54 protein-coding genes (2 of these 54 cut by a window edge) are annotated in these 56,377 nt (G+C 71.8%); 27 read left to right on the top strand and 27 right to left on the bottom strand.

Translation table 11 applies throughout. From position 1 onward, the window contains the following. Window positions 1-327: the start of an MHYT domain-containing protein gene (locus tag OG595_RS33025; protein WP_329278413.1), read on the bottom strand. It extends 540 nt beyond the left edge of the window; only the first 327 of its 867 coding nucleotides appear in the window; it begins with the start codon at window positions 325-327; its stop codon lies off the left edge, out of view. Between the two features lie 333 nt (window positions 328-660). On the opposite strand from OG595_RS33025, the gene OG595_RS33020 reads away from it, so the two are divergent. From OG595_RS33020 to OG595_RS33005, 4 genes are all read left to right on the top strand, one after another. Next, window positions 661-1,236, top strand: coding sequence for a methylated-DNA--[protein]-cysteine S-methyltransferase (locus OG595_RS33020; protein WP_329278411.1), 576 nt, complete (start codon window positions 661-663; stop codon window positions 1,234-1,236). Window positions 1,237-1,450: 214 nt separating this feature from the next. Then, complete coding sequence (locus tag OG595_RS33015) at window positions 1,451-2,731, top strand: MFS transporter (RefSeq protein ID WP_329278410.1); 1,281 nt, start codon at window positions 1,451-1,453, stop codon at window positions 2,729-2,731. 129 nt (window positions 2,732-2,860) lie between these two features. Continuing rightward, the gene (locus OG595_RS33010) at window positions 2,861-3,766 is read left to right on the top strand and encodes a pseudouridine-5'-phosphate glycosidase (protein ID WP_329283416.1); all 906 of its coding nucleotides are present in this window, start codon (window positions 2,861-2,863) and stop codon (window positions 3,764-3,766) included. After that, window positions 3,763-4,674: a carbohydrate kinase family protein gene (locus OG595_RS33005; protein WP_329278408.1), complete on the top strand. Its 912-nt coding sequence runs from the start codon at window positions 3,763-3,765 to the stop codon at window positions 4,672-4,674. The genes OG595_RS33010 and OG595_RS33005 overlap by 4 nt, the downstream gene beginning before the upstream one ends. 39 nt (window positions 4,675-4,713) lie before the next feature. Here OG595_RS33005 and OG595_RS33000 read toward each other — a convergent pair whose 3' ends face one another. Beyond that, a complete protein-coding gene (locus OG595_RS33000) occupies window positions 4,714-5,508 on the bottom strand; it encodes a methyltransferase domain-containing protein (protein ID WP_329278407.1) in 795 nt (264 codons plus the stop codon). A 208-nt stretch (window positions 5,509-5,716) separates the two neighbouring features. On the opposite strand from OG595_RS33000, the gene OG595_RS32995 reads away from it, so the two are divergent. Beyond that, window positions 5,717-6,844 carry a magnesium and cobalt transport protein CorA gene (locus OG595_RS32995; RefSeq protein ID WP_329278405.1) on the top strand — a complete coding sequence of 376 codons (1,128 nt, stop codon included), beginning with the start codon at window positions 5,717-5,719 and terminating at the stop codon, window positions 6,842-6,844. Window positions 6,845-6,932: 88 nt separating this feature from the next. Here OG595_RS32995 and OG595_RS32990 read toward each other — a convergent pair whose 3' ends face one another. Together OG595_RS32990 and OG595_RS32985 are read right to left on the bottom strand one after the other, a co-directional pair. After that, the gene (locus OG595_RS32990) at window positions 6,933-7,361 is read right to left on the bottom strand and encodes a CBS domain-containing protein (protein ID WP_329278403.1); all 429 of its coding nucleotides are present in this window, start codon (window positions 7,359-7,361) and stop codon (window positions 6,933-6,935) included. 135 nt (window positions 7,362-7,496) lie between these two features. Beyond that, window positions 7,497-8,138 carry a uridine kinase gene (locus OG595_RS32985; RefSeq protein ID WP_329278401.1) on the bottom strand — a complete coding sequence of 214 codons (642 nt, stop codon included), beginning with the start codon at window positions 8,136-8,138 and terminating at the stop codon, window positions 7,497-7,499. 140 nt (window positions 8,139-8,278) lie between these two features. Here OG595_RS32985 and OG595_RS32980 point away from each other — a divergent pair, with 140 nt between their 5' ends. From OG595_RS32980 to OG595_RS32970, 3 genes are all read left to right on the top strand, one after another. Continuing rightward, complete coding sequence (locus OG595_RS32980; protein WP_329278399.1) at window positions 8,279-9,025, top strand: DUF2293 domain-containing protein; 747 nt, start codon at window positions 8,279-8,281, stop codon at window positions 9,023-9,025. A gap of 148 nt (window positions 9,026-9,173) precedes the next feature. Continuing rightward, the gene (locus OG595_RS32975) at window positions 9,174-9,653 is read left to right on the top strand and encodes an anthrone oxygenase family protein (protein WP_329278397.1); all 480 of its coding nucleotides are present in this window, start codon (window positions 9,174-9,176) and stop codon (window positions 9,651-9,653) included. A 129-nt stretch (window positions 9,654-9,782) separates the two neighbouring features. Further along, on the top strand, window positions 9,783-11,270 hold the full coding sequence (locus OG595_RS32970) for a glutamate synthase subunit beta (RefSeq protein ID WP_329278395.1): 1,488 nt from the start codon (window positions 9,783-9,785) through the stop codon (window positions 11,268-11,270). A gap of 47 nt (window positions 11,271-11,317) precedes the next feature. On the opposite strand, the gene OG595_RS32965 is transcribed toward OG595_RS32970, so the two are convergent. Then, window positions 11,318-11,824 carry a carboxymuconolactone decarboxylase family protein gene (locus OG595_RS32965; RefSeq protein ID WP_329278393.1) on the bottom strand — a complete coding sequence of 169 codons (507 nt, stop codon included), beginning with the start codon at window positions 11,822-11,824 and terminating at the stop codon, window positions 11,318-11,320. A gap of 47 nt (window positions 11,825-11,871) precedes the next feature. Here OG595_RS32965 and pdxR point away from each other — a divergent pair, with 47 nt between their 5' ends. The 4 genes from pdxR to OG595_RS32945 all read left to right on the top strand — a co-directional run bounded on the left by pdxR (window position 11,872) and on the right by OG595_RS32945 (window position 17,668). Continuing rightward, entirely contained in the window at window positions 11,872-13,362 is a 1,491-nt protein-coding gene (pdxR, locus tag OG595_RS32960; protein ID WP_329278391.1) for a MocR-like pyridoxine biosynthesis transcription factor PdxR, read from the top strand. A gap of 225 nt (window positions 13,363-13,587) precedes the next feature. Continuing rightward, window positions 13,588-15,882 (top strand): PEP/pyruvate-binding domain-containing protein, encoded by a 2,295-nt coding sequence (locus OG595_RS32955; RefSeq protein WP_329278388.1) that lies wholly within the window; start codon window positions 13,588-13,590, stop codon window positions 15,880-15,882. After that, a complete protein-coding gene (locus tag OG595_RS32950; RefSeq protein WP_329278387.1) occupies window positions 15,879-16,802 on the top strand; it encodes a hypothetical protein in 924 nt (307 codons plus the stop codon). Before OG595_RS32955 ends, OG595_RS32950 begins: the two co-directional genes overlap by 4 nt. Window positions 16,803-16,963: 161 nt before the next feature. Then, on the top strand, window positions 16,964-17,668 hold the full coding sequence (locus tag OG595_RS32945; RefSeq protein ID WP_329278385.1) for a fused DSP-PTPase phosphatase/NAD kinase-like protein: 705 nt from the start codon (window positions 16,964-16,966) through the stop codon (window positions 17,666-17,668). Window positions 17,669-17,719: 51 nt separating this feature from the next. Here the strand turns inward: OG595_RS32945 and OG595_RS32940 are convergent, their stop codons facing one another. The 3 genes from OG595_RS32940 to OG595_RS32930 form a co-directional block, all read right to left on the bottom strand. Further along, entirely contained in the window at window positions 17,720-18,523 is an 804-nt protein-coding gene (locus OG595_RS32940) for an SAM-dependent methyltransferase (RefSeq protein ID WP_329278383.1), read from the bottom strand. Between the two features lie 127 nt (window positions 18,524-18,650). Beyond that, window positions 18,651-18,866 carry a DUF397 domain-containing protein gene (locus OG595_RS32935; protein ID WP_055525969.1) on the bottom strand — a complete coding sequence of 72 codons (216 nt, stop codon included), beginning with the start codon at window positions 18,864-18,866 and terminating at the stop codon, window positions 18,651-18,653. Window positions 18,867-18,976: 110 nt separating this feature from the next. Continuing rightward, complete coding sequence (locus OG595_RS32930; protein WP_329278381.1) at window positions 18,977-19,837, bottom strand: helix-turn-helix domain-containing protein; 861 nt, start codon at window positions 19,835-19,837, stop codon at window positions 18,977-18,979. 223 nt (window positions 19,838-20,060) lie between these two features. Here OG595_RS32930 and OG595_RS32925 point away from each other — a divergent pair, with 223 nt between their 5' ends. Further along, a complete protein-coding gene (locus OG595_RS32925; protein ID WP_329278378.1) occupies window positions 20,061-20,744 on the top strand; it encodes an ATP-binding protein in 684 nt (227 codons plus the stop codon). Continuing rightward, complete coding sequence (locus OG595_RS32920; protein ID WP_329278377.1) at window positions 20,735-21,187, top strand: hypothetical protein; 453 nt, start codon at window positions 20,735-20,737, stop codon at window positions 21,185-21,187. Before OG595_RS32925 ends, OG595_RS32920 begins: the two co-directional genes overlap by 10 nt. 29 nt (window positions 21,188-21,216) lie before the next feature. Here the strand turns inward: OG595_RS32920 and OG595_RS32915 are convergent, their stop codons facing one another. From OG595_RS32915 to OG595_RS32905, 3 genes are all read right to left on the bottom strand, one after another. After that, window positions 21,217-21,390, bottom strand: a complete 174-nt coding sequence (locus tag OG595_RS32915) for a hypothetical protein (RefSeq protein WP_329278376.1) — start codon at window positions 21,388-21,390, stop codon at window positions 21,217-21,219. Window positions 21,391-21,555: 165 nt separating this feature from the next. Beyond that, on the bottom strand, window positions 21,556-22,197 hold the full coding sequence (locus OG595_RS32910; RefSeq protein ID WP_329278375.1) for a DUF899 domain-containing protein: 642 nt from the start codon (window positions 22,195-22,197) through the stop codon (window positions 21,556-21,558). 89 nt (window positions 22,198-22,286) lie between these two features. Next, window positions 22,287-23,651: an amidohydrolase gene (locus OG595_RS32905; RefSeq protein ID WP_329278373.1), complete on the bottom strand. Its 1,365-nt coding sequence runs from the start codon at window positions 23,649-23,651 to the stop codon at window positions 22,287-22,289. A gap of 147 nt (window positions 23,652-23,798) precedes the next feature. Here OG595_RS32905 and OG595_RS32900 point away from each other — a divergent pair, with 147 nt between their 5' ends. Then, window positions 23,799-24,749, top strand: a complete 951-nt coding sequence (locus OG595_RS32900; RefSeq protein WP_329278370.1) for an endonuclease/exonuclease/phosphatase family protein — start codon at window positions 23,799-23,801, stop codon at window positions 24,747-24,749. A 22-nt stretch (window positions 24,750-24,771) separates the two neighbouring features. On the opposite strand, the gene OG595_RS32895 is transcribed toward OG595_RS32900, so the two are convergent. Further along, entirely contained in the window at window positions 24,772-26,637 is a 1,866-nt protein-coding gene (locus tag OG595_RS32895; protein ID WP_329278368.1) for an FUSC family protein, read from the bottom strand. 296 nt (window positions 26,638-26,933) lie between these two features. Here OG595_RS32895 and OG595_RS32890 point away from each other — a divergent pair, with 296 nt between their 5' ends. The 3 genes from OG595_RS32890 (at window position 26,934) to OG595_RS32880 (ending at window position 29,379) form a co-directional block, all read left to right on the top strand. Further along, complete coding sequence (locus tag OG595_RS32890; protein WP_329278366.1) at window positions 26,934-27,635, top strand: hypothetical protein; 702 nt, start codon at window positions 26,934-26,936, stop codon at window positions 27,633-27,635. A gap of 85 nt (window positions 27,636-27,720) precedes the next feature. Then, a complete protein-coding gene (locus OG595_RS32885; protein ID WP_329278364.1) occupies window positions 27,721-28,692 on the top strand; it encodes a GNAT family N-acetyltransferase in 972 nt (323 codons plus the stop codon). Window positions 28,693-28,902: 210 nt separating this feature from the next. Beyond that, the gene (locus OG595_RS32880) at window positions 28,903-29,379 is read left to right on the top strand and encodes a GNAT family N-acetyltransferase (RefSeq protein ID WP_329278363.1); all 477 of its coding nucleotides are present in this window, start codon (window positions 28,903-28,905) and stop codon (window positions 29,377-29,379) included. Between the two features lie 37 nt (window positions 29,380-29,416). Here OG595_RS32880 and OG595_RS32875 read toward each other — a convergent pair whose 3' ends face one another. From OG595_RS32875 to OG595_RS32865, 3 genes are all read right to left on the bottom strand, one after another. Then, window positions 29,417-30,454, bottom strand: coding sequence for a glycoside hydrolase family 6 protein (locus OG595_RS32875; protein ID WP_443073375.1), 1,038 nt, complete (start codon window positions 30,452-30,454; stop codon window positions 29,417-29,419). Between the two features lie 279 nt (window positions 30,455-30,733). Next, window positions 30,734-31,705 (bottom strand): prolyl aminopeptidase, encoded by a 972-nt coding sequence (pip, locus tag OG595_RS32870; protein ID WP_329278360.1) that lies wholly within the window; start codon window positions 31,703-31,705, stop codon window positions 30,734-30,736. An 88-nt stretch (window positions 31,706-31,793) separates the two neighbouring features. Further along, entirely contained in the window at window positions 31,794-32,507 is a 714-nt protein-coding gene (locus OG595_RS32865; RefSeq protein WP_329278358.1) for a uracil-DNA glycosylase, read from the bottom strand. 177 nt (window positions 32,508-32,684) lie between these two features. Here OG595_RS32865 and OG595_RS32860 point away from each other — a divergent pair, with 177 nt between their 5' ends. Continuing rightward, complete coding sequence (locus OG595_RS32860) at window positions 32,685-33,224, top strand: RNA-binding S4 domain-containing protein (RefSeq protein ID WP_329278357.1); 540 nt, start codon at window positions 32,685-32,687, stop codon at window positions 33,222-33,224. Between the two features lie 155 nt (window positions 33,225-33,379). Here OG595_RS32860 and OG595_RS32855 read toward each other — a convergent pair whose 3' ends face one another. From OG595_RS32855 to OG595_RS32840, 4 genes are all read right to left on the bottom strand, one after another. Further along, a complete protein-coding gene (locus OG595_RS32855; protein ID WP_329278356.1) occupies window positions 33,380-33,892 on the bottom strand; it encodes a DoxX family protein in 513 nt (170 codons plus the stop codon). Window positions 33,893-33,981: 89 nt separating this feature from the next. Next, window positions 33,982-34,524 carry an MOSC domain-containing protein gene (locus OG595_RS32850; RefSeq protein ID WP_329278354.1) on the bottom strand — a complete coding sequence of 181 codons (543 nt, stop codon included), beginning with the start codon at window positions 34,522-34,524 and terminating at the stop codon, window positions 33,982-33,984. 47 nt (window positions 34,525-34,571) lie between these two features. Further along, on the bottom strand, window positions 34,572-35,249 hold the full coding sequence (locus OG595_RS32845) for a class I SAM-dependent methyltransferase (protein WP_329278352.1): 678 nt from the start codon (window positions 35,247-35,249) through the stop codon (window positions 34,572-34,574). A 74-nt stretch (window positions 35,250-35,323) separates the two neighbouring features. Continuing rightward, window positions 35,324-36,274 (bottom strand): acyltransferase domain-containing protein, encoded by a 951-nt coding sequence (locus OG595_RS32840; protein WP_329278350.1) that lies wholly within the window; start codon window positions 36,272-36,274, stop codon window positions 35,324-35,326. Window positions 36,275-36,377: 103 nt separating this feature from the next. On the opposite strand from OG595_RS32840, the gene OG595_RS32835 reads away from it, so the two are divergent. Next, complete coding sequence (locus tag OG595_RS32835) at window positions 36,378-36,644, top strand: DUF6343 family protein (protein WP_329278347.1); 267 nt, start codon at window positions 36,378-36,380, stop codon at window positions 36,642-36,644. 55 nt (window positions 36,645-36,699) lie between these two features. Here OG595_RS32835 and OG595_RS32830 read toward each other — a convergent pair whose 3' ends face one another. The 4 genes from OG595_RS32830 to rpsA form a co-directional block, all read right to left on the bottom strand. Next, window positions 36,700-37,089, bottom strand: coding sequence for a tetratricopeptide repeat protein (locus OG595_RS32830; protein WP_055533923.1), 390 nt, complete (start codon window positions 37,087-37,089; stop codon window positions 36,700-36,702). A 50-nt stretch (window positions 37,090-37,139) separates the two neighbouring features. Further along, window positions 37,140-37,748, bottom strand: a complete 609-nt coding sequence (gene coaE, locus OG595_RS32825) for a dephospho-CoA kinase (protein WP_329278342.1) — start codon at window positions 37,746-37,748, stop codon at window positions 37,140-37,142. A 69-nt stretch (window positions 37,749-37,817) separates the two neighbouring features. Beyond that, a complete protein-coding gene (locus OG595_RS32820; RefSeq protein WP_329278340.1) occupies window positions 37,818-38,756 on the bottom strand; it encodes a PAC2 family protein in 939 nt (312 codons plus the stop codon). Between the two features lie 357 nt (window positions 38,757-39,113). Further along, window positions 39,114-40,619, bottom strand: coding sequence for a 30S ribosomal protein S1 (gene rpsA, locus OG595_RS32815; protein ID WP_006381002.1), 1,506 nt, complete (start codon window positions 40,617-40,619; stop codon window positions 39,114-39,116). Between the two features lie 234 nt (window positions 40,620-40,853). On the opposite strand from rpsA, the gene OG595_RS32810 reads away from it, so the two are divergent. After that, a complete protein-coding gene (locus tag OG595_RS32810) occupies window positions 40,854-41,813 on the top strand; it encodes a class I SAM-dependent methyltransferase (RefSeq protein WP_443073248.1) in 960 nt (319 codons plus the stop codon). An 85-nt stretch (window positions 41,814-41,898) separates the two neighbouring features. Beyond that, the gene (gene hrpB / locus OG595_RS32805) at window positions 41,899-44,424 is read left to right on the top strand and encodes an ATP-dependent helicase HrpB (protein ID WP_329278335.1); all 2,526 of its coding nucleotides are present in this window, start codon (window positions 41,899-41,901) and stop codon (window positions 44,422-44,424) included. On the opposite strand, the gene OG595_RS32800 is transcribed toward hrpB, so the two are convergent. The 3 genes from OG595_RS32800 to OG595_RS32790 all read right to left on the bottom strand — a co-directional run bounded on the left by OG595_RS32800 (window position 44,414) and on the right by OG595_RS32790 (window position 47,499). Beyond that, window positions 44,414-45,406, bottom strand: a complete 993-nt coding sequence (locus OG595_RS32800) for a DUF3068 domain-containing protein (protein ID WP_329278333.1) — start codon at window positions 45,404-45,406, stop codon at window positions 44,414-44,416. The genes hrpB and OG595_RS32800 overlap by 11 nt on opposite strands. Before the next feature lie 30 nt (window positions 45,407-45,436). Then, on the bottom strand, window positions 45,437-45,571 hold the full coding sequence (locus OG595_RS32795; protein ID WP_329278331.1) for an SPW_0924 family protein: 135 nt from the start codon (window positions 45,569-45,571) through the stop codon (window positions 45,437-45,439). A gap of 158 nt (window positions 45,572-45,729) precedes the next feature. Beyond that, window positions 45,730-47,499, bottom strand: coding sequence for a lytic transglycosylase domain-containing protein (locus OG595_RS32790; RefSeq protein ID WP_329278329.1), 1,770 nt, complete (start codon window positions 47,497-47,499; stop codon window positions 45,730-45,732). Window positions 47,500-47,929: 430 nt separating this feature from the next. Between OG595_RS32790 and OG595_RS32785 the strand changes: the two genes are divergently transcribed. Next, complete coding sequence (locus OG595_RS32785) at window positions 47,930-48,865, top strand: DUF4184 family protein (protein ID WP_329278327.1); 936 nt, start codon at window positions 47,930-47,932, stop codon at window positions 48,863-48,865. 528 nt (window positions 48,866-49,393) lie between these two features. Here the strand turns inward: OG595_RS32785 and polA are convergent. Beyond that, window positions 49,394-52,120 carry a DNA polymerase I gene (polA, locus tag OG595_RS32780; protein WP_329278325.1) on the bottom strand — a complete coding sequence of 909 codons (2,727 nt, stop codon included), beginning with the start codon at window positions 52,118-52,120 and terminating at the stop codon, window positions 49,394-49,396. Between the two features lie 176 nt (window positions 52,121-52,296). Between polA and OG595_RS32775 the strand changes: the two genes are divergently transcribed. The 4 genes from OG595_RS32775 to OG595_RS32760 form a co-directional block, all read left to right on the top strand. Continuing rightward, window positions 52,297-54,576, top strand: coding sequence for an FdhF/YdeP family oxidoreductase (locus OG595_RS32775; protein ID WP_329278323.1), 2,280 nt, complete (start codon window positions 52,297-52,299; stop codon window positions 54,574-54,576). 69 nt (window positions 54,577-54,645) lie between these two features. Then, window positions 54,646-55,110 carry a PaaI family thioesterase gene (locus OG595_RS32770; protein WP_329278321.1) on the top strand — a complete coding sequence of 155 codons (465 nt, stop codon included), beginning with the start codon at window positions 54,646-54,648 and terminating at the stop codon, window positions 55,108-55,110. A 175-nt stretch (window positions 55,111-55,285) separates the two neighbouring features. Further along, on the top strand, window positions 55,286-56,071 hold the full coding sequence (locus OG595_RS32765) for a hypothetical protein (RefSeq protein ID WP_329278319.1): 786 nt from the start codon (window positions 55,286-55,288) through the stop codon (window positions 56,069-56,071). A gap of 110 nt (window positions 56,072-56,181) precedes the next feature. Beyond that, window positions 56,182-56,377, top strand: the start of a protein-coding gene (locus OG595_RS32760; RefSeq protein WP_329283412.1) for a branched-chain amino acid ABC transporter substrate-binding protein. Its footprint extends 1,019 nt past the window's final position; only the first 196 of its 1,215 coding nucleotides appear in the window; the start codon lies at window positions 56,182-56,184; the stop codon falls past the right edge of the window.

Genomic DNA, 56,377 nt, shown 5'->3' with positions numbered 1-56,377 from the left:
TCCGCTCGCGCCCCGGTAGCCGACGATGAAGATCCCGACGCCGACCATGAGGATGGCGACGCCCAGGCTGGCGAAGGTCAGCCACATGTCGTAGTTGATCGGGGTCTCCTTGACGGTGAACCCCATCATCGCGACGAAGTGCATCGTCCATATGCCGGAGCCGATCGCGGCCGAGCCGAGCGCCAGCCAGCCCGGTCGCCAGGACCCGGTGACCAGCATCGATCTCGTGGTGCAGCGCAGGCCCAGCGCGCCGCCCAGGCAGGCCATGAGGTAAGCCACCAGCGGAGTGACGAGTCCGTAGCTGAATCCGTCGACCGTGCCCTGCATGTGCGGCTGCCCTTCCGCCCTGTTGCATCCCGGAATTCCCCGAAATAATCCCCTGCCCCAGGACCGGCCGGCGGCCAGGGGCGTGGCAGAGAGTATGACTGGCTCCGGAGGGGTCGAACGATTTTCCGGCAAAGAAACACGACCTTGCCCCACTTGTGCGGCAGGAGTGTCTGGACTCGGGCAACTCCGTTCAATCCGTGTCTGTGTCACACCTCTTTTTCCGTTGTCGCTCTGTTGTCCCTCCGCTGTCCCTCCGTTGTCAATCGTGGACCGTCCGCGCCCGCTCGGACCGCGCGCCGGGCGTTGTCAGTGGCTGGTCGTACGGTGGGGCGCATGGACAGCGATGGGCGGGACGAACGGCAGGATCCGGAGACCCGGCGGCGGGTCGTGTGGGCGGTCGTCGAGACCGGCATCGGCCCGCTGCTGCTGGCCGCGACGCACGACGGCCTGGTGAACGTGGTGTTCCACGCCACGGAGGCGGTGCGCGAGAGGGCCGTCGAGCACCTCGCCTCCCGGCTGGGCGCGGAGCCCGTCGAGGCGCCCGGGTCCCCGCTCCTGGCCGAGGCGATACGCCAGTTCGCTGCGTACTTCGCGGGCGAGCGGCGCGATTTCGAACTGTCGCTCGACTGGTCTCTGATCTCCGGTTTCAACCGGCAGGTGCTGCGCGAGCTCGCGTCGGGAGTGCCGTACGGCGCGGTCGTCGGCTACGGCGACCTGGCCGGCCGGGTCGGCCAGCCGGGCGCGGCTCAGGCGGTCGGCGCGGCCATGGGCGCCAATCCACTGCCGGTCGTGGTGCCGTGCCATCGGGTCGTGGAGAGCGACGGCGGTCTCGGCGGGTTCGGGGGCGGCCTGGAGACCAAGCGGAAACTGCTCGCGCTCGAAGGGGTGCTGCCCGAGCCGCTGTTCTGAGGGTTTCGGCGGCGGGACCCGAGGGTTTCATCAGGGAGGGGGACCCATCCCGTCGGCAGGAGGGGACAGTCCTGTACGGGAAGAGGTTCCGAGGGGGGGAAGAGGTTCCGCAGGAGGCCGCTGGGCGGAAGCAGGGCCAAACATGGCGGAAACAGGGAGAAACAGGGGGGACTGCGCTGGTGACCACATCTTTCGCCCACTCGGGCGGGCCGCGGTGACCGCCGTCGAGCGGAGCGTCGGTGTGCCCGTGGCCGGCGAGCAGCTGGCCGCGCTGCGGCGCCGGGTCTCCGGTGTGCTGGTCGTGAGCCAGATCCTCGGCGGGCTCGGGGTGGCCACCGGTGTCGCGCTCGCTTCCGTGCTGGCCCAGCGGATCAGCGGTACCGAGTCGCTGTCCGGGCTCGCACCCACCGCGATGGTCACGGGCACGGCGGTGGCGTCGCTGCCGCTGGCCGCGCTGATGACCGCGCGCGGACGGCGTCCCGGGCTGGTCCTGGGGTATCTCGTCGGTGCCCTGGGGGCGGGCGTCGTCGTGGTCGCGGCGGTCATCGACAGTTTTCCGCTGCTGCTGTGCGGCATGGCCGCGTTCGGTGCGGCCTCGTCGGCGAACCTGGGGGCACGGTTCGCGGCCGCCGATCTCGCCGCGGCGGACCGGCGGGCCCGGGCCATCTCGAACGTCGTGTGGGCGACCACCATAGGCGCCGTCCTGGGGCCGAACATCGCCGCGCCCGCGGGGCGCAGTGTGTCCGGACTCGGGATACCCGTGGTGGCGGGCCCCTTCCTCTGGGCGGCCGGGATCTTCCTGGTGGCGGCGGTGACAGTGGCCGTCCTGCTGCGCCCCGATCCGCTGCTCACGGCCCGTGCGCTCGCCCCGGTGGAGGAGCGGTCGGCCCAGGGCCGGTCCCTGCGGGCGGGCCTCGCCGCCGTCGCGGCCTCGCCGCGTGCCCGGCTCGCGCTCGTGACGGTGACCGTGTGCCACACGGCCATGGTCTCGGTCATGTCGATGACCCCGGTCGCGCTCGGGCACCACGGCGCGAGCATCGATCTGATCGGGCTGGTCATCAGTGGCCACATCGCGGGCATGTACGCGTTCTCGCCGCTCATGGGGCGGCTGTCCGACGGGATCGGGCCACTGTCCTGTATCGGTCTCGCCGTGGGGCTGCTGGCCTGCGCGGCGCTCCTCGCGGGCACGGCCGACGGCAGCCACGGCCGCACCGCGGCGGGGCTCTTCGTTCTCGGGCTGGGCTGGTCGGCCGGGCTGGTCTCCGGATCCGCCCTGCTCACCGACTCCGTACCCGAGGCCGCGCGCGCCGCCGCGCAGGGGCTGTCGGACCTCGCCATGAACACCTCGGCGGGCCTCGGCGGGGCCACCGCCGGGGTCGTGATGGCCCAGGCGGGCTACGGGTGGCTGAACTTGGCCGCCGCGTGCCTGCTGATACCCGTGGGCGCGCTGGCGTTGTTCACCCTGAAGGCTTTGCCACCAGGGGCCCGGCAGTAGAAACTGCACCTCTCCCTTCCTCGGGCACCTCAGGAGGCCGGTGGCGTCCGCCACAGGCCGCAGGGGTTTGACCGGGCGCGCCGCCCGCCAGAGATGAGGGAAGACCGAACGACAGGAAGCAGGCACGTGATGCTGGTGGTGTCCGAAGAAGTACGGGAAGCAGTCGACGCGCGTCGACCCGTGGTGGCCCTGGAGTCCACGATCATCGCGCACGGGCTGCCGCGCCCTCGCAATCTGCAGGTGGCGCTGGAACTCGAGGACGTCGTCCGGCAGGAGGGTGCCGTCCCCGCCACGATCGCCGTGCTGGACGGGCGGCCCCATGTGGGCCTGGACAAGGAACAGTTGGAACGGGTCGCGAACGAGGACGGGATCCGCAAGCTGGGTCACCGCGATCTGCCGCTCGCGGTGGCCACCGGGGCGAGCGGTGCGACCACGGTGTCGGCGACCGCCCTGCTGGCCGCCCGCGCCGGCGTACGGGTCTTCGCCACCGGTGGGCTCGGCGGGGTGCACCGGGAGTGGACGGTGACCCAGGACGAGTCCGCCGATCTGGGTCTGCTGGCGCGCACCAGGATCACGGTCGTCTGCGCGGGCGTGAAGTCGATCCTGGATGTGCCGGCCACCCTGCAACGGCTGGAGACCCTCGGGGTAGCCGTGGCCGGCTTCGGCACCGGCAGCTTTCCCGGCTTCTACCTTTCGGACTCCGGGCATCCGGTGGACTGGACGCTCCACACCCCGGAGCAGGTCGCGGACGTGATGCGGGCCCAGGACGCACTCGATTCCCCGGAGTCGGCTTTCATCGTCGCCAATCCGGTGCCCGAGCAGCAGCAACTGGACCCCGGGCTCCACGCGCGCGTGCTCGCCGAGGCGCTGCACGCGTGCGAGGAGGAGGGCGTGAGCGGTCAGGCCGTGACGCCCTTCCTGCTCGACTATCTGGTGCGGCACACCGACGGCGCCTCGCTGAGCGCCAACCTGGCGGCGGTCCGAGGCAACGTACGGCTCGCCGGTCGGATCGCGGCGGCCTGGGCCGGGCCGTGACGGAGCCGGGCGGGGCGCTGCTCGTCGTCGGGGACGTCATCACCGACATCGTCGCCCGGCACCGGGGTCCGCTCGCGCCGGGGACCGACACGACCGCCGCGATCCGGACCCTGCCGGGCGGTGCGGGCGCCAATGTGGCCTGCTGGGCAGCGTATTGGGGTCGCTCGGAGGTACGGCTGCTCGGACGGGTGGGCACAGACGCTGCCGAGTGGCACGAGCGCGAGCTGACCGCCTGCGGGGTACGGCCACGCCTCGTCGTCGATCCCGAGGCGCCGACCGGGACGGTGATCTGCCTGGTGGACGCGGACGCGGCGGCCGAGCGCACGTTGGTGACCCAGAGCGGCGCCTCGCTGCGGCTGGACCCCGACGACTGGTCGGACGCGCTGCTCGACGGTGTCGCACGGCTGCATCTCTCGGGGTATCTGCTGTTCTCGGCGCCGAGCCGGGCGCTCGTGTCGGTGGCGCTGCGGTCGGCACGCGCGCGTGGCGTGCCGGTGAGCCTGGATCCGGCGTCGGCGGGGTTCCTCGTCGAGCTGGGTGTCGACCGCTTCCTGGACCTGGTTTCCGGAGTGGACGTCCTGCTGCCGAGCCGTGACGAGGCCTGTCTGCTCACCGGGTTGCCCGACCCGGCGGACGCGGCGGCCAAACTGAGCCGCCACGTCCCGCTGGTGGTCGCGAAGCACGGCGCCGAGGGCGCGCTGGTGGCCCGGTCGGGGACCGTGTCCGCCCGTGTCCCTGCCGTGCCCGCGACACCCAGGGACACGACGGGCGCCGGCGACGCCTTCACCGGAGCGTTCCTCGCCGCCCTGCTGACGGGCGCCGCACCCGAGGACGCGGCGGCACAGGGATGCCGGGCGGGCGCGCGTGCGGTGGAGCGGGTGGGCGGGAGGCCACCGGTTCTCGGTTGAGGAGACGGTGGGCAGGGCCCCGGCTGCCGTCACCGCCGGCTATCCCTTGCGTCCCCAGGCCGAGATCATCGGGGCCGTGGCCAGGTCCATCCCGCCGGCGGCGACGTTGGCCAGGTGCCGGTCGATGTCCTGGTCCGTGGCGTGGCCCCCGGCGACGAGCCGCTCCCGGATCTGGCGGATCGTCGCGGCCTCCAGCGCGGCGCAGGCGGGCGAGGTGACGGGGAAGTACGCGTCGGCCTGTACGTTGCGCAGGCCCGCCTCGCGCAGCAGCCGCGGCAGTTTGCGGCCGTACGCCAGATCGGCGCCGCTGTCCGCGAGCAGTTGGCGGAAGCTGTGGCGCAGCCGGTTGGCGAGCTGCTGCTCGGGGCCGTGCTCGTCGGGGCAGAGCAGAGGTTGCAGAGCGGGATCGGCGTCCTCGACCAGGAGCCGTCCGCCGGGACGCAGCGACTTGATCATCGAGCGCAACGCCCTTTCCCGGTCCGGCACATGGACGAGGACGAGCCGGGCGTGCACCAGGTCGAACCCCTCCCCCGGCGGCTCGTCGACGCCGACGTCGTGGACGCGTACCTCCACCGGCGGACGGGCCGCCGGGGCCACCCACGAGGTGTCGAGGTCGGTCGCGACGACCTTCCCGGTCGGGCCCACCTTCTTGGCCAGCCAGGAGACCACCGAGGTGCCGCCGACACCGACCTCCCAGCAGCGCCAGCCGGGTCCCACACCGAACCCTTCGAGGTGCCGGAAGGTCGTGGGATCGAAGAGGGCGGCGAAGGCGTCGAAGCGTTGTCCCGCCTCGGTCTGCCGGTTGTCGAGGAGATACCCGTCGGTTCGCGTCATGCCGAGATCATCCCAGTCATCCGCTTTGTTCGGCCGGGTCGACGCTCCCGCGCGACGAGATGTCCGACGATCGCGCCGACCGGCGGAAACGAAGCGGAACCTTCCGTTCCCACAGGCTCCTCCGGCCCTCGCGAAGGGCTGGCAAACTGGCGAGCCGGACGCAGGTGCGGGCAGTGCGGCACAAGGAGATCCACGCGAGGGGGCCCAGATGTCCATGGCAGGGAATCTACGAAAAGTCACCGGCCTCGACAGGGTCGGCGGCCTCCGCAAGGTGGCCCGGCTGGCACGGCGGCGCCCGCGTGTCGACCTGAGTCACCCCGCCCGGTCACCGCTGGGCTCCGCGGTCGTGAACTGCGTGGCCTACGAGGACGGCGTCCGGGTCCCGGCCGGACGGGACCTGGTCGATGCGGTGCGGCGGGTCCGCAAGAGCGAGGAGGGCTTCGTCTGGCTGGGTCTGCACGAGCCGACGGACCAGGAGTTCGCGGGCATCGCCCAGCTCTTCGACCTGCACCCGCTCGCGGTCGAGGACGCGGTCGACGCCCACCAGCGCCCGAAACTGGAACGGTACGGCGAAACCCTGTTCGCGGTGTTCAAGACGGTCTGCTACGTCGAGCACGCCGAACTGACGGCCACCAGCGAGGTGGTGAACACCGGCGAGATCATGGTCTTCGTGGGCCGGGAGTTCGTGATCACGGTACGACACGGACGGCACGGCTCGCTGGGCCCGCTGCGCGAGGGTCTGGAAGCCGATCCCCAGCAGCTCGCCAAGGGCCCGGCGGCCGTGCTGCACGCGATCGCGGACCATGTGGTCGACGACTACCTGCACGTCACGGACGCGGTACAGGCGGACATCGACCAGGTCGAGACGGATGTGTTCGCGACGAACGGCGCACGGGCCGACCCCGGCCGGATCTACCAGCTCAAGCGTGAACTCCTGGAGCTGAAGCGGGCCGTGGCGCCGCTGCACCGGCCGCTGCAGGAGCTGGCGACGCGGCCGATACGGGTGATCGACCCGGAGATACAGGCCTACTTCAGGGATGTCGCCGACCATCAGATCCGGGCCACCGAGCAGATCGCGGCGTTCGACGAGCTGCTCAACTCGATCCTTCAGGCGCACCTCGCGCAGGTCACGGTCGCGCAGAACGAGGACATGCGCAGGATCACGGCGTGGGCGGCGGTGATCGCCGTCCCGACGATGGTCTGCGGGGTCTACGGCATGAACTTCGATCACATGCCGGAGTTGCGCTGGCGGTTCGGCTATCCGCTGGTCATCGGCCTGATATCCGTCGTCTGTCTGACGCTGTACCGGAGCTTCCGGCGCAACGGCTGGCTGTGACGCGGCCGGCGCCGGCACGCTCCTCGCCCGGCGCGGCGGCCGGACGAGGACGGGTGACGGGCCGGTGGGCCAGTGGGCCGCCAGTGGGTCAGCGCATCGTGCTCCTGGCGTAGACGCTCTCGGCCCAGGACGCGATCTGGTCGTCGGTGAGGTGCTGGGCCAGGTCGGCCTCGCTGATCATGCCGACCAGACGCTTGTTCTCGATCACCGGAAGCCGGCGGATCTGGTGGTCCTTCATCTCTTCGAGCACTTCGCTGACATCGGCGCCCGCGTCGATCCAGCGTGGGGTGCCCTGGGCCATCTCGCCCGCGGTGACCTTCGCGGGGTCGTGGCCCATGGCCACACAGCCGATGACGATGTCGCGGTCCGTGAGGATGCCGCAGAGGCGTTCGTTCTCGTCGCTGATGGGCAGGGCGCCCACGTTGAGCTCGCGCATCATCTGGGCGGCCCGGTCGAGGGTCTCGTGAGCGGGAATCCACTGGGCGCCGCGATGCATGATGTCTCCGGCGGTGGTCATGAAGTACCTCCCGGTGCCGGACGGCCGGCGCGGCGCGGAGGGCACCGCTAGTCCCGGCGCCCTACATTCTCGCCGCGCTCCCGGGGATGCGCACCCGGAAGTCAGCGTATTTCGGGCGCCGCCGCCGGGGCCGGGTCAGCCGCTCCACGCCGGGTGACGCGGGTCGTCCGCGCGTACCAGGACGTCGGCCGTGGCGGCGGGGTCCGTCTCGCTCTCGTAGCGCTCGAAGGCGGGCAGGGTCCAGTGCTCGGCCTCGGGGGTACGGCGGCGCAGGGCGGCCGGGGAGAGGAGGACGTGGACGGCCGTGTCGAACGGGAACCAGTGGCGCAGCAGGAAGGGGCCGTGCAGCAACAGGATTCCGCCGGGCGGGAGTTGAACGTAGGGACTGCGGGTGGAGCGGTCGGTGAGCGGATCGCGGAGGTCGGGCAGGACGCGGCCGTCGCCGCCGGGTTCGAGGGGGCCGAAGACCTCGCGCCAGAGGGCGCCGGTGTCGAACCAGCCGCTGTAGTAGGCCTCCACGTCCTCGTGGCCGTACTCCAGCCGGAGCGAGGCGGGGCGCAGGAAACCGGCGGTGTCGACGGCGAGCGACGGACGGCCCCGTATGCGCAGTGCCTCGGCCACACGTTCGGCGAGGTCTCCTGGGCGGGCTGCCGGGGCTCCGTCGAAGGCGATACGTGGCCAGGGGCTGCCGTCGTCCGGCTTCAGGTCGAGCACACGTTCGGCGAGGAGGTCGCCGAGCCGGTCCCAGGTGATCGGTTCCAGTCGCACACGGCCCATGATGCCGGGTGGCCGCCGGGGCGAGGAGCGGGCCCGTCGGAGGAAGGGGACGGAGGCGGGTGTCGCTCCAGGTGCGGGCGGCTTCGAGGAGGTGGGGCCCGTCCGGGGGATTCCTGGTCGCCGATGGGAATCAAGCAGCTGTGACAGGCCGCGCGACTCCCCCGCTCCACGCCGGACCTCTCGTCGTGCAGCCGCTCAGGCGGCGGCACTGCGCCGAGTGCCGATGGGGGCCGTTGACACTGCTCGTGCTGGAGGAGGGGGCGCCTCGGTGTCTTGACTGTGCCGACCTCGGGCATCTGGTGTTCCTGCCCAGGGGCGACACCGCGCTGACGCGCAGGTCGCGGGAGGAGAGCGGGCTGTCGGCGGTGGTCGTCCGGTTCAACCGGCGGCAGGGGCGCTACGAGCGGCAGGGCGTGCTGGTCGAGGAGGCGGGGCTCGCCCGCGCCGAGGAGCGGTGCCTGGCGGACGCCGAGGCACGTCGGCGGCGGCGGATGCGGGACGCGCGACGGCGGGCCGCGGAGGATCTGCGGTTCACGGAGGCCTTCGCTCGGGAGATCCACCGGCTGTTTCCCGGGTGCCCGGCGGATCGGGCGGAGGCGATCGCCGCCCACGCCTCGGTGCGTGGCAGTGGGCGTGTGGGACGGAGTGCGGCGGGGCGGGCGCTGTCCGAGGGGGCGGTGATCGCGGCGGTCGTGGCGGCCGTACGGCATGTGGACACGTCGTACGACCGGTTGCTGATGAGCGGGGTCGCGCGGCACGAGGCCCGGCGGCGGATCGCGGGCGCCGTCGAGGCGAGGCTCCGGGAATGGGCGACTGAGCCGGGGGCGGAAACAGATACGGGATCGGGTGCGGAAACGGGGGCCGACGCCGGGGCGGAGCCGGTGTGAGCGTGGCGGCGGCTCCCGTGACCTGGCCGCGTCCCGTGCCGCCGCCTCCGGTGGATGCTCCCGCAGGCGCCGCGTCGTCAGGCCAGGGGCGTTGTCAGTGGCAGGGGTTTCACTGGTGGGGACGGATGAGGATCGATGGGGAGTCGGCATGATCGATGGGGCGTACTTCGTTCTCGTGGTGCTGGGTGTGCTCGGTACCGGTTTGGTGGCCGGGGTCTTCTGCGGGTTCTCGACCTTCGTGATGAGAGGGCTCGCCGCGCTGCCGGCCGCGCAGGGCGTCGCCGCGATGCGGGCGATCAACATCACCGCGGTGAATCCGCCCTTCATGCTCGTGTTCGTCGGGTCGGCCGCCCTGTGTCTGGTGACGGTCGTGGTCACGTTGGTGGTGTGGCCGGACGAGGGCGCGGTGGAGCTGCTGGTGGGCAGCGCGCTGTACCTGTTCGGCTCGTTCGGACTCACCATGGGCGCGAACGTGCCGCGCAACAACGCGCTCGCGGAGCTGGAGCCGGGCACGGCGGAGGCCGCCGCGTACTGGCCCGGGTACGTGCGCGAGTGGACCCTGTGGAACCACATACGCACGGTCGCCTCGGGGGCCGCCTCGGTGCTGTATGTCCTGGCCGTCGCCTGAACCGTCGCCCCGTCCAACGGCCCGCTCGGCGTGCCTGGTCGATGAGTCGTATCGTGGCCGGAGGAGAGTGCCGCCCGATGACGCACGGCCCCGTCATGCGTACGCAGGGAAGACGGCGAGGACACGGTCATGGGCGATCCCAAGGGTTTTCTCACCACAGCACGCCAGAACTGGCCGCGCAGGCCCGTCGAGGAACGGGTCCGTGACTGGGACGAGGTGTATGTGCCGGGGGCGCTGCTCCCCATCGTCGGCGAGCAGGCCGGCCGCTGTATGGACTGCGGTGTCCCGTTCTGCCACGAGGCCTGTCCGCTGGGCAACCTGATCCCCGAGTGGAACGACCTGGTCTCCCGGGAGGACTGGCGTGCGGCGAGCGACCGGCTGCACGCCACGAACAACTTCCCCGAGTTCACGGGGAGGTTGTGCCCGGCGCCGTGCGAGGCGGGCTGTGTGCTGGCCATCAACCAGCCCGCGGTGACCATCAAGAACGTCGAGGTGGCCATCGCCGACCGGGCCTGGTCCGAAGGCTTCGCACCGCCGAGACCGCCGGACCGGCTGTCGGGGCGTACGGTCGCGGTGATCGGGTCGGGGCCGGCCGGGCTCGCGGCCGCCCAGCAGTTGACCCGGGCCGGGCACACCGTCGTCGTGTACGAGAAGGACGACCGGCTCGGCGGGCTGATGCGGTACGGCATCCCCGGTTTCAAGATGGAGAAGCACCATCTGGAGCGGCGGGTCGAGCAGATGCGGGCCGAGGGAACCAAGTTCCGTACGTCGACCGCAGTCGGGCGGGATGTCGGGGCCGCCGAGCTGAGGGCACGCTACGACGCCGTGGTGCTGGCCGTCGGGGCCACGGCCTGGCGTGAACTGCCGCTGCCAGGAAGGGAGTTGGCCGGCGTCCATCAGGCGATGGAGTATCTGCCGCTGGCGAACCGGGTGTGCGAGGGGGATCTGGAGGCGTCCCCGATGTCCGCCGCCGGGAAGCACGTCGTCATCGTCGGCGGCGGTGACACGGGGGCCGACTGTCTGGGCACCGCGGTGCGTGAAGGGGCCGCCTCCGTCACCCAGTTGGACATCTACGCCCAGCCGGGCGCGGAGCGCGACGAGGACGCCGATCCCTGGCCGACGTACCCGAAGATCTACCGGCTGTCGGCCGCGCACGAGGAGGCCCGTGATCTGGAGTCGGCGCCCGCTGCGGACGCCGACGCGCGGCTCTTCGCGGCGTCCACGCTCCACTTCTCGGGCGACGCGGACGGGCACGTGAGGGAGTTGCACCTCGTCGAGGTGGACGCGGAGCGCCGGCCGCTGCCCGGGTCAGGGCGGACGCTCCCCGCCGACCTCGTGCTGCTCGCCCTCGGTTTCTCCGGACCCGGCCGGGAGGACGGTCTGATCGACCAGCTCGGGCTCGCCCTCGACCCGCGCGGCACGATCGCCCGCGACGCGGACTTCGCGACCGACGTGCCGGGTGTGTACGCGGCGGGGGACGCGGCCCGCGGGCAGTCGCTGATCGTGTGGGCGATCGCGGAGGGGCGGGCGGTGGCGGCGGCCGTGGACCGTCGGCTGACGGGCTCCACGCAGCTGCCCGCACCCATAGGGCCGTACGACCGTCCGATGACCGTATAGCCACCACTCCCGCCCCTGGCCCCGGCCCTGGCCGTGCCGGACGCGGGTCAGCGCTCGTCCGTGCCGGCCACCTTGCGGGTCGCCAGGGCCACCCGGTTCCAGGTGTTGATCGTGAGGATCAGGGACAGGACCTGGGCCAGTTCCCGGTCGTCGAAGTGGGCGGCGGCCTCGCTGTAGACGTCGTCCGGGACACCGCCGTCGGCCACCAGGGTGACCGCCTCCGTGAGGGCCAGCGCCGCCTGTTCCCTCGGGGTGTAGAAGTGGCGGGCCTCGCGCCACACCGCGACCAGGTGCAGCCGGTCCTCGCTCTCGCCCGCCCTGCGCGCGTCGTTCGTGTGCATGTGGAGGCAGTACGCGCAGTGGTTGAGGTGCGAGGCGCGGATCTGGATCAGTTCGACCAGCGCCGGGTCGAGGCCCTCGCGGGCCGCCGCGTCGAGGCCGACGAGGGCGCGGAACACCTTCGGGGCCGTCTTCGCGAAGTTCAGACGGGGGGTTTCGGCGGCCCCCTCGGAGTGGGCGGTCGTGGGGTTCGCGGTGTTCGTGTTCGTCGTCATGACCATGAATCTATGGTCCGGAAAGACCGGCTGTATGGTTCATTTCCGTGGCAGAAACATGGGTCAATTCCGCGGAGCGCATCGGTGCCGACCTGCATCTGGAACTGGAGCCGACGGGGCCGGGCGGGCGGCGGGCCGCGCTGATCCGCGCCTTGCGGGACGCCGTCCGCGGCGGCCGGCTCGCGCCCGGCACCCTGTTGCCGCCGTACCGTTCCCTCGCCGCGGACCTCGGAGTGGCCCGCAACACGGTGGCCGACGCCTACGCCGAACTCGTCGCCGAGGGCTGGCTGACCGCCCGCCAGGGCTCGGGCACCCGGGTCGCCGAGCGAGCCGAACCCCTCAGGGCAGCCTCCCGGGCCGCCGTGAAGGCACCTCCACGCGCGCGTGGGCCACGGCACGACCTGCGCCAGGGCAAGCCGGACGCGTCGGGGTTCCCGCGTTCCGCCTGGCTGGCCTCGTACCGGCGGGCGGTCCAGCAGGCGCCGAACGAGGCGTTCGGGCCGGGTGATCCGGCCGGCCGGGTCGAACTGCGGGAGGCGCTCGCGGAGTACCTGGCACGCGCGCGTGGCGTCCGTACCGAACCCGCCCGCATCGTCATCTGCTCGGGCTTCGCGCACGCCCTGCGGCTCCTCTTCGGCGGCACGAGCGGCAGCGGGGGCGCCGACGCCGTACTGCGCGGTCCGTTGGCAGTGGAGGCGTACGGACTCGGCTTCCACCGGGAGCTGCTGGCCGCGGCCGGGGTACGGACCGTGCCGCTGCCCCTCGACCAGGACGGCGCACGGGTCGGTCTGCTCGACCGGGAGCGGGCCGTACTGCTCACGCCCGCACACCAGTTCCCGACCGGCGGCCCGCTGCATCCCGAGCGCCGTGCGGCCGTGATCGACTGGGCACGCGCGCGTGGCGGGCTGATCCTGGAGGACGACTACGACGGGGAGTTCCGTTACGACCGCCGTCCCGTCGGCGCCCTACAGGGGCTGGACCCGGAGCGGGTGATCCACCTCGGCTCGGTCAGCAAGAGCCTGTCCCCCGCTCTGCGGCTGGGCTGGATGGTCCTTCCGGAGCGGTACGTGGAGCCGGTGCTCGCGCTGAAGGGCGAGCGGGAGGCGTGGACGAGCGCGCTCGATCAGCTGGCGCTCGCCGACTTCGTCGGGTCCGGCTCGTACGACCGTCATGTGCGGCGGATGCGCCAGCGCTACCGGCGCCGCCGTGACCGGCTCGTCGCCGCCCTCGCCGCGCACGCGCCGCACGTCGAGGTCACCGGAGTCGCGGCCGGCCTGCACGCGGTGCTGCGGCTGCCGCCCGGGACGGAGCGGTCGGCGGTGAAGGCGGCGGCCTGGCGGGGAGTCGCCCTCGACGGGCTCGCGGAGTTCCGGCATCCGGAGTTCCGGCACCCAGGACTCCACGAGCCGGCGAGGACCCCGCCCGAAGGCCAGGGTCCGATCGTGCCCGACGGGCTCGTCGTCGGGTACGCGGCACCCTCCGAGCATGCCTACGGGGCGGCACTGGAGGCCCTCTGCCAGGCACTTCCCCCGGGATGAGGGAGCGCGGACAACGCGAACGGCCAACGCTTGGTTGCTCTGGGTGACGTTGTTCACGACTGCCCGGAAAACGGCTTCCAGCCGGGTGGAATACGACCGGCGGTGGGATCATTGATCCAGGAGACGGGCCCCACGCGGCCCGCCGACGATCCTTCGTTCCGCCGTCAGGCGCAGGGCCAACCCTACGCGTCCCCCCTGTTGGCGGCCGGTCCTGGAGGGTGTCCTATGACGACGCTCGATGAACGTCACGGAGAAGGCGCGCGCGACGGGGACGACCCCCGCGGCGGGGCGGTCCTGAACGCGCTCGCGGTGCACGGCCGCGACACGGTCGGGGCACACGGCAGGGAACCCGTCCCGCTGGACCAGCCCGACGCCGCCCTTCCCCTGCTCGCCGGCTCCAAGGCCGCGAACCTCGCCCGCGCGGCCGGGGCCGGACTGCCGGTGCTGCCCGGATTCGTCATCACGCACCCCGCTCCCGAGGCCGACGACCCGCACGACAGCCTGTCCAGCGGCTGGTCCGCGCTGCGCGAGGCCTGGAACGCGCTCTCCGACGGCGGTGAGCGCCCACTCGTCGTCCGGTCCTCGTCACCGCAGGAGGACACCCAGGAGTCCTCCCTGGCGGGCCGGTTCGCATCCGTGCTCGACGTACGCGGCTGGGCCGGCTTCCGTACGGCGGTACGGACCGTGCTCGACTCCGCGCACCGGCCCGGTGAGCCCCCCGCGCCGATGGCGGTGCTGGTCCAGCCGATGCTGACCGCGCGCGTGGGAGGGGTGATGTTCGGCGCCGATCCCGTCGAGGGGCGCGCCGACCGGATGCTGGTGAGCGCGGTGCGCGGCGGCCCCGACAGCCTGGTCGGCGGAGAACAGGCCGGAACCGACTACTGGTTGAGCCTCCGGGGCCGCGTGCTGCGTACGGAACCGGCGGACGCCGAGCCGCTCCTCGGCCCATTCGAACTGCGTCGGCTGGCCCGCCTCGCACGAAGCGCCCGCGAGGTCTTCGGCGGGCCGCAGGACATCGAGTTCGGGTTCGACGACCACGGACGACTGTGGCTGTTCCAGAGCCGACCGATCACCGCGATGGCCGCCCGGCCGCCGCGTGAAGCACGGCTGCTGGGCCCCGACCCGGTCGCGGAGAGCCTGCCGGATCAGCTGGAGCCCCTGGAAGAGGACCTGTGGGTGGCCCCGATGGCCCGCGGGCTCGCCGCCGCGCTCGACATCGGCGGCACCGCGCCACGTCGTCGGCTGCGTGCCGTGCCGGTGGTAACGGCGGTCGGCGGACGGGCCGCAGCGGACCTGCTGCTGCTCGGCGCCGCCCCGCCCCGGCACCGCTGGCTCGCGCTGCTCAACCCGGCGCCGGGCGGACGCCGGCTCGCCGCGGCCTGGCGGACGGGACGGCTGACCTCGGCGCTGCCCGGGCTCGCCGTCGACCTCGTGGCGGACGTCGACCGCCGTCTGGCCGAGACCCGGCCGCCCGCCGACATCCCGTCGGCGGGACTGGCGTCGACGCTGCGCTGGACGCGTACGACGCTGGTCGCGCTGCACGCCCAGGAGGCGCTGGCCGGCGCGCTGCTGCACGAGAACCCGGTGAACAGGGCCGGTGGCAGCCGTACGGCGGCCGGTGCCGCCCTGGCCGCGCTCGCGGAAGCCCGCGCCCGGGGGCTGCCCGACGAGCGCGTCGTGACCGCCGAGCCGGTCGTCCTGGCCCTCACGGCACCCAGCCTGCGCGGGCGGATCCGGCTTCCGGTACCGGCGCGGGCACAGGCGCAGGAGGGCGGCGTCGACAGTACGGGCGGTGACCCGCGCGCGGGTGACCGCCCCGGCCAGGGCGAACACGGGCGCACGGCGACCGTCACCGTCATACGGCCGTTCCGGCATCCCGCCGACGGGCCCACCGCCACCGCCCCCGTGCTTCCGACTCGGGAGGCGCTCCGGCTCCGCGTGCGGTGGGTGCAGGAGTTGCAGGTGCGGCTCGTCCGGGAGGGGGCGCGCAGGCTGGTCGTGCGCGGAGGGCTGGACGACGGTGCCCGGGTCGGGCTGCTGCGGTGGCCGGAGTTCATGACCGCGCTGGAGGGCGGGCCACTGCCCGCGGATGTGCGGGAGAGGCAGCCGCTGCCCGCGTCCGCCCCGCTGCCGGACGCCTTCCGGGTCGCCGGGGACGGGACCGTGGTCGCCGAGCGGAGCGCCGGTCCAGCGGGCGACGGCGGCCGGGGTGTGTCCGGCGGCCGGGCCGCCGGGACCGTCTGGGACGGCGCCGGTACCCCGCCGCCGGACGCGGTGCTCGTCGTCCGCACCCTCGATCCCGCCCTCGCCCCGCTGTTGCCCGGGCTCACCGGCCTGGTCGCGCAGACCGGCAGTCCGCTGTCCCATCTCGCCGTGCTGGCAAGGGAGTTCGGGCTGCCCACGGTCGTGGGCGCGGCGGACGCCGTGCACCGGTTCCCGCCGGGCACGCGCGTCACTGTCGACGGCACCAACGGCGACGTGCTCGCCGGCGACGAGACCGGGACGGAGGACGGACGATGAGGCGCATCGCATACCTGTTCGGATGGCTGGCAGCGGCCGGGGCGGGTACCTACGTCGTCATCTATCTCTACCGGTGGCAGTGGCAGCGGGCCGTCCTGTGCGGTGTGCTGCTCCTCGTCGTCGAGGTGATGCTGCTCGGGATCACACTGGTCGGGCGGCTCTCGCGGATCGAGGAGCAGGTGCGCGAGACCCAGGACCAGGTACGCGAGAGCGGCCGGAGGCAGCAGGACGTCCTGGCCCGGCTGCGGGAGACGCCGGTACGGCAGAGCGCCGGACGGTTCCGCTGGCTGGACGAGCCGGCAGAACGTACGTACGTCTTCGTGCCCGTGCTGATGGTCACCGGTGTGGTGCTGTCCGGGCTCGCCTGGGTGGTGCAGCGGATCGCGTCGGTCACCGCCAAGCCCGCCGAGCGGCGGCTCGCCGGACGTCTGGCCGTCCTGGCCGCGCCCGATCCGGCCGCCGACACCGACCTGGAGGACCTGCCCCCGGCGGGCGGCCGGCGGTCACCGGGCCAGGTCGTGCGGGCGACAGCCGTCGGCGTGGTCGGGGTCGCGCTGCTCGGCGCGCTCGTCGTCGGGCTCGCCGACCTCACCGAGACCCGCGAGGAGAAGGCGAACGACAGCGCGGCGACCTCCGTCCTCGTCCAGGTCGACCTGCGCGGCAGCGGCAGCCTCATCTCGGACGAACGGCGCTCCCTCGCCGCGCACCAGGTCTGGGAACAGTGCCGGGACTCCACCTCCGTGCCGCTCAACCGCGCGACCCTCGGCGACCTCGGCGACGGCGTCTTCGCCGGCGTGGTGCGGCCCGCGCTCACCGACCACGACCGGATGCGGTTGCGCGGCTGCCTGGAGGACACCGCCCTCGACCGCGCCCACCTCACCGTCGTGGGCATCGGGGACGCGGACGCCGATGACGACTGAAAACCCACTGAAAGGAATATATCGCCTCATATCGGGCAAAATAGAGGTGTACGTCACATAACGAATTGGCTGTCAGTGGCCCGGGTTACGATGCAAAAGCGGTCTCGTCCCCTGCATGAACGTACGAACGCGCTCCCGTCCCCCAACCACCCGGGTCACCCATGGCTGTCATCACCGCTCCCCCGCCTTCGCTCCCGCTGCCCACCCGCCCTGTGGTCCGGCGCGTCCTGCGGATCCTCGGCAGATTGGCCATCGGCTATCTCGCCCTCTGGGCCACGGGCGCGCTCGGCATCCTGGCCGTGTCGCACTGGGTCGGCGAGGAGACGCCGGCACCGCCGGGGACCCGTACGGTCCAGGGCGTCCACCACTTCCAACGCGTCGACTCCCAGGGGCGGTTGTGGCGCGGGGCAGCGCCCTCGCCCGCCGGCTACCGAGCGCTGGCGGGCCTCGGCATCACCACCGTCGTCGATCTGCGCGCCGAGGACCTGAGCGCGGCCCAGCTCGCGGAACCGGCCAAGGCCGGCCTGAACGTCGTACACCTGCCGATCCGTGACGGACAGACGCCCACGACGCGGCAGGTGCAGCGGTTCCTCGATGTCGTCGCCTCGTCGTCCGGGCCGGTGTTCGTGCACTGCGGCGCGGGCGTGGGCCGTACGGGGACGATGGCGGCGGCGTATCTCGTCCAGGCCGACAAGCAGTCGCCGTCGTCGGCGGTCCGGGCCAACCTCGCGGTCGGACCGCCGTCGATCGAGCAGATCTACTACGCGCTGAGCCTGGGCCGGCAGAAGGCGGAGCAGCCGCCGCTCGCGGTGGTGGCGGTCAGCCGGCTGGTCGACGCGCCGCGACGCATGTGGTCGTGGCTGTGAACCCGTAGCACGTGAATCCCGCCCCGTAGGTCCGCCGTCCGCGGTCCGCGGTCAGGACGTGCGGCCCACCGCACCGTAGCCCGGAATAACGCCGTCCTCCTGGCCCGGGATCGGTTCGCCCAGCTCGGGGTGCCACTTGTCGACCACCTCGACGCCGGGCTCGATCAGGTCGAGGCCGTCGAAGAAGCGGGCGAACTCGGTGCGGGAGCGCAGGGCGAGGGTGACGCCCGCGGCCTTGAGCTTCGCCGTCGCGGCGGCCGACTCCTCCGGGGAGAAGTCGGCGGTCGCGTGGGTCATCACCAGGTAGCTGCCGGCGGGCAGGGCGGCCAGCAGGCGGCCGACCAGGTCGTGCGCGCCGTCCTCGTCGGAGATGAAGTGCAGCAGGGCGACGAGGGAGAGCGCGACGGGCCGGTCGAAGTCCAGGACCTTCTTCGCGCCCTCGACGATGGCGTCCGGGTCGCGCACATCGGCCTGGAGGTACTCGGTGACCCCCTCCTCCGTACCGCGCAGCAGGGCCGCCGCGTGGGCCAGCACGATGGGGTCGTTGTCGCAGTAGACGACCCGCGCGTCGGGCGCGATCTCCTGGGCGATCTGATGGAGGTTCGGCTCGGTCGGGATGCCGGTGCCGACGTCCAGGAACTGACGGACGCCGTGCCCGGCCAGCCAGCGTGTGGCGCGCTGCATGAAGGCACGGTTGACCTTCGCCATCACCGGGACGCGCGGGTCGAGGGCGAGCATCTGCCGGCCCATCGCCTCGTCGACCGGGTAGTTGTCCTTGCCGCCCAGGTACCAGTCGTACATGCGCGCGGGATGAGGCCTGCTGGTGTCCATCTCGATGGGGTGCTGCCCGGTCATGGGGAACTCCGTAAGTCTTTTCGGCGTCTGGCGTGGCAAGTGATCAACTGAGCACCAAATTAACCAAGTCGGGGGAATCGACTGAACACAACGGATCCGGCGCCACAGGAACGGCCGGAACCGGACCTCAGGAGAGCAGGAAGTCGGCCTCCCCCGCCTTGGCGCCCTCGATGAAGGCGAGCATCTCGGCGGTGGTGTAGATCAGCGCCGGACCGTCCGGGTCGGTGGACTGGCGTACGGCGATCCGGCCGTCGGCGAGCTTCATCGCCTCCAGGCAGTTGCCGCCGTTGCCGCCGCTCCACGGCTTGTGCCAGCCCTCGCTGCCCAGTTCACCGGCGGGCATGCCGTTGTAGATGCGGGCGCTCGCCCGCTCGGTGACCCGTTCAGTGGTCAGCTCATTGATTCGCTCGTGGCGTATCCGGGCCTTGGACGTCATGCGATCCATGCAGAGATTCAGAGCTCCTTGCGGAGATCCCGGAGGATCTCCTTCGTGCGATGTGCTGTAGCGGACTGAGCCGCCATGCGGTCCATGACCTCCAGGTGGGTTGCCACCTCGGTGCGCGAGTCCAGATAGACGGCGCCGGTCAGGTACTCGCTGTAGACCATGTCCGGGAGTTCCGGCACGGCAAAACGGAACAGCACGAACGGCCCGTACGTACCCGGGTGCGGCCCCGCGGAGAAGGGGGCGACCTGGAGCGTCACATTGGGCAGGTCCGTGGCGTCGAGCATTCTGTCGATCTGCGCACGCATCACCTCCGGGCCACCCACCGGGCGGCGCAGAACGGTCTCGTCCATCACGACCCACAGCCGGGGCGCGCCCTCCCGGGTGAGCAGTCCCTGGCGTTCCATGCGCAGCGCGACATGGCGTTCGATGTCCTCGGGTCTGGTCTGGCCGATGGCGCCCGATTTCAGGACACCAAGGGCGTACTCCTCGGTCTGAAGCAGTCCGGGGACGAAGTGGGGCTCGTACTGGCGGATGAGGCTCGCCGCGCCCTCCAGGCTGACGTGCATGGAGAACCAGCCGGGCAGCACGTCGTGGAACCGCTGCCACCACCCGGGCAGATTGGCGTCCTCGGCCAGCTGGACGAACGCCTCGGACTCCTCGTCCGAGACGCCGTACGACTTCAGGAGGAGCTGGAGGTAGGGGATCTTGAGCGTGACCTCGGCCATCTCCATACGGCGGACGGTGGCGGGGGCGACCCGGAGGATGCGCGCGGCCTCCTCGCGCCGCAGGCCCGCACGCTCCCGCAGGTCCAACAGGCGCCGGCCGAGGACGACCTGTCCGACCGTCGGCGCGGACCGCGGTTCGCTCACGCTCCACCTCCATCGAGTACCGGCGGACGCCGGTGAAGATTCCTGACAGCCCGGCGGCGCCACCGGGATTCCGTTCGAAGGTTTATTCGAAAACCTGCCGAAAGTCCCAACTGGCGCCGCTCCGCGTGCTGTTGCGAGCAGTGTGCCACGCCGTTCCACTCCGTCACACCGCACTCTGCATTTTTCAGAGTGACACTTGCCAAGTGTTCACGGCGGGGAGATAGTGGCAAGCGTGATTCCGTCCCCGCCCTTAGGAACAGACGCCGCCGCGGACCGCTCCGGTCCCGGGTCCGCAGCCCCGCTGCGCCCCGGCACGGCGGACGAGCGCCGGTTCCGCTTCGAGCTGGCCGCCCATCCGGGCTCGCCCGCGCAGGCCCGCCGCCTGACGCGTGCCAGGCTCACGGGCTGGTCGGTCTGCGAGGACACCTGCGACACGGCGGCCCTGGTCGTCACCGAACTGGTCACCAACGCCATCGTGCACACCGCGAGCAGCCACATAGTCTGCGAGCTGCACGACGGCGCCGACCTGGTGCGCATAGCCGTGCGTGACGAGGGCTGCGCACCCGGTGTGCCGCATCAGTCGCCGCAGCGCCCCGACGACGAGCAGGGGAGGGGGCTGCTCCTCGTCGAGGCCATGTGCAGGGCCTGGGGCGCCCAGGAACACGGCCCCGGCCTGCTGGTCTGGGCGGAACTCGCCCGGGCGGCCGACGCGGGCGCCGACGCCCACGACGGCACGGCGGCCCGAGGAGACCTCGGCTGGGGCGCGCCACCACCCCGGCCCGGCACGGCCGGCGACCCGGAACCGGAGCCCGCCGACGGCACACAGGCGCACCACGGACACCACGGGCGCCACCGGTTTCAGGGGCACGCGACAACGGGGACGGGGACAGAGGCCGAATGGGTGTAAGGGGTTCGTCCGCGGGGGGCCGGGTCGTCAGCCTGGACACGCTGGTGCGCGTGAAGCGCGGTCTGCACAGTCCGCCCCACCCGGGAAACTCCCTGCGCCTGCCGATACCGGACGGCATGACCGCCCCCCTGGGCTGTGACGCGGTGGCGGTACCCGCCCGCTTCGGCCCCCAGATACTTCCCCGGCTGCCGCGCGTGGGCTGTGTGTACGCGGACGTCGGCCACTGGTGGTGGCTCGTCCCCGCCGACTCCGACTACGCCCTGGAGTGGCCCGCCCCGGCGCACTACTCCACGGGAGCGGTGATCCTCGGCGCCCCGCGGGTCCCGCCCCTGCTGCACCGCCCGCACGACACCCTCCCCTACACCCCGCCGATACCCCTCTACCTCGCCCTGTGCCAGGTGACGGGGACGATTCCGACGTGGTCGAGGCCGATCAGCGCCTGAACCCCCTCACGAGGGGCCCGGCGACCGCCTCACTCCCCCATCGCTCCGCCCCGGACGATCACGAGGAACGTGTCCGTCGCGAGATCCATGACGACCTCCGCGGGCTGACCTTCGAGGCGCCGCGCCTGCGCGAACTCCTCGGCGGGCCAGGAACCACGCGGTCCCCCGGCGGGAAAGCGTTCGAGCACCTTTCGCCCGTTCACCCTGCACCTCCATGTAGCGCTGAACTCATAGAGTTAAACGCTCATCATGGGGAAAGGGCCTCGCCCGGTGACCGTACTGAGACGTACTTGACACTCGTTCACCGCCGGATGTGAGGATGAGCTCATCCTGTTACATCCCTTACGCCTCTTTTGTCACTTCACGTATCAGTAGTCGTACGCGTCGTGATGGCGCACGCGTTCGCCGTCCTCCGGCGCGCCCAGGGGCATCAGGTCCAGGAAGCCGACCGCCGAGCCGAGGCCGTCCAGGCCGCGTCCGTACGCCGAGTACGTGTGGAAGACCTGGTCACGGTCGCGCAGGAAGCAGCTCACGCCGGACCGTTCGACGGCCTCCTCCCCGCTGCCGGACGTCACCAGGAAGTCGCGGTTGAAGTCGTTGCCGTACGACGAGTACCAGGGCACCGTCCACCCCATCCGCGCCTTGAACGGCAGGATCCGCGTGTACGGCGCCCGGGACACGACGGCGAACGACGCGTCGCGGGCCCACAGGTGCGCCAGGTGACCGACGTTGTCGAGGAACTCCGAGCAGCCGGGGCAGCCCTCCTCCCACCCGGGAGCGAACATGAAGTGGTGGACCACGAGCAGGCGGCGGCCCTCGAAGAGGTCGAGCAGGGTCGCCTTGCCGTCGCCGCCCTCGAACACGTACTCCGCGTCGACCTCGACCATGGGCAGCTCGCGCCGCTCGGCGCCCAGCGCGTCACGCGCGCGCGTGACGATCTCCTCCTTGACCAGCAACGCCTCGCGTGCCGCCCGCCACTCGTCGCGCGAAACGATCCGCGGAAGTGTCATCGCCCCTCCATGCCCCGTTGTGGAACGGTCCGTTCTCAGGGGTGGACCGGCGGAGCACGCGAAACTCATCGGTCGCCGGCGGAAGGACTTCAGGCGTCGTACTCCTGGATCCGCCTGCCGTGGCTCCGGTCGACGAGCGCGGGCAGCCGCTCCCCCAGTTCCCGGACGACTCCCGGCACGTCGAGGGTCAGCAGTTCACGGTCGCGCATCAGGACGCGGCCGTCGACGATCGTCGTACGGACGTCCGAGGCGCGGGCGCTGTGGACGAGGGTGGCGGCGAGGTCGTGCACGGGCTGGGTGTGCGGCCCGGTGAGGTCCACGAGGATGATGTCGGCCTTCCGGCCCGGCGCCAGGCTGCCGATCCGCTCGCCGAGTCCCACCGCCCGCGCGCTCTGCAGCGTGGCGTGATGCAGTGCCTGCCGGGAGGTCAGCCAGCGGGGGTCGCCCTCGGTCGACTTCTGGATCAGCGAGGTCAGCGCCATCGACTCCCACACGTCGAGCGAGCCGTTGGAGGCGGCGCCGTCGGTGGCGAGCCCCACGGGGACACCGATCTCGCGCAGGGCGCGTACCGGCGTGGTGGTGGGCCAGGCGAACCTGAGGTATCCGCGGGGCGCGGTCGCCACGGCCGTACGTCCGCCTCCGCGCTCCAGGACGGGGAGGTCGCGCTCGATGATGCCGGTGCCGTGCGCGATGAGCACGTCGAGGTCACCGGCCAGGACGCCGGTGCGGGCCAGGACCTCGATCGGGGTGAGGCCGTGCCGGGCGAGGCTGCTGTCGGTCTGGTCGCGGTTCTCGGCGGCGTGGATGTGCACGGGCAGGCCGTGTTCGCGGGCGAGGCCGGCGGTGGCGGCCAGGTCGGCGTCGTCGACGGTGTACGGGGCGTGCGGGGCGAGGGCGGTGGTGATGCGGCCGTCGGCGCCGCCCCGGTGCCGCAGCGCGAACTCCAGTGACCTCTCACGCCCTCCGGGACCCTGCGAGGAGAAGTACGCCTCTCCCAGATGCGCCCGGATCCCGCACTCCTCGACCACCGCGGCGACGGTGTCCATCGAGAAGTAGTGGTCGGCGAAGCAGGTGACACCACCGCGGATCATCTCGGCACAGGCGAGCCGCGCGCCCAACTCCACGTCGATGTCGGTGAGGTTGGACTCGATCGGCCACACGACGTCGTTGAACCACTCCTCCGTGGGCAGGTCCTCGGCGATCCCGCGCAGCGCGACCATCGGGGCGTGCGTATGGCAGTTGATGAGCCCCGGCATGGCCAACTGCCCGCGTGCGTCGATGCGTTCGACGGCGTACGGGAGTTCGACGCCCACCCCGATCGCCTCGATGATCCCTCCCCGTACGGCGATCGAGGCGTCCTCGGCGAACTCGACCTGTCCGTCGGCGTCGGCGTGGAGGAGGGCGGTGCAACCGGTGATGACGAGATCCGCGGGAGCAGCGGGAGAAGGCGTCATGCGGCCACCGTACGGCGCGGTCGTGCCCATGGGTGACGTGAACCGCGCATCCCGGCGCAGCCCTGTCGCCGGGGATGGCGGCGCGGGCACGCTGGACGCATCACCGCTGAACTCGCGGTGCCTGCTGGGACTTGAGGGGGAGCCGGCATGCTCGTCGCCACCTGGAACCTGGAGAACCTCTACCGCCCGGGCGACCCGTCCGGCCCGAAGGACGACACGGCGTACGAGGCGAAACTCGCCGCCCTCGCCGCCGTGATCACGGAACTCGACCCGACGTTGCTCGCCGTCCAGGAGGTCGGCGACACCGAGGCGCTGGACGATCTGGTCGGCCTGCTGGGCAGCGGCTGGACCGTCGCGACCTCGCGGTTTCCCGACAACCGGGGCATCCGGGTCGGTTTTCTCGGCCGAGGGTCGTTCGAGGTGCTCGCCGACACGAACGCGTTTCCGGTGAAGCTGGCTCCGGTGCAGGTGGACGACTCGGGCCTGGAGGTCTCCGCGGCGGGCCGCGGTTTCCTGGCGGTGGAGGCCGGTATCGAGGGCGTGCCGTTGCGGGCGGCCGTCGCCCATCTGAAGTCGAAGCTGCTGTCGTATCCGAACGGCCGCTTCCAGCCCCGCGACGAGGGCGAACGGGCCCGCTTCGGCGCGTACGCCCTGTACCGGCGGACCGCCGAGGCGACCGCGCTGCGGGCCCTCGCGGACGACCTGCTGGCCGGCGAGGGCCGTACGCGGGACGTTCTGGTCCTGGGCGATCTGAACGACGAGGTGCAGGCGGCGACCACCCAGATCCTGCTCGGCCCGCCCGGTTCGGAGATCGGCACGCCCGGTTACGACCACGACGACAAGGGCGACGCGACGCGCCTGTGGGACGTGGCCCCGCTCATTCCGGCCGGACAGCGCTACTCGCGGATCAACTCGGGCCGCCGCGAACTGATCGACCACATCCTTCTGAGCCACAGTCTGGTCCACCGCGCGACGGAGGCGGGCACGGGCCTGCCGGGGAGCGGGGCGCCCGCCCTCCCGTCGGTCGGCCCGGATCCGGAGGCCCGACGCGACGCACCGGGCTCGGACCACGCGCCGGTATGGGTACGCGTCGACTGACCCGGCCGACGCGGAACCGCCCTCAGCCCGCGAGGGGCGCGTCACCCGCGCGCGGGACACGCGTCCGCAGCCCGGCGCGCTCGCGCCGCTCGGCGAGTTCGTCCAGGAGTTCGGTGAGGTGCTCGGTGTGCAGGGGGCTGAGGCGTCCGGTGTCGTCGAGGTGCACGGCACAGGCGGTCGCCGTGTCGACAAGTCGTTCGAGGGTGGCGGCGACCTCCTCCGTCCCCTCGGTGTGCCGTGCCAGCGCGGGCAGTTCGGCCGCGGAGTGCGCGATGGCGGTACGGGCCTCGGCGAGTGCACGATAGGCCTCGCGGCGCAGCATCCAGCGCGCGTGCCGGTCGTCCGAGCCGCTCATCACATGCTGGAGGTACGCCTGCGCGGCCTCGGCGGCCCGCGCCAGCCGCGCCCGCACGCCCCCGCCGCGCTGCCCGGGCATCGGCAGATGTCCGACGATGAGTACGAGAGCGCAGGCGACCAGCGTTTCGAGGATCCGGCTCCAGGAGGCCTGGGGCTCGCCGCCCACCATCACCAGTGCGAGCACGAGCACGGTCACGACGGCGGTCTGGGCGGCGAAGTGCCGGGTGGCGACCGGGATCAGCGCACCGCTCACGGCGACGAGCGCGACGAGCCCCTCGGGCCGGGGCAGCACGGCGGCGAACCCGGCGAAGACAACGGCCCCGAGGACGGTCCCCGCCGCCCGGCACAGGACGCGCGAGACGAGCGGCCCCAGGTCGGGCTTGACGAGGAAGACGGCGGTGGCCGGGATCCAGTACCAGTGGGCGTGGTGCGTGGCCTGCGCGACGGCGGCCCCGGCCCCGAAGCAGAGCGCGACCCGCAGCCCGTACTCGCGCCCGCCGGAGTCGACGGCCGTCCGGAGCAGGGCCATGACGGTACGGCGCCGCGTGTGCAGGTCGTGCGTGTCGCCGCCCCGGTCGAAGGCGTCGGCGGCGTGCAGCAGCGCGTCGTCGAGGGCGCGCAGCCCCGGCGCGGAACGGGCGGGGGCGGGCAGCGGCCCGGTGTGCGTGTTGGTCCTTACGGCGACGGCCAGACGCCGGGGACCTTCCGCCACGCGCGCGTGGAGGGCGTCCCCGGCCCAGGCGAGGGCGGTCGCCGCCTCGGCGAGGGGCAGCGCGGCGGCGTACTGGGTGCGCAGCCGCCGCTCGTCCCTGGAACTGGAGTACTGGCGGAGCCGGGGTCCGCCCAGGGCGTCCTGGGCGTGGTCGAGCGCGGCGGTGAGGGCGACCCGCCGGGCGCCCGCCTCGTCCGTACCGGCGGCGTCGAGGAGGTCGGCGACGGCGTCGTACACGGCTGCGACGGCGGTACGTTCCCCGTCGAACCGGAAGTCACCGGCGCCGGCACCGGGGGTGGGCAGCGCGAGCCGCAGGGCGAGCAGCCAGCCTGCGCCCGCGACGAAGGACAGCGCCCGCTGCCAGCCCGGCTCGGGCAACGGCATCCCGGCCCCGATGGCGGCGGCGACGAGCAGTTGCGTACCGGCGCCGGACGCCACCGGCCCGATGGCGCTGATACCGCCCGCAAAGAGCCCGAGCACGGTGAGGAGAAGGGTCAGCGGCACGGCTCCCAACTGCTGGCCCGCGTACGTCCCGACGACCAGCCCGAGGGCCCCGGCCGACGCGGGCACGCCGAGCCGCCTGACGGAGGAACGCCGGCTGCCCGGCCGGTCGTTGATCCCGGCGAGCATGGCACCGAGCGCGGCGACGACACCCAGGGAGGTGCGGTCCGCCAGCACTCCGGCCAGCAGCAACGGCCCGGCGGCCAGCGCACCCCGGACGACCGCGTTCCACGGCACGGGCCCGCGCTGGGCACGCAGCGCGTGGGCGAGCCAGGGCGGCAGGGCGAAACGCGGGCGCGTACTGCTGGGGCGTGACACAGGGCTCCTGTCGGACGAGGGCGGGGGTGCGATGCCTTCGGGCGACGTCGGCCGGGCTGTGGTGACCACGGTAGATCGGGTCGGTGGAGGAGATGGGGCGCGATTATTTCGGGGAGGTGACGGTCGACGGGAAACCCGGGTTCTTTATGAACGCAACGCCGGGCATCCTCCGGCCCGTCCGAGAACGAACCGTTCGGCTCCCCGCTCCAGGGCGGCCCGGGCGATTGTCAGTGGCGGGCGCTTCAATGGGAGATGTCGTCACAGAGCGTCACGACCGAGCTACGGGGGAGGTGGCCATGGTTTGCCATGCCGGTGATCAGAGCTACGAGGACGGCCAGGAACCTCAGGACTGTCAGAGCACTGGGGGCTACGAAGAGGACGGGCAGCGGTACGTCTCCCTGGCGGGACTGCGGGCTCGCGGGTGGACCGGCGGAATGGTGCACCGGCTGCTCGGGACACCGGACCGCCTGAGCGTCAATCCGCGGCTCAGGGCGGCGCCTCAGGTCCGGCTGTACCGCGTCGAGCGGGTCACGGCGGCCGAGCGGACCGACGGGTTCCGCAGGATGTCGGAATCCTCGGCGCGGCGGTCGGCGGCAGTGCGGAACGCCGTACAGCGCCGGCGGTCGGAGGTCCTGGAGCGGATCAGGACCGAGCCGATCGAGGTACCGCGCCTGGACCCGGGCAAGCTGGCCCTGCGGGCGGTGGAACACCGGGCTCGACAGGAGGCGGCGGCCGGCGGCCCGACCGAGCCGGACGACGGCGACTCCGCGCCGGACACGGGCCACGCCGGCCGTGCCTCTCTGACTCCCTGGAAGGTCGACTACCTGCGACACCGCATGAGTCATTACGAGCAGCTCCTGGACGGCCTGCCGGGAGGCGAGCGGGACTCCGGCCGGGCCGAGGCCGCGGAACTGCTCCACCGACGGATCTGCGCGGCCATCGGCGAGGCGTACCCACCACTTGAACAGGAGTGCGAGAGGCGGACGCGCGACCAATGAGCGGGTCCGCCGGGAAGGTGAATCCGCAGGTGAGATCCCCTCCCGGGCCGGACGGGCGCACCACCGACGTCCCTACGCTCCGGCCATGGAAGACGATCTCGCCCTGCGTGTGCACGAACGCCTGTCGGAGTGCCCCGGCCTGAGCCCGGTCGGGCCTGCCGATGGACAGCGGTTCGCACGCTGGGACCTGGCCTCACTCGCCGAGGGCGCCCTCGGCGAGTGCGCCGACCCCGACTCGATCACGGCCTTGTACGAGAAGCGGTTACGCCTCCGGCTGGGGGCGTCCGGACGGGAGTACGAACACGACGACGGCTACTGCAGGAGGTACTGGATCCGGGACCCTGCCGAGGACAGGGAAGGCGGACGGCCGAGGGGACCGCTCGGAACCGTCGCCGTGGACACCTGGCCGAGCGGCGTGGGTTCGCTGCGCGTCTCGTCGCTGTACGTCCATCCCGTTGCCCGGCGGCGCGGCCTCGCCGCGGCGACGCTGGACACGGTGTACGAGGCGTGCCGCGCCGAGAGCCTGCACGGCTTCCGCCTCGACACGCGCTGGACCTGGCAGCGGAGTGTCCGCTACTACCTCAACCGGGGCCTGTGGGTGACGTCGTGGAAGGACGCGCTCGGGCTCGCCCGGCTGTCGTACCTGCCCCGGTACGAAGTCACGGACAGCGAGGGCGAGTTGACGTTCCTGGTGGCGGATCCTGATGGGTGCGCGCCCGGTGTCATGGTCCCACTGCTCGTCGCCGATGCCGTCGACGGGCGGCTGCGGCTGCGGCTGCGGCTGCGGGAGACCGAGCAGTACGCCCGTACCCGCGACGAGCTGAACGCCGTCCGGTACTACGCGCGGTCGACACTCGCTATGCATCTCGCCGTGCGCGGGCTGCCGTTGGTGAGAGGGAGTGAGGAGTGGGCCGAGGCGGTCGCGGGCCGCTGGTGCGACATCGGCGCCCCGGAGGGGCTCGCGCGGAAGATCGAGGTCTTCGAGCAGATGGCCCGCGACGACGGCTGGCGACTGACCGGCCTGTACCGCCGGTCGTCCCACCCGCACCACGCCTGACACGCCTGACTCGGCTGACACGCCTCCGCCGCATCCGGGAAAACCCCGTGCGACAGGCGGGACAGGTGATCCGGCCACCCGGGGCGGTTGGCGGAGATCACGCCGACGGCCGCCGCCCGGAGCCGGAGGCGGACTCGGAGTCCGCCGGGCGCGCTGGAATCCGGTAAATCAGGTGCGTTCGGCACCGCACCTCTGACAGGCTCCGCCCTCGTGTCCTCCCCTTCGTCACCCAGCCCGAAGATCACTCTCCGCCGTGCGGCAGCCGACGACGCCGGTGCCGCGGCCGACGTACTGCTGCGGTCCAGAGCCGCCGCCCTGCCGACCGTCAGCTGGCCGCGGTCCGACGACGAGGTCCGCGACTACTTCCGGGACGTGGTGGTGCCGCACCGCGAGACCTGGGTCGCGGAGGCACCGTCCACGGACGAAATCGTCGGCGTGATGGTGCTCGCCGGTGACGAGGTGTCGCAGCTGTACCTGCTCCCGGACTGGCGTGGACACGGCATCGGTGACCTCTGCCTCTCCCTCGCGAAGGAGCGCAGCCCGGGCGGACTGACCCTGTGGACCTTCCAGGTCAACAAGCCCGCCCACCGCTTCTACGAACGCCACGGCTTCGTCGCCGTCGAGCACACGGACGGCAGCGGGAACGAGGAGCGGGAGCCTGACGTGCGGTACGTCTGGCAGCCGTAGCGCGCACAGGGGCCCGGCAGGGCCGGCCCGGGCCCGCTCACGACCGCGCGTTGCGGGCGAGTTCGAGGGCGTACGACGGCCACCACTGCCCGGCCGGCGGGCCTCCCCGGCAGGTGCCGTCGGACTCGCCCGGCCGTTTGATCCACAGCTGGGCGTCGAGCCGCGGACGGCCGGTGACCGTCGTGGGAGGTGCCCCCAGGGCCCGTCCCGGCGGATTGCACCACGACTCGGCATCCGGGTCGGTACCGGTGTAGGGGCCGTTGCCGTTGCGGCTGGTGTCCACGACGTAGTGCTTGCCGCCGAGGGCCCTCGACAGCGCGTCACCGTAGGCCGAACTGTCCTGGTCGGTCTGGAAGTTGGCGACGTTCAGGGAGAACCCGTCCGCCTGTCCCACCCCCGCCGCCCGCAACGCGTCGACCAGCCGCGCCGGCTGCGGAATCCAGCCGGAGTTGCCCGCGTCGAGATACACGCGCGCGTGCGGCTGCCGTTTGATCCGCTCGACGGCGTAGGCGAGCAGCGCGTACCGCTCCTCCGCGTCGACCTGTGCGCAGCCCGCGACCATCTGGGCGACGGCGTCCGGTTCGACGATCACATAGGCGCCCCGGTCACCGAGGCCCGCCGCGAACTCGTCCACCCAGGCGCGGTAGTCCAGTTCGTCCAGGGCACCGCCGCCGGAGTACTGCCCGCAGTCCCGGCCAGGAATGTCGTACGCCACGAGCACAGCCGTCCGCCCGCCGCGTGCCGCGGCCGTGGTGACCGCCTGGACGACGGGCCGGGGGCTCGCCCCGGTCACCCACTCGGCCTGGGGGCGGCTCGCGATACGGTCCATCAGCTCGGCGTCCGCCTCACGCCCCGCGAGTCGCCACTCGGCGGCCTGGCGCGCCGCACGCGACCGGGGGTCCACCCACAGCGGCTCGAAGGCCGCCCCTTCACGCCCACCCGCGTGCTCCCCGGAACCGGCGGGCGCACCCGCACCCGGCCCCGTCCGACGGGCAACCTCGGCACCCGCCCCCAGCGCCCCCGCACAACAGCCCCCCACGAGCAGTACGACGACGAGTGCTCTCGGCAGCCACATGGGCGTCCTGAGCGATCCGCGCAACCTGGGCACGGGCGACTCCGTTCCCGTCGCCGACGGTCCGCGCGGGCGACGACGATCCGACCTCCCCGGAGTCTGCGGTCACCACCGGCCGGCACCGCGCACAGCGCCACCGAGCCGCGCCAAGATCACCCCACCGGCGCCCACCGGCCCACCGGACGAACCACCGTCCTCACTCCGCCGGCCACCCCCACCCCATCGACCGAAGACCATCGGCCATCGGCCATCGGCCATGGAACTCCAGCTCGTGCAGCCGGCTCAGCCACGGGCGGCGTACCGATCCGTGGCCGCCACCAGCTCGTCCACCATGCCCGGCGCCCCCGCGTTGTGCCCTACCTCGTCGACGACGATCAACTCACTACCGGGCCAGGCGTGATGGAGCCGCCAGACCGTGCCGAGCAGATTCCCGGGGTCGAGGCTGCCCTGGACGAGGGTGCCAGGGATGTTCTTGAGCCGGTGCGCGTCGCGCAGTACGACGCCTTCCGCGCCCTCGTTCCCCTCGCCCAGGAAGTGGCCGTTGCCCCAGTAGTGGGTGACGGTCCGGGCGAAGCCCATGCGGAACACCGGGTCCTCGTATCGCGGGACGGAACGGGGCGGTGCCGGGATCATGGCCGTCTCCCAGTCGGTCCACGCACGGGCGGCGCGCTCTCGCACCTCCGGGTCGGGCGACTCCAGCAGCCGGTTGTACGCGGCGGCCAGGTTCCCGTCCCTCTCGTCCTCGGGCACCCCGGCACGGAACTTCTCGAACGCCTCCGGGAACAGATTTCCCAGACCCCTGGTCAGCAGGGCCACTTCGGCGTCGGAACCGGTCGCGACGGCGGTGAGCACCAGCTCGGACACGACCCCCGGATGCGTCTGCGCGTACCGCAGCCCGAGCACCGACCCCCACGACACGCCCCACACCAGCCACCTCTCGATCCCCAGGTGCCGTCGCAACAGTTCGAGATCGGCGAGGACGCGGCCCGTCGTGTTGACGCTCATATCGGTGTCGTACGCGCTCGCGTGCGGTGTCGAACGCCCGGCCCCGCGCTGGTCGAGCAGCACGATCCGGTAGGCGGCCGGATCGAAGTACCGCCGCGAGTGCGCGCTCGCCCCCGACCCCGGCCCACCGTGCAGCACCACCGCCGGCTTGCCCCGCGGATTCCCGCAGACCTCCCAGTGGACGCGGTTGCCGTCCCCGACGTCGAGCATGCCGTGGTCGTACGGTTCGATCTCCGGATACAGGCCCATCGGGGCAACGTAACGTGCCTGCGCGGGTCCGGTCGCACCAATTTTCACCACGGCTGCTCTCACCGCTTCTGCTTCACCACTACTGCTCTCACCGCTGCCGGGGCAGGCCGGCGGCGCTCGCCGCGTCCCGCAGCACGTCCCGGAGCATCGCGGGCGTGAGGCGGCCGGTGAAGGTGTTGCGCTGGCTGACATGGAAGCAGCCGAAGAGCCGCAGCCCGCCACCGAGCGTGACCTGCGCCCCGTGCCCGAAGGCGGGGCGCGGACGCGGCACGCTCCAGCCGGCCGCGTCGAGAACGGGCAGTGTCGCCTGCCAGCCGAACGCCCCGAGCACCACCACGGCCCGCAGTGTCGGCCGGAGCAGCTCCAGCTCGCTCACCAGCCACGGCCGGCAGGCGTCCCGCTCCTCGGGCGTCGGCTTGTTGGCGGGCGGGGCGCAGTGCACGGGAGACGTGATGCGTGCGCCGTACAGTTCGAGCCCGTCGTCGACACTCACCGAACCGGCCTGGGGCGCGAGCCCCACCTCGTGCAGGGCCTCGTACAGGACGTCTCCGGAACGGTCTCCCGTGAACATCCGCCCGGTCCGGTTCCCGCCGTGGGCGGCGGGCGCCAGCCCGACGATCAGCAGCCGGGCATCCGCCGGTCCGAACCCCGGCACCGGTCGCCCCCAGTAGTCCTGGTCCGCGAAACCGGCCCGCTTGGTACGGGCGACCTCCTCCCGCCAGGCGACCAGCCGAGGGCAGCGTCGGCACCCGGCGATCCGCTCGTCGAGCGCGCTCAGCCCGGCCGGGCCGTTGATGTCCATACGTCCACGGTAGGGCGCCCGGTGGAGCGGTGGACGCCTGCCGCCCCCGGAACCACCCCCGAAGACAGGGCCGGACATCAGGGTCAGTGTCAGGGCCGCGCATCAGGGCCGCGCATCAGGACCAGGACCGGAAAAACCCCTCCGGTCCATCCGATCCGGAGTACTAAAGTCGAGGGCATGGCATCTGGCAGGGCTTCCGAGAGCGCGGACACCGAAGGCAGCGCGCGCACCGAAGACGGCACCTCGGCCGACACCGCACCGGCCCCACCGGTCTCACCGGTCTCACCGGTCTCACCGGCGGTGGACGCGGCCGACGCCGCCCGTCCGGCGAGCGGCGAGACCGTCCGTATCGACAGCTGGATCTGGTCCGTACGTCTCGTGAAGACCCGTTCCATGGGCGCGACCGCCTGCCGGGGTGGCCACGTCCGCGTCAACGGCGACCGTGTGAAACCCGCGTACGCCGTGCGCGTCGGTGACGAGGTCCGCCTCCGCCACGCCGGCCAGGAACGGATCGTCGTGGTGAAGCGCCTGATCCGCAAGCGGGTCGGCCCTCCGGTGGCCGTCCAGTGCTACGTGGACAACAGCCCGCCGCCGCCACCCCGCGAGGCCGTCGCCCCGGCCGGCATCCGCGACCGCGGCACGGGCCGCCCGACGAAGCGCGACCGCCGCGACATGGAACGCCTGCGGGGCCTCACCGCACCCGACGACGCCTCGTAGGCGCCGGCCGCCACAGCCCGTTCCGCCCAAGGTCCGCAAGGACGCGGCCGGCACATCCCCGCATACGCGCCTGTGGCATCCGGACGGGTCCCCACGACCCGTCCGGATGCCACAGCCCCTTGCCATACGCCATCCCGGGCCGTACGGAGGCACCCTCACGCCCGTCGCCGCACCAGCCGCAGCAGCTCCGCGTTGTGTCCTCGGCGGGCCCAGGCGATGAGGGCGAGCGGCACGATGAGGATCAGTGGGGTCGCCGCGTACTGCCCGTCGAAGACAGCGACCTGCACGATGAACGCGCCCACCATCAGCGCGCCCAGTGCCATCGCGGCCACCGACTCCAGCACCGGAATCAACAGTGCGACGGCTCCGGCCAGTTCGAGCAGCCCGATGGTGTACATGCCCGCGCTGCCCCAGCCCATCCTGTCGAAGGACTCGACGGCCGACGGGTGCGCGATCAGCTTGGGCAGCGCGCTCGCGAACCCGTAGAAGAGGGCGAGAACCACCTGAAGCACCCGCAGCCCGATCCGGGCGCGCCGTCCGCGAGCGGACAAGGACCTGGCGGAGGCGACCTCCGTCGTGAAGGCAACCTCCGTCGTGGAGGCAACCTCCGTGGTGGAGTCGGATGTGGCGGAGGTGAGGGACGTGGCGGGAGCGGTGGTCTCGGACATGGAGGTCTCCTGTGTGAAGTGGTTCGTGTTGCTTTCACAGAGGTAGACCGGCGGCCGGCCCAGAACTCATCGCCGCTCGGCGGGACTTCTCAGACCGGGCGCAGAGCCTGGTGCGGCCCGCTGGGAAGTTCGACCTTGATCATGTCTCCGGGGTACACCTCGCCTCCCTCCTGCACGACGCTCATGATTCCGGCCTTGCGGACGACGTTCCCCGCGGCGTCCCGTCCGACCACGCGCTTCAGCAGCCCGTCCTGGAAGTTGTCGATCTGCAGACAGGGGTTGCGCAGGCCGGTCACCGTCAGGACCACGTCGTCGCCTATGTGCAGCAGGGTGCCGACCGGAAGCGCGAGCAGATCGATGTCCCGGGTGGTGATGTTCTCGCCGAGTTCCCCGGGCTCCACCGCGAACCCCTCCTCGCCGACCTCTGCGAAGAGCTCCTCGTGGATCAGGTGGACCTGGCGCAGATTCGGCCGCGTGGGGTCGCTCGCCATGCGGGAGCGGTGCTTGACGGTCGTCCCGGCGTGCACGTCCCCCTCCACACCGAGCCCGGCCAGGAGTCTGACGCTGTCCCGGTTCGGCTTGCTGAACGAGTACCCGCCGTTGCTGCTGACCGCCACGACCATGCCGCTCATCCTCAGAATCCCCTCACCCACGTGTCCCTGTTCGTTACACGCTTCTCCTACCCACTCACCGCCCTCACCCAGACCCCGTCCTCCGTCAGACAGCGGTCCGTCTTCAGCCCCGCTTCCCCCAGCGCCTCCTCGAACTGCTCCGGTGTCAGCGGCCGGGCCAGGAAGGTCTGGGTCCACACGGCGTCCGGGAACTCGTACTCCGCGCGCACCGAGTTGACGCCGTCCCCGACCGGCTCCGACGACACCAGCCGTATCGTGGCCCCGTTCGGGCCGACCCGCTCGCGGGGCAGGTTCGTGTGGTAGTCCGCGCCCTCGCGTTGGATGAGTACATGACCGTCCTCGGCGAGGTGCCGGGAGCAGGTGCGCAGCAGCCCCCGCCGCACCTCGGCGTCCCCGGCGTGCACGAGGAACGACGCGAGCGTCACCACCTCGAACTTCTCACCCAGGTCGAGGTCCTCGATGGGGCTGCATATCGTGCGCGCTCCCCGGACGCGCTCCAGCATCTCGGCCGACTCGTCGACCGCCGTGACCGTGAAACCGCGCTCCAGGAGCGGGTGGGTCATGCGTCCGACGCCACTGCCGAGTTCCAGGATGTGCGCGCCTGCGGGCACCGCCGCGGCGATGATGTCCGGCTCGTCCCCGATCGGCAGCCTCGAGTAGAGCTCGACCGCGCAGCCGTCCGGGGTGATCGCACCCGGTCCGGTGCCTTCATGTCCTTCTCGCATTTCCCGTCGCATGCCCGCACAACGGGCCACGCCGGCACGGCCGTTCCCACCTCCGGCCTGTTCACCCGTTCGAGTCAAACCGTCGTCAGCGGGAACCATCCGTGCCCGATGTACCAGTGGCCACCCGCCCGCAGGTGGTCCCCGACGGCCCGCTCCACCGTGGTCCGCCGGGGCAGCCCGGCCACCGGCAGGTCGGGATCCCCGAACACGAACTGGACCGGCTGGGAGTCGGCCGGCTCGCCCGCCTCCTCCGTGATCCGGAAGCGCTCCTGAAAGCGGACGATGTTGGAGTCCGCCCCCAGATACCGCTTCAGCTGCGGGTCCAGCAGCCAGGAGTGACAGACCGCGGCCGTGTACCGCTCCACCGGGAAGTGCCGCCCGAAGAAGTCCCGGGCCAGTGCCAGGGACCGGTCGCAGGCAGCCGGGGACAGCGGCCCGTGGAAGTCCGGGATGTGCAGACTGAGACACATGGCATCGGCGTCCGGGGCCGGACCGGTGGCGGCGAGCAGCTCCGCCGTCCGCTCCCCCACGCGCGCCCGCTGGAACTGCAGCCGCCCCAGCTGGAACAGCTCACCGTGAAAGTGCAGGGCGAGCCACCACATCGTCTCCACACCGCCCCGCCCGTGCCTCCTGCGGTGCAGGGCCATGTTCCGCCCGAGGTCGGCGAGCGTACGGCGGGACACCTCAGGCGGGACCCCGAGTGCCTGGTGGTGGGCGCGTACGTGAGGAAGGGCGGCGACGAACACGTACACGGAGAAATAGCGGCCCAGTGCCCCCGGCTCACCGTCGGCCCTTCGGTCCGCATGCCCGGTGAACAGCTCCGCGATCCGCTCGCCCGGCCAGGGTGCCGCCCCGCCGATCTCGCCCATGTCCCGCACCAGCCCCTCGACGCACTCCTCCAGGAGCCGCATCGCGCCGGGGTCGCGGACCAGCGGTCGCCGCAGTGCGACCAGTTCGTTGATGTCCTCATGGGGTACGGCCAGGTCGAGCAGGATCTCGGGAAGGTCGTCGGCGTCCGGCAGCACGGTGTGGTTCTCCCCCGTCGTCTCAGCGGCCGGCGGCCCGGCCGACGGTCCTTGGTGAACGTCCGGAGCGAAGAGTACGTTGCAGGGAGGAGCAGTGGTCCCGATGCGTACAGGCAGTGAGCCGATGACAGCGCGCAGTGCTCTGCGGGCGCGTCTGTGGCTGAGCGTGTGGGGGCTGTTCTGGGCGATCGCGGGGACAGCCGCGTTCGCGCTCGCCGGGCGCCCCGGGTGGGCGGTTGCCTGCGGTGTCCTGTGGCTGGTCGTCACGGTCGACCTGACCATGATCCTCCGGCACATCCGGCAGGGCCCGCACTACCAGCCGGGCCCCGGCATCCCGCCGTACCGGCCGCCGGACCAACGCGGCCCGTGAACACCACGCACGCGCACGTGGGCCCGTAGGGGTCGGACCCGCCGGTGCCGGACGCTCAGGACTGCGAGTCGTCGAAGCGCGCCGCTTCCAGATAGCGCGGATTCGGGTCGAGCGCCGCAGCCAGCCGGAAGTGGCGCTTGGCCTGCTCGGGGCGGCGCTGGCGCTCGTAGGTGCGGGCGAGCGCGTAGTGCGCGAACGCGTTGTCCGGCTCACGCTCCAGGACGATCGTGAACTCCAGCTCCGCGGGGCGCAGTTGCGCGGCGGCGAAGAAGGCACGCGCGCGCAGCAGTCGGGCGGCCGTGTTCTCGGGGTGCGCGGCGATCACGGGATCAAGCAGTTTCACCGCGCCACGGGGATCACGCGCGGCGAGCAGTCGCTCTGCCGCGCGGAAGTCGATGACATGCGTCTCCGGAGTACGTCCGGTCCATCCGCTGGTCTCGGGCACGGCTGAGTCCTTCCCTCACTGCGGCGGTTCAACGCCCGGCCACGCCAACGCTATTCCCGCGCCGCCCGCGCTCTGCGTACGAGATCCGCCCATACGTCCGTTACGCGCCGATCCAGGGCCTCCAGGGGGACGTCGTTGTCGATGACGACGTCCGCGATCTCCAGGCGCTTCTCGCGGGTGGCCTGGGCCGCCATGCGCGCACGTGCGTCGTCCTCCGTCATACCGCGCAGCCGGACCAGCCGGTCGAGCTGGGTATCGGGACTCGCGTCGACGACGATCACGAGGTCGTACAGCGACTTGAGTCCGTTCTCCGCGAGCAGCGGCACGTCGTGGATCACGACGGCGTCATCCGCCGCGGCGGCTTCCAGAGCGCGGGAGCGGATGCCCACCAGGGGGTGCACGATCGAGTTGAGCACGGCGAGCTTCTCCGGGTCGGCGAAGACGATCGAGCCCAGCCTGGGCCGGTCAAGGCTGCCGTCCTCGGCGAGCACCTCCGTACCGAAGGCGTCGACGACCGCTGCGAGACCCTCGGTCCCGGGCTCGACGACCTCTCGCGCGATGCGGTCCGCGTCGATCAGGATGGCGCCTCGCGCGACGAGCAGTCGCGACACCTCGCTCTTGCCGGCCCCGATGCCACCGGTCAGGCCCACTGTCAGCATGCCCGGCAGCTTAGGGCCTGCCAGTGACAACGTCACCGACAGGTCGTCCGCGGGCTGGTCCCCTCGGGGTCAGCCCTCGCCCTCCCGCTCGGCGAGGAACTTCTCGAACTCCAGGCCGATCTCGTCGGCGGACGGGATCTCGACCGGGTCCGCGAGCATGTTGCCGCGGCTCTCGGCGCCCGCAGCCGCGTCGTACTGGTGTTCAAGACCCTGGACCAGAGCCACGAGGTCCTCGTCGCCCTCCTGGATCTGCCGGTCGATCTCCGTCTGGGTGCGGTGGGCGTCCGTGCGCAGCGCGTGCGCGATGCCGGGCAGGACCAGGCCGGTGGCGGCCGTGATGGCCTCCAGGACGGTCAGCGCGGCGTCCGGGTACGGAGAGCGGGCGATGTAGTGGGGGACGTGCGCGGCGACGCCCAGGACGTCGTGACCGGCCTCCATGAGGCGGTACTCGACGAGCGACTCGGCACTGCCGGGGACCTGCGCCTCCTCGAAGGGGCTGCGGTGGCCAGGCACCAGTTCGTTCCGGTTGCCGTGCGGGGTGAGACCCACGGGACGCGTGTGCGGGACGCCCATCGGGATGCCGTGGAAGTTCACGGACAGGCGTACGCCGAGGCGCTCGATGATCTGCTGGACGGCCGCGGCGAAGCGCTCCCACTCGACGTCCGGTTCGGGTCCGGACAGCAGCAGGAAGGGCGCTCCGGTGGCGTCCTGGACGAGCCGCACATCGAGCGTGGGCACCTCGTAGTCGGTCCAGCGGTCGCGCTTGAACGTCAGCAGCGGGCGGCGCGCCCGGTAGTCCACGAGCCGGTCGTGATCGAAGCGGGCCACCACTTGGTGGGGCAGCGTGTCGAGCAGTCGGTCGACGATCTGGTCGCCGGTCTCACCCGCGTCGATGTATCCGTCGAAGTGGTAGAGCATGACAAGACCGGCCGACTCCTGCGCCAGCGCCATGTCGACGACGGCCAGGCCTTTCGGCTCCCATGCGTACAAACCCTGCGGATCAAGCACTGTGACCGCTCCTCCTCGTGTTCGTACTGCACAACGTGCCACGGAGCGCGGGCATTCCCGCCCGGCCCTCGCTCACAGGTACGACTTACCCGCCTGTGACACGTGCAAGGCCGTCGGACGGACCACATGCCGGCGACCGGGCCGGTCGCCGACGGAGTGCGTGCCCGGCGGGCTCGTTGCCGGGCACGCCTCCCAAGGGCCGGTTTCGGCCGGTCAGTTGCTGCCGTGTCCCCCGTCGTTGCCGCGAGAACGCCGCGGACAGCCCGGTCGAACGGCGACCGTCGGCACACGACACCGAGGGCCCGCACCTCGAAAGGTACGGGCCCTCAGTCAGCTGCTAAGCCTCAGCGGCAGCGATCAGCTCTGGCCACCGGCCAGCTTCTCGCGGAGCGCCGCAAGGGCCTCGTCGGACGCCAGGGCGCCGGACGTGTCGTCCGACTCCGAGGAGTACGAGCCGCCGCCACCACCGGAGGCGGCCGGAGCCGCACCCGTCGTGCTGGTGCCCTCGGCCTCGGCCTGAGCGTCGGCCTCGCGGGACTTGATGACCTGAGCCTGGTGCTGCTCGAAGCGCTGCTGCGCCTCGGCGTACTGGTTCTCCCACACCTCGCGCTGGGATTCGAAGCCCTCGAGCCAGTCGTTGGTCTCGGGGTCGAAGCCCTCGGGGTAGATGTAGTTGCCCTGGTCGTCGTACGACGCGGCCATGCCGTAGAGCGTCGGGTCGAACTCGACCGAGGCCGGGTCGGAACCGAAGGACTCGTTGGCCTGCTTCAGCGAGAGGCTGATGCGACGACGCTCGAGGTCGATGTCGATGACCTTGACGAAGATCTCGTCGTTGACCTGGACGACCTGCTCCGGGATCTCCACGTGGCGCTCGGCCAGCTCGGAGATGTGGACCAGACCCTCGATGCCCTCGTCCACGCGGACGAACGCACCGAACGGGACGAGCTTCGTGACCTTACCCGGGACGACCTGACCGATCTGGTGCGTCCGGGCGAACTGCTGCCACGGGTCTTCCTGCGTCGCCTTCAGCGACAGGGAGACACGCTCACGGTCCATGTCGACGTCGAGGACCTCGACGGTGACTTCCTGGCCGACCTCGACAACCTCGGAGGGGTGGTCGATGTGCTTCCAGGAGAGCTCGGAGACGTGCACGAGACCGTCGACGCCACCCAGGTCCACGAAGGCACCGAAGTTGACGATCGAGGAGACGACGCCGGAGCGGACCTGACCCTTCTGCAGGGTCGTGAGGAACGTCTGGCGCACCTCGGACTGGGTCTGCTCGAGCCAGGCGCGGCGGGACAGGACCACGTTGTTGCGGTTCTTGTCCAGCTCGATGATCTTCGCCTCGAGCTCCTTGCCCACGTAGGGCTGGAGGTCGCGGACTCGACGCATCTCGACGAGGGACGCCGGCAGGAAGCCACGGAGGCCGATGTCGAGGATGAGACCACCCTTGACGACCTCGATGACGGTACCGGTGACGATGCCGTCCTCTTCCTTGATCTTCTCGATGGTGCCCCAGGCGCGCTCATACTGGGCGCGCTTCTTCGAGAGGATCAGGCGGCCTTCTTTGTCCTCCTTCTGGAGAACAAGGGCTTCGATCTCGTCGCCGACCTTGACGACCTCGTTCGGGTCGACGTCGTGCTTGATCGAGAGCTCACGGCTCGGGATGACACCTTCGGTCTTGTAACCGATGTCGAGGAGAACCTCGTCCCGGTCAACCTTGACGATGACGCCGTCGACGATGTCGCCATCGTTGAAGTACTTGATCGTCTCGTCGATAGCGGCGAGGAATGCTTCCTCGTCACCGATGTCGTTGACCGCAACCTGCGGAGTGGTGGCGGTGATCTCGGTGCTGCTCGTCATGTGGGAAAGGGCTCCGGTACGGACAGAGAGTCGTAGGTACTGCTTACGCCGGGAGCCCGTTTCGCTCTGCAGAAGGCCGGACAGCCAAGGAAGCGCCACATCAGGACCGAAAGATCCGGTGGCGCCTCGACAACCGAGGGGACATACATACAGATGCGAGCGCAGCCTGCTACGTCTGAGGTGCGCAGGCCCGCAGCGCAACTTGTAGCATACGGGGGCAGCCGGGCAGGGTCAATGCGCGAAGGCGCACACCCGGGGCGGATCGCCGCATACCCGGCAGAAGACGTGTCCCAGGAGGCCACGCGGGCACGTGCCGCCCCATTCGCGACACCGCCGGGACACGTCCGACGGAAGAGCCCGCAGACTAATACGAGGGAGCCGATCATCCAAGAGCCCGAATCGCCCGAGCCGGACGCCACCCGGCGCGCCGCCGGAGTCACCGAGAGCTCCCGGGCCAACCGGGGCTGGTGGGACCGGAACGCGGACGACTACCAGAACGAGCACGGCACCTTCCTCGGCGACGACCGTTTCGTCTGGTGTCCCGAGGGTCTCGACGAGGTGGAGGCCGAGCTCCTCGGCCCGGCCGAGGACCTCAAGGACAAGGACATCCTGGAGATCGGCGCCGGCGCGGCCCAGTGCTCGCGCTGGCTGGCCGCCCAGGGCGCCCGTCCGGTGGCCCTGGACCTCTCCCACCGTCAGCTCCAGCACGCCCTGCGGATCGGCGGCGGTGTCCCTCTCGTGGAGGCGGACGCGGGCGCCCTGCCCTTCGCGGACGGCTCGTTCGACCTGGTGTGCTCGGCGTACGGGGCGATGCCGTTCGTCGCCGATCCGGTGCTGGTGCTGCGCGAGGTGCACCGGGTGCTGCGTCCGGGCGGGCGCTTCGTCTTCTCGGTGACGCATCCGGTCCGCTGGGCGTTCCCCGACGAGCCGGGTCCCGAGGGCCTGTCCGTCTCGGGTTCGTACTTCGACCGCACTCCGTACGTCGAGCAGGACGACGACGGCAACGCGGTGTACGTCGAGCACCACAGGACGGTCGGCGACCGCGTCCGGGACGTGGTGGCGGGCGGCTTCCGCCTGGTGGACCTGGTCGAGCCGGAGTGGCCGGCCTGGAACACGTCCGAGTGGGGCGGCTGGTCCCCGCTGCGCGGCAATCTCATTCCCGGGACGGCGATCCTCGTCTGCGAGCGCGACTGACGGTGAGGCAGCCGGAGCCCGGCTTCGAGAACGCCCCCCACGCGTGCGTGGAGGGCGTTCTTCATGGACGTACGACACTGGGGGCGTGATCCGTTCCGAAGCCCTGGACGTCCTGCCCGTACGCGGCGCCCTGCCCGGCCTGACCGAGGCGCTCGACGCGCACGGCACCGCCGTCCTCGTCGCGCCGCCCGGCACCGGCAAGACGACGCTGGTGCCGCTGGCGCTGGCGGGTCTGCTGGGGGACGGCAGGCCGGCGCGGCGGGTCGTGGTCGCCGAGCCGAGGCGGATCGCCGCGCGGGCTGCGGCGCGGCGGATGGCGTGGCTGCTGGGCGAGCAGGTCGCCGGGAGCGTCGGGTACACCGTGCGCGGGGAGCGGGTCGTCGGGCCGGGCACGCGCGTGGAGGTCGTCACGACCGGTGTGCTGCTGCAACGGCTGCAGCGGGACCAGGAGTTGCCGGGCGTCGACGTGGTCGTCCTCGACGAGTGCCACGAGCGGCACCTGGACGCGGACACGGCGGCGGCGTTCCTGGTCGACGTACGGGCGGCACTGCGCCCCGAGCTGCGGCTGCTGGCGGCGTCGGCGACGACGGACGCCGAGGGCTGGGCGGAGCTGCTGGGCGGCGCGCCGGTGGTCGAGGCCGCGGGCGTGTCGTATCCGGTGGAGGTGGTGTGGGCGCCGCCGGCACGTCCGGTACGGCCGCCGCACGGCATGCGCGTCGATCCGGTGCTGCTGACGCATGTGGCGTCGGTGGTGCGGCGGGCGCTGGCCGAGCGGGCGGGCGACGTGCTGTGTTTCCTGCCCGGGGTGGGGGAGATCGCGCGTGTGGCGGGCCAGTTGCGGGACCTGGGGCCCGCGGTGGAGGTGCTCCAGGTGCACGGGCGGGCGCCGGCGGCGGTGCAGGACGCGGTGCTGTCGGGCGGGACGGGGCGCCGGGTGGTGCTGGCGACGTCGGTGGCGGAGTCGTCGCTGACGGTTCCGGGGGTGCGGGTGGTCGTGGACTCGGGGCTGGCGCGGGAGCCGAGGGTGGACCACGCGCGCGGGCTGAGCGCGCTGGCGACGGTACGGGCCTCGCAGGCGACCGGGCGGCAGCGGGCGGGGCGGGCCGGGCGTGAGGCACCGGGGGCGGTGTACCGCTGCTGGACGGAGGCCGAGGACGCCCGTCTGACGCGTTTTCCGTCCCCCGAGATCAAGGTGGCCGACCTGACGGCGTTCGCCCTTCAGGCGGCCTGCTGGGGCGATCCCGATGCCTCCGGGCTGGCCTTGCTGGACCCGCCGCCGGGCGGTGCGATGGCGGCGGCGCGGGCGGTGCTGACGGCGATCGGTGCGGTGGACGCCGGTGGGCGGGCCACGGACCGGGGCGCCCGCATGTCCCGTCTCGGACTGCACCCCCGGCTGGCCCGGGCCCTGCTGGACGCGGCTCCCGAGGTGGGCGCGGCCCGGGCAGCCGAGGTGGTCGCGCTGTTGAGCGAGGAGCCGCCGCGCGAGTACGGCGACGATCTCGCGGCGGCCTGGCGTACGGCCCGGCGCGGGAACGACGCGTACGCGGCCCGCTGGCGGACGGAGGCCCGCAGGCTGCGCTCGGCGGCGCCGGACCCCGCGTCGCGCGAACCCGCGAGGGGCTCCGCGCCGGCCATCGGGGACGACCGCGCGGCCGGCCTCGTCGCCGCGCTCGCCTTTCCCGAGCGGGTGGCCAGGGCTCAGGGGGGTTCGTATCTGATGGTGTCCGGCACCCGGGCCGAGGCCGGTGACGGTTCGGCACTGCGGGGCGCGCCCTGGATCGCGGTCGCCGTGGCGGACCGGCCGGTGGGGTCCGGGCACGCGCGCGTGCGGCTGGCCGCCACTGTCGACGAGGACACCGCGCGGTCGGCGGCCGGCGCCTTGCACGCCACGGGCGAGGAGGTCCACTGGGCCGACGGGGACGTCGTCGCCCGGCGGGTCGAGCGGCTCGGGGCGGTGGAACTGGCGGTGCGTCCGCTGCGCGACCCCGACCCCGGACTCGTACGCGATGCCCTTCTTGAGGGGCTGCGGCAGGAAGGGTTCGGGCTGTTGCGGTGGTCCGCGGACGCCGGGACGCTCCGGCAGCGGCTCACGTTTCTCCGTCTGCACCTGGGCGAACCCTGGCCGGACGTCTCCGAAGGCGCCCTCCACGCGCGCGTGGACGAGTGGCTGGAGCCCGAGCTGGGCCGGGCGCGGCGACGGGCCGACCTGGGCCGGATCGAGGCGGGGCAGGCGCTCAGTCGGCTTCTGCCGTGGGCCTCCGGGGAGGCCGGCCGCCTCGACGAGCTGGCGCCCGAGCGGATGCCGGTGCCGAGCGGGTCCAGGATCCGGATCGACTACTCCGATCCCGAACGGCCCGTGCTCGCCGTGAAGTTGCAGGAGATGTTCGGCCTGCGGGAGTCGCCCGCCGTGGCCGGTGTGCCGGTGCTCGTCCATCTGCTGTCGCCCGCCGGGCGGCCCGCCGCGGTCACCGCCGACCTCGCCTCCTTCTGGAAGGACGGCTACAAGGGCGTGCGCGCCGAGTTGCGCGGCCGGTATCCGAAGCATCCGTGGCCCGAGGACCCGGCGACCGCCGAGCCGACGCGGCACACGAACGCGCGGCTCAGGCGTTGACCGGCTCGGGGGCGGAGGTCCTGGTGGGGGCGGGATCGGCCGGCCTGCGGCCGCGGGCCTCCAGGTAGAGGGCGAGTGCCAGCAGGAGCACGCCCAGGGACAGGAAGCCCCAGGGGAGGTACGACGTCATGAGCAGGACCAGTACGCGCTGGGACTTGACGAGGGCGACCGTCGACTCGATGTAGTCCTCGCGCATTTTCACGTGCCCGGAGAAGGCCGTCACCTTTTCGCGCCCCCCGAGGAGGGTGCCTCCGCGCAGTTCCTCCTGGTGGATCTCCTCGCCGTAGACGGGCGCGCCGGTGACCGGTTCCACCCAGAACCTGCGGACCGTGGTGTACCAGCGGGTCATACCGGTCGCGGCGACCGTCTCGGCCGTGACGCCCTTGATCGGCAGGTCCTTGGGGAAGGGGACCTTCGTCCACGGGATGGTCTGCTCGAAGTAGTAGACCGGGACGCCGCGGAAGTTCTGTGTGCCCTTGTAGTGGATCGGGGCGGTCAGCCGTGCCTGCGCGTCGAAGTACTCGTAGTCCCGCTTCTCGGTCAGGAAGGGCCACTTGAACTCGATGCCCTCCCGTTTCACCGGGTCGCCGTCGACCATCTCGCCGGTGGCGTGGACGGGTTCCTGGGTGTGCGCGTCGAAGATGTAGCGCTCGGGGATCTTCGAGACCATCTTCCCGTCGGGTCCCTGGACATAGGAGAGGCCGTCCCAGACGACCACGTCCCGCCCCGCCGTCCTCTCGATCTTCTCCGAGGCCTCGACGTTGCCCTTGAGGGTCTGCACGATGGTGACCTTGGGGACCTTCACGGCCTGGAACGAGTCGTAGTCGAGGAGGGTCGCGTTCTTCGCCTCCAGGACCATGGTCGTGTACTGGTTCGCCGGGACCTTGGCGAGACGCGGGAAGGCGTACCAGCGCAGGAGCGGGGACAGCGCCGCGAAGAACACGGCGAGGGCGAGCAGGATCAGGCCGGACTTTCGGCGCATCTCGGCCTCCCTCCCGGAGAGGTGCGGCGGCTAGGGGTGTGACGGGACCGTGGTGAGCAGCGGCTTGGGGGATGTCGTGCCCGCCGGTGAGCCCAGGGCCGTGATCGTGAGGACGAACGCGAACGCGAGGGCGAGGCCGGTCGCGGCGGCGATCAGGGCACGCATGAAGGGCCTCCCCGGCTGCCGAAAGTGAGCTGATGGGGTGTCAGGTCGGGGCACCGTAGCAACGGGCGCCCGAGATGAGAACAGCTCGCGCACACGAAAGCGGCACCCCTCGCCGTGAACGGGGTGCCGCTCTCCTGCGTATTGACGCGTACGACGGCTTACGCGCTCGGGGAGCTGGAGGCCGAGGGACTGGCCGACTCGGCCGGAGCCGTCGACTCCGTGGCGGATTCCGTCGGGGCGGGTGCCGCCGTCACCGTCAGCTCGACCGTCAGGGTGGCGCCGCCGGTGGTGGTGATGCGGAGCAGGAAGGTGCCGGTGGTGTCGTCCGCGTACAGCTTCGGCAGCTTGAGCAGGCCGTTCGCGTCCGTTTCGAGGCCCGTGAGGGTGCGGACCGTCTTGCCGTCCGCGTCCTTGAAGTAGGGGCCCTTGGTGTTCACGGTCGCGTCGTCGGCCGCGGTGATCAGGGTCGCGGTGGCCGCGACACCGTCCGCGGCGGTGCCGTCGTACGTCGCCCTGACCTCGACCTGGTCGGCGAACTCGCCGCCCGCCACGCAGGTGAGCGCGGTGGTGGCGGTGCGGGCGAGGGTGTCGGCGGCGCGGGCGGTGACGGTGACCGCGTAGTCGAGGGCGGCGACCGTACGGCCGACGACGGTCGCGCGGACCGTGAAGGCGCCCGTCGTCTCGCCCGCCTTGAGCGCGGGCGCGACCGCGACTCCGGTGCTGTCGGTGACGACGGTGGCGACGTTCTCCCCGCCGGTGAAGGTGGTGTCGGTGTCGCCGACGATCGTGAAGCGGATCCTGACCTTGCCGACCGCCTCGCCGGCCACGGTCTCCGCGCGCGTGCTGATCCTCTTGGTGAACGCGTCGCCCGCCGTCGCGGTGAGCTTGGCGGTGCCCGCGTCCTCCAGGTGGTCCACGGTGTCGGTGGCCGTCGGCGTGGTGGGCGTGGGTACGGGGGTCGGGGTCGGCGTGGTGGGCCTGCCGGGCTTCGCCGGGGTGCTCGTCCCCGGAGTGCTGGGGCTGGGGCTCGGCGTGGTCGTGACCGGCGACGGCGTGGGGCTCGCCCCGGAGTTGCCGTCGCTGCGGCTGACGGGCACCGTGCCCGTGCCGTCCGGGACCTCGTGGGTGCCCTTGCGGTAGTACTCCAGCCACGACAGGACGAGGTTCAGATAGTCCGTCGAGTTGTTGTAGCTGAGGATCGCGCGGTTGAGGTCGGCCTGCGTCGACAGGTCCCAGCCGTACCGGCACAGGTAGTGGCCGGCGGCGAGGGCCGCGTCGTAGACGTTGTTGGGGTCCTTCTTGCCGTCGCCGTTGCCGTCGCGGCCCGCCCACGCCCAGGTGGACGGGATGAACTGCATGGGCCCGACGGCACTGTCGTAGCTGCTGTTGCCGTCGTACGCGCCGTTGTCGGTGTCCCTGATGAGCGCGAAGCCGTTGCCGTCGAGCTGCGGGCCGAGGATCGGGCTGGTCGTGGTGCCGTCGGCGTCGACCTGGCCGCCGCGGGCCTGGCCGGACTCGACCTTGCCGATGGCCGCGAGGAGCTGCCAGGGCAGGTTGCAGCCGGGCTTGGCCGCGCCCAGTGCCGCCTCGGCCTTCTTGTAGGCGTCGAGGACGGTCGCGGGTATGCCCGCCTCGGCCTCGCCGACCTGGACCGGCGTACCCGTGGTCGACGACTGCGCCGGACTCGGGCCGGGGTTCGGGCTGTGGAGCGGTGGAAGGTCCGTGTAGTACGGCGAGTTGCCGGTCGCGCTCGCACTGTCGTCGGCCGTCGCCTCGGACGTGGGCTGGGAGTCACTGGCGGTCCGTCTGCCCTGGTCGTCGACCGTCGCCCCCGGAGCCTGGGACGCGGACAGAGCCGCGACCGCGAGTGCGGCCACAGCGGTTGTCGCCGCCCCCTTGCGGAGCCTCCTGCCGATGTACGCCGCCATACAGAGAACCCCTCCCGTGGGCGGCAAGCCGCCCTGTTCCGCCTGTTTTCGCCCAGTACCGGTCACTTTCGACCAGTCCCGACCGACCTCGATCAGCCTTGCAAACCGGCCATTTCGCCCGATTACGCGCCTTGTTGACGCGTTACGCCTTCGTTGCGGTTCCGTGTTCGACCATGCTCCCCAGCAGGCCGACCCAGGCGACCCTACGACAACTTGCGTTGCGCGGACACCCGTTCGTGCCCGATATTCACCGATTGGCCAACTGTGATTCGTCGCGTGCCGCACAGCCGGGTGGCCCGCACGCGGCTTTTCACACGCCCCTTTCACCGTCCCGTCACCGCCCGCCGCAGCCTGCGGCCGTCCCGCATACTGGACGACGGTGATCATCGGGGTGGTTCGCCCCCGTCAACATCCGCTCCAGGGAGCCTCCTTGCCGTTCACTCTCAGCCACGCGGCGGCCGTACTGCCGGCCGTACGCGCCGACGGAACCGGACGCGGCCGACTGATTCCGGCGGTACTCGTCGCCGGCTCCTTCTCCCCCGATCTGACCTACTTCGCGGCGAGTGTCCTGCCCCAGGCGATGGAGTTCGGCGCCGTCACCCACTCCTTCCCGGGTGTCTTCACGATCGACGTGGCCGTCGCCTGGGCCCTGGTGGCCCTGTGGATGCTCCTGCGCGAGCCGCTGGTCGCCCTGCTGCCACGCGCCCGGCAGGGGCGTACGGCGACCCTGCTGCGCTGCGGAACGCCCCGCGCGCGGGTGACGCCGTCCCTCGCCCTGCGGTGGTACGCCTCGGCGGCCTTCGGCGCCCTGACCCATGTCGTCTGGGACGCGTTCACGCACCACGACCGGTGGGGGGTACGACTGTTCCCCGTCCTGGACGGCGAGCTGCGGGGTTCACCCCTGTACTGGTACCTGCAGTACGGCGGTTCGGCGCTGGCCGCGGTGGTCATCGCGGGGTTCGTGCACCACGCGCTGCGGCGGGCCGACGCGGGCGATCCGACGGGCGTACCGGTGCTTTCGGTACGGGACCGGTGGCTGGCCTTCGCCGTGATCGGCGGCTGCGCGGCGGTGGGGGCGGTGCAGCGGGTGCTGCGCTGGTGGGCGCACTGGGGTTCGACGGCGAAGCCGTGGGAGGTGATCCCGACCCTGTGCTTCGGAGCGGGCGCCGGCATGCTGTCGGGGCTGATCCTGTACGCGGCGGGGGTCAGGTTCCGGCGTCCCGGGGAACCGACGGGGGCCCGTGCCCCGGAAGACCGGCACCTCCGTACGGAGGGCCGCACGCCAGACCTTGCGGAAGGACGTGCGGAGAGGGACGCGGAGGATCACGCGGGAGGGCGGACCGGAGGCCGTACGGGTTCTCGCTGACCGCCACGAAGCGGCCGACGCAGCCATTCCCGCCCCCGGCCGGCCCAGACGCGCCAGGCCCGGGCGCGGCCCGGCACCGGGAGGCCGGAGGGCGGCCCGAGGTGGGCACGACGGGTGCGGGCCCGCGGCGCGAGTGCGCGGCCGAGTGCCTCCGCACGGCACGCCAGGGGTACGGCGGCCAGGCTGCTGCCGGGAATGCGGGCGGTGCTCGCGTCGGCCGCAAACGCCGGTATCGGAGAGCGCGTGGGGGCCGTCCGGCGGATGAGCGTGCGTATACCCATGCCCGCATCCTGTCGGGCACGCCCAGCGGAAGCGTGTTCGCGGGGGCCACGCGGGTGACGGGCTCGGCAGGCGCCGAGCGAGGGTCTGGGCGGGGCCGGACCGGAAGGCCTCGCCCAGGCGGACCAGGCCAACCCGGGAGCGGTTGCCCGCGCCCCTCAGGGGCGCGGGCAACCGCGCGACCAGCCGCCTCACCGGCCCGAGGCAGCCAACCCGCCCGCCCGGACGAACCGTCCGCCCCGCGGAGCGCTAGTGCGCCGCCGACTCCCAGTCGAGCCCCGAACCCACCGACACGTCCAGCGGTGCCCGGAGGGTGACCGCGCCGGCCATCTCCCGGCGGACCAGTTCCTCCGTGGCCTCGCGCTCGCCCGGGGCGATCTCCAGGACGATTTCGTCGTGGACCTGGAGCAGCATGCGGGACTTGAGCTTCGTCTCCTCCAGCGCCCGGCCCACGTTCAGCATGGCGATCTTGACGATGTCCGCCGCCGTGCCCTGGATCGGGGCGTTCAGGGCCATGCGCTCGGCCATCTCGCGGCGCTGACGGTTGTCGCTGTTCAGGTCGGGGAGATACCGGCGGCGGCCGAAGAGGGTCTCCGTGTAGCCCGTCGCCCGCGCCTCGTCGACGGCCCGGCGCAGATAGTCCCGTACCCCGCCGAAGCGTTCGAAGTACGTGTCCATCAGGCCGCGGGCCTCGCCCGCGTCGATGTTCAGCTGCCCGGACAGGCCGAAGGCCGACAGACCGTACGCCAGGCCGTACGACATCGCCTTGATCTTGCGGCGCATCTCCGCGTCCACCGCGGAGCGGTCAACCGCGAACACCTGGGAGGCGACCGTGGTGTGCAGGTCCTCACCGGACGTGAACGCCTCCAGGAGGCCCTCGTCCTCCGAGAGATGGGCCATCACCCGGAGTTCGATCTGGCTGTAGTCCGCGGTCATCAGCGACTCGAAGCCCTCGCCGACCACGAAGCCACGGCGGATGGCGCGGCCCTCGTCCGTACGGACGGGGATGTTCTGGAGGTTGGGGTCAGTGGAGGACAGCCGGCCCGTCGCCGCCACCGTCTGGTTGAACGTGGTGTGGATACGGCCGTCCGCCGCGATCGTCTTGATCAGGCCCTCGACGGTGACGCGCAGCTTCGCCTGCTCGCGGTGGCGGAGCATGATGACCGGCAGTTCGTTGTCCGTCTGGGTCGCCAGCCACGCCAGGGCGTCCGCGTCCGTCGTGTAGCCCGTCTTGGTCTTCTTCGTCTTCGGCAGGCCCAGCTCACCGAAGAGGACCTCCTGGAGCTGCTTGGGCGAGCCGAGGTTGAACTCGTGGCCGACCGCCGCGTGCGCCTCCTTCACCGCCTGCTGCACCGCGCCCGCGAACATCTGCTCCATGGCCTCCAGATGGGCCCGGTCCGCCGCGATGCCGTGCCGCTCCATCCGGGCCAGCAGGGCCGACGTCGGCAGCTCCATGTCCCGCAGCAGGTCCGCCGCGCCGACCTCCTGGAGGCGCTCGCCGAACGCCTCGCCCAGGTCGACGATCGTGCGGGACTGCACCATCAGGGAGTCGGCCTCCGCGCCCTCGTCCGTGCCGAAGGCCAGCTGGCCGTCCGCCGTGGCGGCGGGCGCCAGTTCACGGCCGAGGTACTCCAGGGACAGCGCGTCCAGGTCGAAGGAACGCCGGCCCGGCTTGACCAGGTACGCGGCCAGGGCCGTGTCCATGCTCACCCCGGCCACGGTCCAGCCGTGCTCCGCGAAGACCCGCATCGCGCCCTTGGCACTGTGGAACACCTTGGGCCGGTCCGCGTCGGCCAGCCAGGCCGCGAACGCGTTCTCGTCGGCCTCGTCCAGCTCCGCCGGGTCGAACCAGGCCGCCGCTCCCCCGGCCGCGGCCAGTGCGACCTCGGCGACCGAACCACTGCCCAGCGCCCAGGTGTCGACCGTCGCGACGCCGAGGACCTCCGTGCCGTGCCCGGTGAGCCAGGGGGCCAGTTCGCCCGCGCCGAGCACCGTCCCGTCCACCTCGACACCGGCCTCGGCCACCGGTCCGGCTTCGGCCTCCTCCACGCCCGGATCGACGGCCAGCAGCCGCTCGCGCAGTGAGGGGTTCCGGATCTCCAGGGTGTCGAGGACCACCGCCAGAGCCGTGCGGTCGTACGCGGCACGGGCCAGGTCCGTGACCGCCTTCGGAAGTTCGACGTCGCGGACCATCTCGGTGAGCCGACGGTTGAGCTTGACGGCGTCCAGGTGGTCGCGCAGGTTCTGCCCGGCCTTGCCCTTGACCTCGTCGACCCGCTCGACCAGGTCCGCGAACGACCCGAACTGGTTGATCCACTTCGCCGCCGTCTTCTCGCCGACACCCGGAATGCCCGGCAGGTTGTCGGACGGGTCGCCGCGCAGCGCCGCGAAGTCCGGGTACTGGGACGGCGTCAACCCGTACTTCTCGAAGACCTTCTCCGGAGTGAACCGGGTCAGCTCGGAGACACCCTTCGTCGGATACAGCACCGTCGTGTTCTCGGTGACCAGCTGGAAGGAGTCCCGGTCGCCGGTGACGATCAGCACCTCGAAGCCCTCGGCCTCGGCCTGCGTGGCCAGCGTGGCGATGACGTCGTCGGCCTCGAAACCGTCGACCGCGAACCGCTCCGCGTGCATCGCGTCGAGCAGTTCGCCGATCAGCTCGACCTGCCCCTTGAACTCGTCCGGTGTCTTCGACCGGTTCGCCTTGTACTCCGTGAACTCCTCGGAGCGCCAGGTCTTGCGGGACACGTCGAACGCCACCGCGAAGTGCGTGGGCACCTCGTCGCGCAGCGTGTTGGCGAGCATCGACGCGAAGCCGTAGATCGCGTTCGTCGGCTGTCCCGCCGCGGTCGTGAAATTCTCCGCGGGCAGCGCGAAGAACGCGCGGTACGCCATCGAGTGCCCGTCAATGAGCATCAGCCGGGGGCGGCCCGTGCCGGAGGTCTTCTCGGTCTTCTTCGACGCTGTTTCTGCCACGACCCCGATCCTGCCACGTGCCACTGACAACGCGGGACGCCCGAGCCCTCCGGACCTGTCTACGTCGTTGTCACCGCCCCGTGCGAGGATCGAACAGGTGACACACGCGCAGGTGAAGCACGCGCACGCCCACCACGCGCAAGCGGAGAGACACGTGCAAGCGAAGGGGCTCAGCCATGGCCAGCAAGCCGCCCAAGAGTGATCCGGTCCAGGACGCGCCGCAGATCACCGATCCCAAGCATGCCGCGGCCGGACTGCCCGCCATCGGCCACACCCTGCGCATCGCCCAGCAGCAGATGGGCGTCCGCCGCACCGCGCTCACCCTCCTGCGCGTCAACCAGAAGGACGGCTTCGACTGCCCCGGGTGCGCCTGGCCGGAGCCCGAGCACCGGCACGCCGCGGAGTTCTGCGAGAACGGCGCGAAGGCCGTCGCCGAGGAAGCCACCCTGCGCCGCGTCACCCCCGAGTTCTTCGCCGCCCACACCGTCACCGACCTGGCCGGCCGCAGCGGCTACTGGCTGGGCCAGCAGGGCCGCCTCACCCACCCCATGTACCTGCCCGAGGGCGCCGACCGCTACGAACCGGTCTCCTGGGAGCGCGCCTTCGACATCGTCGCCGAGGAGCTGAAGGCCCTCGGCTCGCCGGACGAGGCACTCTTCTACACCTCGGGCCGCACGAGCAACGAGGCGGCCTTCCTCTACCAGCTCTTCGCCCGCGAACTGGGCACGAACAACCTCCCCGACTGCTCCAACATGTGCCACGAGTCGTCGGGTTCCGCGCTCTCCGAGACCATCGGCATCGGCAAGGGCAGCGTCCTCCTGGAGGACCTCTACAAGGCCGACCTGATCATCGTCGCCGGCCAGAACCCGGGCACCAACCACCCCCGGATGCTCTCCGCCCTGGAGAAGGCGAAGGCGAACGGCGCGCGGATCATCAGCGTCAACCCCCTGCCCGAGGCGGGGCTTGAGCGCTTCAAGAACCCGCAGACCCCCCAGGGCATGATCAAGGGCGCGGCCCTCAACGACCTGTTCCTGCAGATCCGCATCGGCGGCGACCAGGCCCTCTTCCGCCTCCTCAACAAGCTGATCCTCGACACGGAGGGTGCGGTCGACGAGACGTTCGTCCGTGAACACACCCACGGCTACGAGGAGTTCGCCGCGGCGGCCGGCGCCGCCGACTGGGCCGAGACCCTGGCCGCGACGGGCCTCACGCGCGCGGAGATCGAGAAGGCCCTCGGCATGGTCCTGGCCTCCGAGCGCACCATCGTGTGCTGGGCGATGGGCCTGACCCAGCACAAGCACTCCGTGCCCACCATCCGCGAAGTGGTCAACTTCCTTCTCCTGCGCGGCAACATCGGCCGCCCGGGCGCCGGTGTGTGCCCGGTGCGCGGCCACTCGAACGTGCAGGGCGACCGCACCATGGGCATCTTCGAGCGCCCCGCCCCCGCCTTCCTGGACGCCCTGGAGAAGGAGTTCGGCTTCGCCCCGCCCCGCGAACACGGCTACGACGTCGTACGGGCCATCCGCGCCCTGCGCGACGGCGACGCGAAGGTCTTCTTCGCCATGGGCGGCAACTTCGTCTCCGCCTCACCCGACACGGAGGTCACCGAGGCGGCCATGCGCCGCGCCCGCCTCACCGTGCACGTGTCGACGAAGCTGAACCGCTCGCACGCCGTCACGGGCGCGCGTGCCCTGATCCTGCCGACCCTCGGCCGCACCGAGCGCGACCTCCAGGGCAGCGGCGAGCAGTTCGTGACGGTCGAGGACTCCATGGGCATGGTGCACGCCTCCCGGGGCCGTCTGGACCCGGCGAGCACGCACCTCCTCTCCGAGCCGGCCATCGTCTGCCGGCTGGCCCGGCGTGTCCTGGGCGAGGAGTCCCGCACGCCGTGGGAGGAGTTCGAGAAGGACTACGCCACGGTCCGTGACCGCATCGCGCGCGTGATCCCGGGCTTCGAGAACTTCAACGCGCGGGTGGCCGACCCGGCGGGCTTCGCCCTCCCGCACGCCCCGCGCGACGAGCGGCGCTTCCCGACGGCCACCGGCAAGGCGAACTTCACCGCGGCGCCCGTCGAGTTCCCCGAGCTCCCCGAAGGCCGCCTGCTCCTGCAGACCCTGCGCTCGCACGACCAGTACAACACCACGATCTACGGCCTGGACGACCGCTACCGGGGCATCAGGAACGGCCGCCGGGTGGTCCTGGTGAACTCCGAGGACGCACAGGCCCTCGGGGTCGCCGACGGGTCGTACGTCGACCTCGTGGGCGAGTGGAAGGACGGCGTCGAGCGGCGGGCGCCCGGCTTCCGGGTCGTGTTCTACCCGACGGCCCGGGGCTGCGCGGCGGCCTACTACCCGGAGACCAACGTCCTGGTCCCGCTCGACGCCACCGCGGACACCAGCAACACCCCGGCCAGCAAGTCCGTGGTGGTGCGTCTGGAACAATCGGCCACCGACTGAGCGTTTGCTCAGCGGATGGACGCAGGCGTGCGGACACCACACCGACCAGGACGAACGGAGCCGGGCCCCATGGGCGAGCAGCAGCATGTGAAGTTCCCGCAAGAGGTCATCGACGAGTACACGGCACTGGGCATCGACGTGATCGCCATGTTCTCCGCGGGACACCTGGGGAACCGGATGGGCGTACAGATCGTGGAGGCGTCGCCCGACCGCGTCGTCGGCACGATGCCCGTCGAGGGCAACACACAGCCGTACGGACTGCTGCACGGGGGCGCGTCCGCGGTGCTGGCCGAGACCCTCGGGTCGGTCGGGGCGATGTTGCACGGGGGCAGCACGAAGATCGCCGTCGGTGTGGACCTGAACTGCACCCACCATCGCGGGGCCCGCTCCGGACTGGTCACCGGCGTGGCCACACCGGTGCACCGGGGGCGGTCGACGGCGACGTACGAGGTCGTGATCACCGACGAGACAGACAAACGCGTGTGCACCGCGCGTCTGACGTGCCTGCTGCGGGACGCGCCCACGGCCGCCTGAGGGAGTTTCCCGCCCCCGGCGCCCCCCGACCCGCCCCGACCCGCGGGGGCGCCCCCAGCCCCCTCACAGGGCCCCGGAACGGGCCCTGCCCCCGAACGCCGGACAGGCTGGGGGCGCGGGCCGGCATTGCCTGCCCCCCAACCCCCCACTACCGTTCCCGCATGAGGCTGCGACCATGACCGGCATCGGCCCCGTCGAACCCGTCAACTCGCCGGACGCACAAGAGACTTACGAAGTCATCGGTGCCGACGCACCACGCCTCGCAGACCGGCTGCGGGCCCTGCCGCCGCGCCTCCGCAGAGCCCTTCTCGCCGCCGCGGCGCTCGCCGCCGCGACAGCCGGAGTCATCACCCTGCTGCCCTCGACGCCGTCCGCCCCGGCCACCACCCTCACCCCCATGCCCTGGCCCGCCACCGTGACCACGTTCCGGTACACGGGACTCGCCGCGACCTTCGACTCCTCGCCCGCCAGCGGCCTGTTCCGGTTCGCGGTGACCGTACACAGCGGGCCACCCGTCACCCTGCGCGTCAACGGCGCCGCCTTCGACGGCCTCACCGCACGCATCTCACCCGCCGAGACATCCACCGTCAGTGCCGGGACCACCCGCCGGATCACCGTCCAGATATCCGTGGTCGACTGCGCGGACCTCCCGCTCGACGCGGACCTGCCATTCCTTGACGTAACGCTGCGTAACACACGCGCAATACAGCATCACAGTTTCATCTTCGGCGGCGCCTACCCCGACGACCTTTTCCAGCTCATCGGAGCGGCCTGCGGAAGGTTGCCCGCACGGCCAAGCCCACGGGCAACCGGAAGTGCAGATTCTCAAAATGTGGACCGTGGACAGTTTCGGCCATACGTGTCGAGACCGCACTCCCCCAAGCCATACCAACCAGCACGTCATAACAAGAAAGTCACAAGCCAGCCCACCGAGATGCCTCCGCGTGTAGACCGGGCTTAGAGTCACGGCCAGTCACCGCTCCACCGGGAGTTCGGTACCAGCGCCGCATCCGTCGCATCCCCGAAGGGGCGGCACGCCTGCGGAAAGGACTGATTGTGCGACAGCGTTCTTTGGTGATTCTCACCTCCATTCTCACCACCGGAGCTCTGACCCTCACCGCGTGTGGCTCCCGTGACGACAGCGGTGACAGCGACAGCGGAGACACCACCCTGACCATCGGCGTCGACGCGCCCCTGTCCGGCGAGAACTCGACCACCGGCCTCGGCATCCAGTACGGCGTCCAGATCGCCGTCGACGACGCCAACA

It is taken from the genome of Streptomyces sp. NBC_01451 (assembly GCF_036227485.1).
Lineage (GTDB): Bacteria > Actinomycetota > Actinomycetes > Streptomycetales > Streptomycetaceae > Streptomyces.
Note: the sequence above shows the minus strand (reverse complement) of the source record. Positions and strands in the feature narration are given on the sequence as shown.

Coding starts and splice junctions, on each gene's coding strand:
- OG595_RS32855 (WP_329278356.1), bottom strand. CDS start 33,892: ATGTCCGAGACCACCGCTCCCGCCACGTCCCTCACCTCCGCCACATCC.
- OG595_RS32795 (WP_329278331.1), bottom strand. CDS start 45,571: ATGCGTGCCCTGATCGCCGCCGCGACCGGCCTCGCCCTCGCGTTCGCG.
- OG595_RS32900 (WP_329278370.1), top strand. CDS start 23,799: ATGCTCGTCGCCACCTGGAACCTGGAGAACCTCTACCGCCCGGGCGAC.
- OG595_RS33020 (WP_329278411.1), top strand. CDS start 661: ATGGACAGCGATGGGCGGGACGAACGGCAGGATCCGGAGACCCGGCGG.
- OG595_RS32835 (WP_329278347.1), top strand. CDS start 36,378: ATGCGTACAGGCAGTGAGCCGATGACAGCGCGCAGTGCTCTGCGGGCG.
- OG595_RS32885 (WP_329278364.1), top strand. CDS start 27,721: ATGGAAGACGATCTCGCCCTGCGTGTGCACGAACGCCTGTCGGAGTGC.
- pip (WP_329278360.1), bottom strand. CDS start 31,705: ATGGGCCTGTATCCGGAGATCGAACCGTACGACCACGGCATGCTCGAC.
- OG595_RS32765 (WP_329278319.1), top strand. CDS start 55,286: ATGACCGGCATCGGCCCCGTCGAACCCGTCAACTCGCCGGACGCACAA.
- OG595_RS33010 (WP_329283416.1), top strand. CDS start 2,861: ATGCTGGTGGTGTCCGAAGAAGTACGGGAAGCAGTCGACGCGCGTCGA.
- OG595_RS32910 (WP_329278375.1), bottom strand. CDS start 22,197: ATGACACTTCCGCGGATCGTTTCGCGCGACGAGTGGCGGGCGGCACGC.
- OG595_RS32955 (WP_329278388.1), top strand. CDS start 13,588: ATGACGACGCTCGATGAACGTCACGGAGAAGGCGCGCGCGACGGGGAC.
- OG595_RS32790 (WP_329278329.1), bottom strand. CDS start 47,499: ATGGCGGCGTACATCGGCAGGAGGCTCCGCAAGGGGGCGGCGACAACC.
- OG595_RS32890 (WP_329278366.1), top strand. CDS start 26,934: ATGGTTTGCCATGCCGGTGATCAGAGCTACGAGGACGGCCAGGAACCT.
- OG595_RS32990 (WP_329278403.1), bottom strand. CDS start 7,361: ATGACCACCGCCGGAGACATCATGCATCGCGGCGCCCAGTGGATTCCC.
- OG595_RS32970 (WP_329278395.1), top strand. CDS start 9,783: ATGGGCGATCCCAAGGGTTTTCTCACCACAGCACGCCAGAACTGGCCG.
- OG595_RS32845 (WP_329278352.1), bottom strand. CDS start 35,249: ATGCGAGAAGGACATGAAGGCACCGGACCGGGTGCGATCACCCCGGAC.
- OG595_RS32770 (WP_329278321.1), top strand. CDS start 54,646: ATGGGCGAGCAGCAGCATGTGAAGTTCCCGCAAGAGGTCATCGACGAG.
- OG595_RS32775 (WP_329278323.1), top strand. CDS start 52,297: ATGGCCAGCAAGCCGCCCAAGAGTGATCCGGTCCAGGACGCGCCGCAG.
- OG595_RS32935 (WP_055525969.1), bottom strand. CDS start 18,866: ATGCCCGCCGGTGAACTGGGCAGCGAGGGCTGGCACAAGCCGTGGAGC.
- OG595_RS32920 (WP_329278377.1), top strand. CDS start 20,735: ATGGGTGTAAGGGGTTCGTCCGCGGGGGGCCGGGTCGTCAGCCTGGAC.
- OG595_RS32950 (WP_329278387.1), top strand. CDS start 15,879: ATGAGGCGCATCGCATACCTGTTCGGATGGCTGGCAGCGGCCGGGGCG.
- OG595_RS33000 (WP_329278407.1), bottom strand. CDS start 5,508: ATGACGCGAACCGACGGGTATCTCCTCGACAACCGGCAGACCGAGGCG.
- OG595_RS32860 (WP_329278357.1), top strand. CDS start 32,685: ATGGCATCTGGCAGGGCTTCCGAGAGCGCGGACACCGAAGGCAGCGCG.
- coaE (WP_329278342.1), bottom strand. CDS start 37,748: ATGCTGACAGTGGGCCTGACCGGTGGCATCGGGGCCGGCAAGAGCGAG.
- OG595_RS32905 (WP_329278373.1), bottom strand. CDS start 23,651: ATGACGCCTTCTCCCGCTGCTCCCGCGGATCTCGTCATCACCGGTTGC.
- rpsA (WP_006381002.1), bottom strand. CDS start 40,619: ATGACGAGCAGCACCGAGATCACCGCCACCACTCCGCAGGTTGCGGTC.
- OG595_RS32865 (WP_329278358.1), bottom strand. CDS start 32,507: ATGGACATCAACGGCCCGGCCGGGCTGAGCGCGCTCGACGAGCGGATC.
- OG595_RS32875 (WP_443073375.1), bottom strand. CDS start 30,454: ATGTGGCTGCCGAGAGCACTCGTCGTCGTACTGCTCGTGGGGGGCTGT.
- OG595_RS32975 (WP_329278397.1), top strand. CDS start 9,174: ATGATCGATGGGGCGTACTTCGTTCTCGTGGTGCTGGGTGTGCTCGGT.
- OG595_RS32850 (WP_329278354.1), bottom strand. CDS start 34,524: ATGAGCGGCATGGTCGTGGCGGTCAGCAGCAACGGCGGGTACTCGTTC.
- OG595_RS32965 (WP_329278393.1), bottom strand. CDS start 11,824: ATGACGACGAACACGAACACCGCGAACCCCACGACCGCCCACTCCGAG.
- OG595_RS32995 (WP_329278405.1), top strand. CDS start 5,717: ATGTCCATGGCAGGGAATCTACGAAAAGTCACCGGCCTCGACAGGGTC.
- OG595_RS32810 (WP_443073248.1), top strand. CDS start 40,854: ATGCGCGAAGGCGCACACCCGGGGCGGATCGCCGCATACCCGGCAGAA.
- OG595_RS32940 (WP_329278383.1), bottom strand. CDS start 18,523: ATGACCGGGCAGCACCCCATCGAGATGGACACCAGCAGGCCTCATCCC.
- OG595_RS32985 (WP_329278401.1), bottom strand. CDS start 8,138: ATGGGCCGTGTGCGACTGGAACCGATCACCTGGGACCGGCTCGGCGAC.
- OG595_RS32945 (WP_329278385.1), top strand. CDS start 16,964: ATGGCTGTCATCACCGCTCCCCCGCCTTCGCTCCCGCTGCCCACCCGC.
- OG595_RS32800 (WP_329278333.1), bottom strand. CDS start 45,406: ATGCGCCGAAAGTCCGGCCTGATCCTGCTCGCCCTCGCCGTGTTCTTC.